Annotated in this window: 50 protein-coding genes and 3 pseudogenes (1 of these 53 running past the window's edge); 28 read left to right on the top strand and 25 right to left on the bottom strand. The window is 69.8% G+C overall.

Features of this window, described 5'->3' with window-relative positions:
• The 3 genes and pseudogenes from ABT001_RS12610 to ABT001_RS12620 form a co-directional block, all read left to right on the top strand.
• Positions 1 to 121, top strand: partial view of a cytochrome P450 family protein gene (locus ABT001_RS12610; RefSeq protein WP_351275916.1) — the end only. The gene continues 1,052 nt to the left of window position 1, outside the view; only the last 121 of its 1,173 coding nucleotides appear in the window; its start codon lies beyond the left edge, outside the window; it ends in the stop codon at positions 119 to 121.
• 22 nt (positions 122 to 143) lie between these two features.
• A pseudogene (locus ABT001_RS12615) lies at positions 144 to 344 on the top strand (PaaI family thioesterase); the annotation flags it as partial.
• 11 nt (positions 345 to 355) lie between these two features.
• Positions 356 to 1,552: a cytochrome P450 family protein gene (locus tag ABT001_RS12620; protein WP_351275918.1), complete on the top strand. Its 1,197-nt coding sequence runs from the start codon at positions 356 to 358 to the stop codon at positions 1,550 to 1,552.
• 6 nt (positions 1,553 to 1,558) lie between these two features.
• On the opposite strand, the gene ABT001_RS12625 is transcribed toward ABT001_RS12620, so the two are convergent.
• Complete coding sequence (locus ABT001_RS12625) at positions 1,559 to 2,563, bottom strand: Gfo/Idh/MocA family protein (RefSeq protein WP_351275920.1); 1,005 nt, start codon at positions 2,561 to 2,563, stop codon at positions 1,559 to 1,561.
• Positions 2,564 to 2,656: 93 nt separating this feature from the next.
• Here ABT001_RS12625 and ABT001_RS12630 point away from each other — a divergent pair, with 93 nt between their 5' ends.
• From ABT001_RS12630 to ABT001_RS12655, 6 genes are all read left to right on the top strand, one after another.
• Complete coding sequence (locus ABT001_RS12630) at positions 2,657 to 3,418, top strand: GntR family transcriptional regulator (protein ID WP_351275922.1); 762 nt, start codon at positions 2,657 to 2,659, stop codon at positions 3,416 to 3,418.
• Between the two features lie 211 nt (positions 3,419 to 3,629).
• Positions 3,630 to 4,640, top strand: coding sequence for a substrate-binding domain-containing protein (locus ABT001_RS12635; RefSeq protein ID WP_502967461.1), 1,011 nt, complete (start codon positions 3,630 to 3,632; stop codon positions 4,638 to 4,640).
• Positions 4,637 to 5,686: an ABC transporter permease gene (locus tag ABT001_RS12640; protein WP_351275924.1), complete on the top strand. Its 1,050-nt coding sequence runs from the start codon at positions 4,637 to 4,639 to the stop codon at positions 5,684 to 5,686. Before ABT001_RS12635 ends, ABT001_RS12640 begins: the two co-directional genes overlap by 4 nt.
• Positions 5,683 to 6,543: an ATP-binding cassette domain-containing protein gene (locus ABT001_RS12645; protein WP_351275926.1), complete on the top strand. Its 861-nt coding sequence runs from the start codon at positions 5,683 to 5,685 to the stop codon at positions 6,541 to 6,543. Before ABT001_RS12640 ends, ABT001_RS12645 begins: the two co-directional genes overlap by 4 nt.
• A gap of 133 nt (positions 6,544 to 6,676) precedes the next feature.
• A complete protein-coding gene (locus ABT001_RS12650) occupies positions 6,677 to 7,843 on the top strand; it encodes an ROK family glucokinase (RefSeq protein ID WP_203183431.1) in 1,167 nt (388 codons plus the stop codon).
• Positions 7,844 to 7,915: 72 nt separating this feature from the next.
• Entirely contained in the window at positions 7,916 to 8,530 is a 615-nt protein-coding gene (locus ABT001_RS12655) for a hypothetical protein (protein WP_351275928.1), read from the top strand.
• A 94-nt stretch (positions 8,531 to 8,624) separates the two neighbouring features.
• Here the strand turns inward: ABT001_RS12655 and ABT001_RS12660 are convergent, their stop codons facing one another.
• Positions 8,625 to 8,753, bottom strand: coding sequence for a hypothetical protein (locus tag ABT001_RS12660; RefSeq protein ID WP_351275930.1), 129 nt, complete (start codon positions 8,751 to 8,753; stop codon positions 8,625 to 8,627).
• Positions 8,754 to 8,787: 34 nt separating this feature from the next.
• Between ABT001_RS12660 and ABT001_RS12665 the strand changes: the two are divergent.
• Positions 8,788 to 8,928, top strand: a pseudogene (locus ABT001_RS12665) (SbtR family transcriptional regulator); the annotation flags it as partial.
• A 252-nt stretch (positions 8,929 to 9,180) separates the two neighbouring features.
• Here the strand turns inward: ABT001_RS12665 and ABT001_RS12670 are convergent.
• Both ABT001_RS12670 and ABT001_RS12675 read right to left on the bottom strand, forming a co-directional pair.
• Positions 9,181 to 9,690: pseudogene (locus ABT001_RS12670) on the bottom strand (dihydrofolate reductase family protein); the annotation flags it as partial.
• Between the two features lie 351 nt (positions 9,691 to 10,041).
• Entirely contained in the window at positions 10,042 to 11,307 is a 1,266-nt protein-coding gene (locus ABT001_RS12675; protein ID WP_351275932.1) for an esterase/lipase family protein, read from the bottom strand.
• 710 nt (positions 11,308 to 12,017) lie between these two features.
• On the opposite strand from ABT001_RS12675, the gene pcaDC reads away from it, so the two are divergent.
• The 4 genes from pcaDC to ABT001_RS12695 all read left to right on the top strand — a co-directional run bounded on the left by pcaDC (position 12,018) and on the right by ABT001_RS12695 (position 15,592).
• Positions 12,018 to 13,286, top strand: coding sequence for a bifunctional 3-oxoadipate enol-lactonase/4-carboxymuconolactone decarboxylase PcaDC (gene pcaDC / locus ABT001_RS12680; RefSeq protein ID WP_502967463.1), 1,269 nt, complete (start codon positions 12,018 to 12,020; stop codon positions 13,284 to 13,286).
• Between the two features lie 12 nt (positions 13,287 to 13,298).
• Positions 13,299 to 13,946 carry an MBL fold metallo-hydrolase gene (locus tag ABT001_RS12685; RefSeq protein ID WP_351275936.1) on the top strand — a complete coding sequence of 216 codons (648 nt, stop codon included), beginning with the start codon at positions 13,299 to 13,301 and terminating at the stop codon, positions 13,944 to 13,946.
• 34 nt (positions 13,947 to 13,980) lie between these two features.
• Positions 13,981 to 14,760 (top strand): exodeoxyribonuclease III, encoded by a 780-nt coding sequence (locus ABT001_RS12690; RefSeq protein ID WP_351275938.1) that lies wholly within the window; start codon positions 13,981 to 13,983, stop codon positions 14,758 to 14,760.
• 82 nt (positions 14,761 to 14,842) lie between these two features.
• Positions 14,843 to 15,592 (top strand): Clp protease N-terminal domain-containing protein, encoded by a 750-nt coding sequence (locus ABT001_RS12695; RefSeq protein ID WP_351275940.1) that lies wholly within the window; start codon positions 14,843 to 14,845, stop codon positions 15,590 to 15,592.
• 18 nt (positions 15,593 to 15,610) lie between these two features.
• Here ABT001_RS12695 and ABT001_RS12700 read toward each other — a convergent pair whose 3' ends face one another.
• Positions 15,611 to 16,390 (bottom strand): SDR family NAD(P)-dependent oxidoreductase, encoded by a 780-nt coding sequence (locus ABT001_RS12700; RefSeq protein WP_351275942.1) that lies wholly within the window; start codon positions 16,388 to 16,390, stop codon positions 15,611 to 15,613.
• 107 nt (positions 16,391 to 16,497) lie between these two features.
• Between ABT001_RS12700 and ABT001_RS12705 the strand changes: the two genes are divergently transcribed.
• The 5 genes from ABT001_RS12705 to ABT001_RS12725 all read left to right on the top strand — a co-directional run bounded on the left by ABT001_RS12705 (position 16,498) and on the right by ABT001_RS12725 (position 20,261).
• On the top strand, positions 16,498 to 16,959 hold the full coding sequence (locus ABT001_RS12705; RefSeq protein WP_351275944.1) for a DUF6278 family protein: 462 nt from the start codon (positions 16,498 to 16,500) through the stop codon (positions 16,957 to 16,959).
• Between the two features lie 102 nt (positions 16,960 to 17,061).
• Positions 17,062 to 17,805, top strand: a complete 744-nt coding sequence (locus ABT001_RS12710) for an amino acid ABC transporter ATP-binding protein (RefSeq protein WP_351275946.1) — start codon at positions 17,062 to 17,064, stop codon at positions 17,803 to 17,805.
• 11 nt (positions 17,806 to 17,816) lie between these two features.
• Positions 17,817 to 18,731, top strand: coding sequence for a glutamate ABC transporter substrate-binding protein (locus ABT001_RS12715; protein ID WP_351275948.1), 915 nt, complete (start codon positions 17,817 to 17,819; stop codon positions 18,729 to 18,731).
• 16 nt (positions 18,732 to 18,747) lie between these two features.
• Positions 18,748 to 19,392 carry an amino acid ABC transporter permease gene (locus tag ABT001_RS12720; protein ID WP_351275950.1) on the top strand — a complete coding sequence of 215 codons (645 nt, stop codon included), beginning with the start codon at positions 18,748 to 18,750 and terminating at the stop codon, positions 19,390 to 19,392.
• Positions 19,389 to 20,261, top strand: a complete 873-nt coding sequence (locus ABT001_RS12725) for an amino acid ABC transporter permease (protein WP_351275952.1) — start codon at positions 19,389 to 19,391, stop codon at positions 20,259 to 20,261. The genes ABT001_RS12720 and ABT001_RS12725 overlap by 4 nt, the downstream gene beginning before the upstream one ends.
• A gap of 327 nt (positions 20,262 to 20,588) precedes the next feature.
• On the opposite strand, the gene ABT001_RS12730 is transcribed toward ABT001_RS12725, so the two are convergent.
• The 12 genes from ABT001_RS12730 to ABT001_RS12785 all read right to left on the bottom strand — a co-directional run bounded on the left by ABT001_RS12730 (position 20,589) and on the right by ABT001_RS12785 (position 35,436).
• A complete protein-coding gene (locus ABT001_RS12730) occupies positions 20,589 to 21,410 on the bottom strand; it encodes an endo alpha-1,4 polygalactosaminidase (RefSeq protein ID WP_351275954.1) in 822 nt (273 codons plus the stop codon).
• Positions 21,407 to 22,069 carry a spherulation-specific family 4 protein gene (locus tag ABT001_RS12735; protein WP_351275956.1) on the bottom strand — a complete coding sequence of 221 codons (663 nt, stop codon included), beginning with the start codon at positions 22,067 to 22,069 and terminating at the stop codon, positions 21,407 to 21,409. Before ABT001_RS12735 ends, ABT001_RS12730 begins: the two co-directional genes overlap by 4 nt.
• Positions 22,066 to 22,989, bottom strand: coding sequence for an NAD-dependent epimerase/dehydratase family protein (locus ABT001_RS12740; RefSeq protein WP_351275958.1), 924 nt, complete (start codon positions 22,987 to 22,989; stop codon positions 22,066 to 22,068). The genes ABT001_RS12735 and ABT001_RS12740 overlap by 4 nt, the downstream gene beginning before the upstream one ends.
• Positions 22,990 to 22,996: 7 nt before the next feature.
• A complete protein-coding gene (locus ABT001_RS12745; protein ID WP_351275960.1) occupies positions 22,997 to 23,710 on the bottom strand; it encodes a nucleotidyltransferase family protein in 714 nt (237 codons plus the stop codon).
• 32 nt (positions 23,711 to 23,742) lie between these two features.
• Positions 23,743 to 24,744: an SDR family NAD(P)-dependent oxidoreductase gene (locus ABT001_RS12750; protein ID WP_351275962.1), complete on the bottom strand. Its 1,002-nt coding sequence runs from the start codon at positions 24,742 to 24,744 to the stop codon at positions 23,743 to 23,745.
• Positions 24,745 to 24,820: 76 nt separating this feature from the next.
• Positions 24,821 to 26,227: a hypothetical protein gene (locus tag ABT001_RS12755; protein WP_351275964.1), complete on the bottom strand. Its 1,407-nt coding sequence runs from the start codon at positions 26,225 to 26,227 to the stop codon at positions 24,821 to 24,823.
• Complete coding sequence (gene pelF, locus ABT001_RS12760; RefSeq protein ID WP_351275966.1) at positions 26,224 to 27,747, bottom strand: GT4 family glycosyltransferase PelF; 1,524 nt, start codon at positions 27,745 to 27,747, stop codon at positions 26,224 to 26,226. Before pelF ends, ABT001_RS12755 begins: the two co-directional genes overlap by 4 nt.
• 102 nt (positions 27,748 to 27,849) lie before the next feature.
• Entirely contained in the window at positions 27,850 to 29,979 is a 2,130-nt protein-coding gene (locus ABT001_RS12765; RefSeq protein ID WP_351275968.1) for a hypothetical protein, read from the bottom strand.
• 486 nt (positions 29,980 to 30,465) lie between these two features.
• The gene (locus tag ABT001_RS12770) at positions 30,466 to 30,993 is read right to left on the bottom strand and encodes a COG1361 family protein (RefSeq protein WP_351275970.1); all 528 of its coding nucleotides are present in this window, start codon (positions 30,991 to 30,993) and stop codon (positions 30,466 to 30,468) included.
• Positions 30,994 to 31,304: 311 nt separating this feature from the next.
• Entirely contained in the window at positions 31,305 to 33,143 is a 1,839-nt protein-coding gene (gene leuA / locus ABT001_RS12775) for a 2-isopropylmalate synthase (RefSeq protein ID WP_351275972.1), read from the bottom strand.
• A complete protein-coding gene (locus ABT001_RS12780) occupies positions 33,140 to 34,318 on the bottom strand; it encodes a pyridoxal phosphate-dependent aminotransferase (RefSeq protein WP_351275974.1) in 1,179 nt (392 codons plus the stop codon). The genes leuA and ABT001_RS12780 overlap by 4 nt, the downstream gene beginning before the upstream one ends.
• A gap of 116 nt (positions 34,319 to 34,434) precedes the next feature.
• Positions 34,435 to 35,436: a Fe(II)-2OG oxygenase family protein gene (locus ABT001_RS12785; RefSeq protein ID WP_351275976.1), complete on the bottom strand. Its 1,002-nt coding sequence runs from the start codon at positions 35,434 to 35,436 to the stop codon at positions 34,435 to 34,437.
• 269 nt (positions 35,437 to 35,705) lie between these two features.
• Here ABT001_RS12785 and ABT001_RS12790 point away from each other — a divergent pair, with 269 nt between their 5' ends.
• Positions 35,706 to 36,647, top strand: coding sequence for a LysR family transcriptional regulator (locus ABT001_RS12790; RefSeq protein WP_351275978.1), 942 nt, complete (start codon positions 35,706 to 35,708; stop codon positions 36,645 to 36,647).
• Here the strand turns inward: ABT001_RS12790 and leuD are convergent.
• From leuD to ABT001_RS12805, 3 genes are read right to left on the bottom strand one after another with little or no spacing between them, the layout of a single operon-like run.
• Entirely contained in the window at positions 36,599 to 37,192 is a 594-nt protein-coding gene (leuD, locus tag ABT001_RS12795; protein WP_351275980.1) for a 3-isopropylmalate dehydratase small subunit, read from the bottom strand. The two genes, ABT001_RS12790 and leuD, sit on opposite strands and share 49 nt — an antisense overlap.
• Positions 37,193 to 37,202: 10 nt before the next feature.
• Positions 37,203 to 38,603: a 3-isopropylmalate dehydratase large subunit gene (leuC, locus tag ABT001_RS12800; protein WP_351275982.1), complete on the bottom strand. Its 1,401-nt coding sequence runs from the start codon at positions 38,601 to 38,603 to the stop codon at positions 37,203 to 37,205.
• 23 nt (positions 38,604 to 38,626) lie between these two features.
• Positions 38,627 to 39,208, bottom strand: coding sequence for a cysteine hydrolase family protein (locus ABT001_RS12805; protein ID WP_351275984.1), 582 nt, complete (start codon positions 39,206 to 39,208; stop codon positions 38,627 to 38,629).
• Between the two features lie 128 nt (positions 39,209 to 39,336).
• Between ABT001_RS12805 and ABT001_RS12810 the strand changes: the two genes are divergently transcribed.
• Both ABT001_RS12810 and ABT001_RS12815 read left to right on the top strand, forming a co-directional pair.
• Positions 39,337 to 41,442, top strand: a complete 2,106-nt coding sequence (locus ABT001_RS12810; RefSeq protein ID WP_351276027.1) for an FAD/NAD(P)-binding protein — start codon at positions 39,337 to 39,339, stop codon at positions 41,440 to 41,442.
• On the top strand, positions 41,439 to 41,849 hold the full coding sequence (locus ABT001_RS12815) for a cupin domain-containing protein (RefSeq protein WP_351275986.1): 411 nt from the start codon (positions 41,439 to 41,441) through the stop codon (positions 41,847 to 41,849). The genes ABT001_RS12810 and ABT001_RS12815 overlap by 4 nt, the downstream gene beginning before the upstream one ends.
• Positions 41,850 to 41,916: 67 nt before the next feature.
• Here ABT001_RS12815 and ABT001_RS12820 read toward each other — a convergent pair whose 3' ends face one another.
• Positions 41,917 to 42,717 (bottom strand): helix-turn-helix domain-containing protein, encoded by an 801-nt coding sequence (locus tag ABT001_RS12820; RefSeq protein WP_351275988.1) that lies wholly within the window; start codon positions 42,715 to 42,717, stop codon positions 41,917 to 41,919.
• A gap of 51 nt (positions 42,718 to 42,768) precedes the next feature.
• On the opposite strand from ABT001_RS12820, the gene ABT001_RS12825 reads away from it, so the two are divergent.
• The 3 genes from ABT001_RS12825 (at position 42,769) to ABT001_RS12835 (ending at position 46,680) form a co-directional block, all read left to right on the top strand.
• Positions 42,769 to 44,202, top strand: coding sequence for an MFS transporter (locus tag ABT001_RS12825; protein ID WP_351275990.1), 1,434 nt, complete (start codon positions 42,769 to 42,771; stop codon positions 44,200 to 44,202).
• 27 nt (positions 44,203 to 44,229) lie between these two features.
• A complete protein-coding gene (gene gap, locus ABT001_RS12830; RefSeq protein WP_351275992.1) occupies positions 44,230 to 45,243 on the top strand; it encodes a type I glyceraldehyde-3-phosphate dehydrogenase in 1,014 nt (337 codons plus the stop codon).
• Positions 45,244 to 45,870: 627 nt separating this feature from the next.
• A complete protein-coding gene (locus ABT001_RS12835; protein ID WP_351275994.1) occupies positions 45,871 to 46,680 on the top strand; it encodes a response regulator transcription factor in 810 nt (269 codons plus the stop codon).
• 55 nt (positions 46,681 to 46,735) lie between these two features.
• On the opposite strand, the gene ABT001_RS12840 is transcribed toward ABT001_RS12835, so the two are convergent.
• A complete protein-coding gene (locus ABT001_RS12840) occupies positions 46,736 to 46,891 on the bottom strand; it encodes a hypothetical protein (RefSeq protein WP_351275996.1) in 156 nt (51 codons plus the stop codon).
• Between the two features lie 97 nt (positions 46,892 to 46,988).
• Here ABT001_RS12840 and ABT001_RS12845 point away from each other — a divergent pair, with 97 nt between their 5' ends.
• Positions 46,989 to 47,375, top strand: a complete 387-nt coding sequence (locus tag ABT001_RS12845; protein WP_351275998.1) for a peptidase inhibitor family I36 protein — start codon at positions 46,989 to 46,991, stop codon at positions 47,373 to 47,375.
• A gap of 88 nt (positions 47,376 to 47,463) precedes the next feature.
• On the opposite strand, the gene ABT001_RS12850 is transcribed toward ABT001_RS12845, so the two are convergent.
• The 3 genes from ABT001_RS12850 to ABT001_RS12860 all read right to left on the bottom strand — a co-directional run bounded on the left by ABT001_RS12850 (position 47,464) and on the right by ABT001_RS12860 (position 50,313).
• Positions 47,464 to 48,615: a peptidoglycan-binding protein gene (locus tag ABT001_RS12850; RefSeq protein ID WP_351276000.1), complete on the bottom strand. Its 1,152-nt coding sequence runs from the start codon at positions 48,613 to 48,615 to the stop codon at positions 47,464 to 47,466.
• 99 nt (positions 48,616 to 48,714) lie between these two features.
• Positions 48,715 to 49,764 carry a helix-turn-helix domain-containing protein gene (locus ABT001_RS12855; protein ID WP_351276002.1) on the bottom strand — a complete coding sequence of 350 codons (1,050 nt, stop codon included), beginning with the start codon at positions 49,762 to 49,764 and terminating at the stop codon, positions 48,715 to 48,717.
• 87 nt (positions 49,765 to 49,851) lie between these two features.
• Positions 49,852 to 50,313 (bottom strand): peptidoglycan-binding domain-containing protein, encoded by a 462-nt coding sequence (locus ABT001_RS12860; protein WP_351276004.1) that lies wholly within the window; start codon positions 50,311 to 50,313, stop codon positions 49,852 to 49,854.
• A 374-nt stretch (positions 50,314 to 50,687) separates the two neighbouring features.
• Here ABT001_RS12860 and ABT001_RS12865 point away from each other — a divergent pair, with 374 nt between their 5' ends.
• Both ABT001_RS12865 and ABT001_RS12870 read left to right on the top strand, forming a co-directional pair.
• Positions 50,688 to 51,191, top strand: a complete 504-nt coding sequence (locus tag ABT001_RS12865; protein WP_351276006.1) for a GNAT family N-acetyltransferase — start codon at positions 50,688 to 50,690, stop codon at positions 51,189 to 51,191.
• Between the two features lie 176 nt (positions 51,192 to 51,367).
• Positions 51,368 to 52,102 carry a class I SAM-dependent DNA methyltransferase gene (locus ABT001_RS12870; protein WP_351276008.1) on the top strand — a complete coding sequence of 245 codons (735 nt, stop codon included), beginning with the start codon at positions 51,368 to 51,370 and terminating at the stop codon, positions 52,100 to 52,102.
• Positions 52,103 to 52,485 lie beyond the last annotated feature (383 nt).

Raw genomic sequence — 52,485 nt, forward strand, 5'->3', positions numbered from 1 at the left:
CGCGATCCGCGCGCTGCTGGAGCGCTGCCCCGGCCTCGTGCGGGACCCGGACGGCGAGGAGCCCGACTGGCTGCCAGGGATGCTGCTCCGCGGAGTCCGCCGTCTTCCGGTGCGCTGGTGAGGCGAGATGCCGTCCTCCGGAGCCCGCGGTCCTGACCGGCGGACTCTCCATCCAGTACGTGCGGCCCGCGAGCGGCCGCACCTTTGTCGCCCGTGCGGCGGTGGTCCACTCCGGCCGCAGGCAGGCCGTCGTGCGCTGTGATCTGTTCACCGCGGACGGCGCAGAGGCCGAAACGCTGTGCGCGGTGGCCCAGGGGACCGCTCTCTCCGCCCGGCAGACCTGAAGGGAACCTCGTTGACCACGGAAGCCCTGCTCGATCTCGGAGCGCTCGGCGACGACTTCATCCGCGACCCGTATCCGGTCTACGCCGGGTTACGCGCCCGCGGCCCGGTGCACCGGGTCCGCATCCCGGAGGGCGCGGAGGCCTGGCTCGTCGTCGGGTACGAGGCGGGGAAGGCTCTCCTCGCCGACCAGCGGCTCACCAAGGACTGGGAGCGGGCGTCACCCACCCTGGGTGTGAAGAAGGTGTCCGTGGGGACGTCGATGCTGGGCTCGGACGCCCCGGCCCACACCCGGCTGCGCAGGCTCGTGGCCAAGGAGTTCACCGCACGCCGGATGGAACGGCTCGCGCCGCGCGTCCAGGAGATGACGGACACCCTGCTCGACGCCATGCTGGCCGGGCCGGGCCGGAGCGCCGACCTCGTCGAGGCGCTGTCCTTCCCCCTGCCGATGGCCGTCATCTGCGAACTCCTGGGTGTGCCGTCCCTGGACCGGCAGGCCTTTCGTGCGTGGTCCAACACGGCCGTGTCGTCCCTCGACGCCGAGGAGCGCGGCCGGGCCACCGCCGCCATGAAGACGTATCTGGGGGACCTGATCGCCGAGAGGCGTGCGGCACCCGGGGACGACCTGATGAGCGCGTTGATCCACACGGCGGACGACGACGGCGACCGGCTCTCCGCCGCGGAACTCGTCGGCATGGCCTGGCTGCTGCTCGTCGCCGGGCACGAGACCACGGTCAACCTCATCTCCAACGGAGTCCTGTCACTACTGAACCACCCGGACCAACTCGCCCTCCTGCGAGCCGACTTCGGTCTGATCGACAACGCGGTCGAGGAGACACTCCGTTACGAGGGGCCCCTCGAGACCCCCACGTACCGCTTCACCACCGAGCCGCTGGATGTCGGGGGCACGGTGATCCCCGGCGGCGGCGAGCTCGTCCTGGTCGCGATGGCCGACTGCGACCGCGACCCGGCACGCTTCCCGGACGCCGACCGCTTCGACATCACCCGGGACGCCCGCGGGCACGTCGCCTTCGGCCACGGCATCCACCACTGCCTGGGGGCGCCCCTGGCCCGCATCGAGGCCCGCATCGCGCTCCGGTCGCTCCTGGAGCGCTGCCCGCGGCTGCGGCTGGACGCCGACCCGGGCGCTCTCTCCTGGCGTACGGGCATGCTGCTCCGGGGACCGCTGTCGCTGCCGGTGGCCTGGTAGGGGGGCTCAGATCTCGGCGATCTCCGTCATCCGCACCGGGCGGTGCCGCTCGCGCGACAGCTCGCACGCCTCGGCGATGCGCAGCGCGTGCAGCGCCTCCCGGCCGTCGCACGGGTTCGGCAGCGCTCCGCCCGCGACGCGCAGGAACGCGTCGAGTTCGGCTTCGTACGCAGGGGCGAACCGCTCCAGGAAGCCGGGCCACGGCTTGGCCGGCGCGGGCGGCCCCTGCGGCTCGGCGGAGGTCAGCGGCGTACGGTCGTCGAGGCCGACCGCGATCTGGTCCCGCTCGCCCGCGAGTTCCATGCGCACGTCGTAACCCGCCCCGTTGCACCGGGTGGCGGTCGCCGTGGCCAGCGTGCCGTCGTCCAGGGTCAGCAGCGCCGCCGCCGTGTCCACATCGCCCGCCTCCCGGAACACCGCGGGCCCCGCGTCCGACCCCGTGGCATACACCTCCGTCACCTCACGGCCCGTCACCCAGCGGAGGATGTCGAAGTCGTGGACCAGGCAGTCCCTGAACAGGCCGCCGGAGAGGGGCAGATACGCGGCGGGCGGGGGAGCGGGGTCGGACGTCGTCGCCCGTACGGTGTGGAGCCGGCCCAGTGCGCCGCCGCGCACGGCGGCGCGCGCCGCGGCGTAACCCGCGTCGAACCGGCGCATGAAACCGAGCTGGAGCACACTGCCCGCCCGGTCGACCTCGCGCAGTGCGCCCAGGGTCCCCGCCAGGTCCAGCGCGATCGGCTTCTCGCAGAAGGCGGGCAGACCGGCCCGAGCCGCCCGGCCGATGAGATCGGCGTGCGCGGCGGTGGCCGAGGTGATCACGACCGCGTCCACCGCCGCGCCGAAGACGTCCTCGGCGGACGCGACGGCCGTCGCCCCGGTCCGGGCCGCGACCCGGGCGGCGCGGGCGCCGTCCGGATCCGTCACCACCAGGCCGTCGACCGCGGCGTGGCGTGCCAGGACGCCCGCGTGGAAGGAACCGATCCGGCCCGTGCCGATGAGTCCGATGCGCATGCACCCAACGTGCCGCCCCCCGGACGCACTGTCAACCATATGTCCTGACAAATTGAAGGGTGCGGTACGACCGTACGGGGTACGCTCCGTGCCGTGCCCAAACCCGCCGCCGACTCCGCCGCCCTCGGGCTGGGTGTGGACCGCACCAGCCCCGTCCCGCTCTACTACCAGCTGGCCCAGCAGCTGGAGGCGGCCATCGAGCACGGGCGCCTCGCGCCCGGCAGCCTCCTCGGCAACGAACTGGAGCTCGCCGCACGGCTCGGCCTCTCCCGGCCCACCGTCCGCCAGGCCATCCAGTCGCTCGTGGACAAGGGGCTGATGGTGCGCCGACGCGGCGTCGGCACCCAGGTCGTGCACAGCCGCATCAAGCGCCCGCTCGAACTGAGCAGCCTCTATGACGACCTGGAGACAGCCGGCCGGCGCCCCGCGACCCGGGTGCTGCGCAACACGGTCGAGCCGGCGGGCGCCGAGGTCGCCGCCGCGCTCGGTGTCCAGGAAGGCAGCGAGGTGCACCTCGTCGAGCGGGTGCGCCTCGCGCACGACGAGCCCATGGCGCTCCTGCGCAACCACCTGCCGCCGGACCTCCTCGATCTCGGCACCGAGCGGCTGGAGGCCACCGGCCTCTACCGGATGATGCGTGCCACGGGAATCACCCTGCACAGCGCCCGGCAGACCGTGGGGGCCCGGGCGGCCACCGCCGAGGAGGGTGATCTGCTCGCGGAACCAGCCGGGGCGCCGCTGCTGACGATGGAGCGCACCACCTTCGACGACGGCGGCCGGGCGGTCGAATTCGGTTCGCACGTCTACCGGGCCTCGCGGTACGCCTTCGAGTTCCAGCTGCTGGTGCGGCCCTGAAACCGGGCGATCCGGCCTTCGGCGAGGATGTTCGGACACAGTCATTGACGCGGTCATGCTAGGTCGCTAGAACGGCGGTCAGGGCGCGGCCCGCGCCCCTGCCGGGCCGTGCCCGTCCGGGCTCGGGGATACTTGGCCCGCCGGGCGGCGCGCACGCCGCCCACGGCTTCACCAGGCAGCACAGCGAGCAGCACAAGAAGGGCACGGCGTCGTGGCAAGGGTTCGGACAGGGGTACGTGCGGTGGGCGCGGTGCTGGCAGCGGTACTGGCGGCCTCCCTCGCGGGATGCAGCAGCACCGGCGGCAAGCGGGCGGAGGAGCGCGCACAGCAAGCCGCCGAGGGCCGGTCCGCGGTGAACACGCCCCGCTGGACATTCGCCATGGTCACCCACTCGGGTGATGGTGACACCTTCTGGGACATCGTCCAGAAGGGCGCCGAACAGGCGGCCGTCAAGGACAACATCAACTTCCTCTACTCACACAACGACGAGGGCCAGCAGCAGGCCGAGCTCGTTCAGACCGCGATCGACAAGAAGGTCGACGGGCTGATCGTCTCGCTCGCCAAGCCCGACTCGATGAAGGCCGTCGTGGCCAAGGCGGTCAAGGCGGGCATCCCCGTGATCACGGTGAACTCCGGCTCCGCCGAGTCCAAGGCCTTCGGCGCGCTCACCCACATCGGCCAGGACGAGTCCATCGCGGGCGAGGCCGTCGGTGACGAGCTCGACAGGCGGGACCGCAAGAAGGCGCTCTGCGTCCTGCACGAGCAGGGCAACGTCGGTCACGAGCAGCGCTGCGCGGGGGCGAAGAAGTCCTTCGGCGGGACGATGCAGAACCTTTACGTCGACGGCACCAACATGCCCGACGTACAGGCGTCCATCGAGGCCAAGCTCGACTCGGACCGGAGCATCGACGCGGTCGTCACCCTCGGCGCACCCTTCGCCGCGGCCGCCGTCAAGGCGAAGCAGACCGCGGGCAGCAAGGCCGAGATCGACACCTTCGACCTCAACGCGAGCGTCGCCACCGGCCTGCAGAACGAATCGCTCGGCTTCGCGGTCGACCAGCAGCCCTACCTCCAGGGCTACCAGGCCGTCGACCTGCTCTGGCTGTACCGCTACAACCAGAACGTGCTCGGCGGCGGCCTGCCCGTCCTGACCGGCCCGCAGGTCATCACCGCCGACGACGCCGACGCGCTCGCCGAGTACACGAAGCGGGGGACGCGATGACAGCGACCGGGCAACCGGCGGCGCCGCACACCGACGAACGCCTGCTGCGCACCTCCCCGCTGCGCAAACTGATGGGCAGGCCCGAGCTCGGCTCGGTCGTCGGGGCCGCGGCGGTCTTCCTGTTCTTCGCGATCGTCGCCGACAGCTTCCTGCAGGCCTCCAGCCTCGGCACCGTGCTGTACGCGGCCTCCACCATCGGGATCATGGCGGCGCCCGTGGCGCTCCTGATGATCGGCGGTGAGTTCGACCTCTCCGCCGGCGTGATGGTGACCAGCTCCGCGCTGATCTCCTCGATGTTCAGCTACCAGATGACCGCCAACGTCTGGGTGGGCGTCTTCGTGTCGCTGCTGGTCACCCTGGGTTTCGGTGCGTTCAACGGCTTCATGCTGACCCGCACGAAGCTCCCGAGCTTCATCATCACGCTCGGCACGTTCCTGATGCTGACAGGTCTGAACCTGGGCTTCACCAAACTGATCAGCGGAACCGTGTCGACCAAGGCCATCGGGGACATGGAGGGCTTCGACTCCGCCCGTAAGGTCTTCGCCTCGTACCTCACCATCGGCGACGTCGAGCTGAAGGTCACCATCCTGTGGTGGGCGGCACTCGTCGCGATCGCCACCTGGATTCTGATCCGCACCCGCTTCGGCAACTGGATCTTCGCCGTCGGCGGCGAGGCCGACGCCGCACGGGCGGTCGGCGTCCCCGTGATCCGTACCCGGATCGGGCTCTACCTCGGTGTCGCCTTCGCCGCCTGGGTCTCGGGGCAGCACCTGCTGTTCTCCTACGACGTCGTGCAGTCCGGTGAGGGCGTCGGCAACGAGCTGATCTACATCATCGCGGCCGTCATCGGCGGCTGTCTGATCACCGGCGGTTACGGCTCCGCGATCGGCTCCGCGGTCGGCGCGATCATCTTCGGCATGACCAGCAAGGGCATCGTGTACGCGGAGTGGAACCCGGACTGGTTCAAGTTCTTCCTGGGAGCGATGCTGCTCCTGGCCACCCTGCTCAACGCATGGGTACGCAAGCGTGCGGAGGCGACGAAATGACGGCCACCCAGGCTCCGGCCCCCCAGGACACGGCCGGCCCGGCGCTCGTCCAGCTCGACGACGTCAGCAAGTACTACGGCAACATCAAGGCCCTGGAGAACGTCTCGCTGGAGGTCCGCGCGGGCGAGATCTCCTGCGTCCTCGGCGACAACGGCGCCGGCAAGTCCACCCTCATCAAGATCATCGCGGGGCTGCACCGGCACGACGCGGGGACCTTCCTGATCGAGGGGGAGGAGACGACGCTCGTCAACCCGCGTGACGCCCTGGACCGGGGAATCGCCACCGTCTACCAGGACCTGGCCGTGGTCCCTCTCATGCCGGTCTGGCGCAACTTCTTCCTCGGCTCGGAGCCGACGAAGGGTTCCGGCCCCTTCAAGCGCCTCGACGTACGGCGGATGCGGGAGACGACCCGCACGGAGTTGCTGCGCATGGGCATCGACCTGCGCGACGTCGACCAGCCCATCGGCACCCTGTCGGGCGGCGAACGCCAGTGCGTGGCCATCGCCCGTGCCGTGTACTTCGGAGCGAAGGTCCTCGTCCTCGACGAGCCGACCGCGGCGCTCGGCGTCAAGCAGTCGGGGGTCGTGCTGAAGTACGTGGCCGCCGCCAGGGACGCCGGACTCGGCGTGGTCCTCATCACGCACAACCCCCACCACGCCTACCTCGTGGGCGACCGGTTCGTGCTGCTCAAGCGTGGCGCGATGTCCGGAAGCCACACCAAGGACTCGGTCACGCTGGACGAACTGACCCGTCAGATGGCGGGTGGGAACGAGCTCGACGAGCTCAGCCACGAGCTCGGGCGAGCCCCCTCGCCGGATCACTCGGGCGATCGTCCGACCGATGACGGCACCCCATAAGTCGCGATTTGTACCCCCCGTCCCCGGGCCGGAGGCCGATTCCGGGGGCGGGGCAATGGCAGAATCGTGTACGGCGGGCGCCGTCCGCCGCCGGACGGATCACCCGACCGGCCCTCCGACCTGCGCAGGGACGATGAGCACGTACCGCGACTTCACACACCGCGGCTCCGCCCGCGCGACCGTCCTGCGGACCGTCGGCACCCGGGAGCGGCGCTCGCACCTCACGGCGCCCAGGGTCCCGACCGTCGGCATCGACATCGGCGGGACGAAGGTGATGGCCGGCGTCGTCGACGCGGACGGCAACATCCTGGAGACGCTGCGCACCGAGACGCCCGACAAGTCCAAGAGCCCCAAGGTCGTCGAGGACACCATCGTCGAACTGGTCCTGGACCTCTCGGACCGGCACGACGTGCACGCCGTCGGCATCGGCGCTGCGGGCTGGGTGGACGCGGACCGCTCCAAGGTGCTGTTCGCCCCGCATCTCGCCTGGCGCGACGAACCCCTCCGCGACGCCATCGCCTCCCGGCTGGTGGTTCCCGTGATGGTCGACAACGACGCCAACACGGCGGCCTGGGCGGAATGGCGCTTCGGTGCCGGCCGTGGCGAGGACCACCTCGTCATGATCACCCTGGGCACCGGCATCGGCGGCGCGATCCTGGAGGACGGGCACGTCAAGCGGGGGAAGTACGGCGTCGCGGGTGAGTTCGGCCATATGCAGGTGGTGCCCGGCGGGCACCGCTGCCCGTGCGGCAACCGCGGCTGCTGGGAGCAGTACAGCTCGGGCAACGCCCTCGTGCGCGAGGCGAGGGAGCTGGCCGCGGCGGACTCCCCGGTGGCGCACGGCATCATCGAGCGGGTCAAGGGCAACATCCCCGACATCACAGGGCCGCTCATCACCGAGCTGGCCCGCGAGGGCGACGCCATGTGCGTCGAGCTCCTCCAGGACATCGGCCAGTGGCTCGGCGTCGGCATCGCCAATCTCGCGGCAGCGCTGGATCCGTCCTGCTTCGTCATCGGCGGCGGCGTCAGCGCCGCCGACGACCTGCTGATCGGCCCGGCGAGAGACGCCTTCAAGCGCCACCTCACGGGCCGCGGCTACCGCCCGGAGGCCCGGATCGCCAAGGCCCAGCTCGGCCCCGAGGCGGGCATGGTCGGCGCCGCCGACCTCGCACGCCTGGTCGCCCGGAGGTTCCGGCGGACCAACCGCCGACGCGTCGAGCGCTACGAGCGGTACGCACAGTTCTACGACCAGGCCGCGAGCACCATCCGTAACACGCGCGGCACCCGCACCGCCGACTGATCCACGGGCCGCGCGCAGCGGCCCGGCCACCCGCACTCCGCTCCGTACCGCAGCTTCGAGGGATCACCGACCATGACCGCAGCCGAGCACCACATCGTGCCGCGCCAGCCCCCTTCGTCAGGCTCTTCGGGCTCCTCCGGAGACGGTGACGGGACGCCTCCGCCGGACCGGCGCAGGGTGATCCGCCGACGCCTGATCACGCTGACCATCATCGTGCTGCTCATCGGCATCCCGGCGGGTTACCTGGTGATCTCCGCAGGGCAGAGCCGTCGCTCCGGCAAGGACAAGGAGGCCGAGGCCGCCGCTCAGGGGCTGCGCGAGGACTGGCCGTCCGGCATGCAGCGCCGGATCTTCGAGCTGCCCATTCCGGGCAACGCGGTCGGGGTCCAGTACTACGAGACGAACAACTGGAAAGCCAGCCGGATGTACGTGAAGTTCCGTACGACGTCCGCCGGGCTCGACCGCTTCCTGAGCGGTGTCGGCACCGGCCGAGCCGCGCTGGAGACCGGCAAGGTCACCATCAGCGATCGGGACGTCAAGATCACCGGCTGGTACTTCGGTCCGGGGGTCCACTGGGCCGGCACGGTCCACAAGAACAAGGACCCGCGCCCCACCCAGAACATCACCGTCAACATGACCGATCCGGCGGCCCCGGTCGTCTACGCGGTCTCTGCGGCAACCCCCTGACGCGGAGCGGACGGGCCGGTCATCACCGGTGTCCGGCCGGAGGCGGCACAGTCAGACGGCGGCGAAGGCCGAGCGTGCCGACGCCGGGAGGCTGTCACTCCTTCTCGAGGTCGGGGCGCTTCCCGCGCAGCACGAAGACCGCGATCAGTAGCCCCGCCACCGCGAAGAGGGAGCCGAGGGTGAAGGCGGCGGATACGCCTTCGGCCAGGGTCCACGCGGGCACCTGCCGCGGTCTAGCGGCGTCCCTGGTCAGCAGCATGTACGACGAGGGCTCGCCGCTGCGCGCCTCCTGTGACCGGATGCACGAGGCCGGCGCCCGGTTGCTGCGCCGCGCGCAGCAGGAGGGCAGTGCACGCGAGGAGTTCGACGCGGCGGTGCTCTTCGAACTGGTCGCAGCCGTGGCCTGGGTCGCCGAGCGCTCCACCGACGGCCTCGCCTCGGCCGAGCGTCTCCTGCCCGCCCTCTCGAAAGGCTCCTGGCCGATGGGTGAGCGGCGTGCCACGTCTGGCCGGAGGTGCTGTCGGCGCGCTCAAGTGGGAGACCTCGTGCCGGCCGATCCGGCGCTCGGGGTGGATGAGTTGGGAGAGGTAGCCGCGGGTGCGCCCGTCGGTGCCGCCCCGGCAGCCCGCCAGCCGGCGGACAGCGTGACGTCACGCAGGGACGAGCGGCGGGTGCTCGAGCACCTGAGGCCTGTACTCGACCAGCTGGATGAGGCCGTCGAAGGTGCGGTGCTCGATCATCTCGAGGGCAACGTCCGGATAGCCGTCGTAGATGCGTTCTTCGCCCGTGGCCCCGGTGATCACCGGGAACATCACGACCCGGAAGCGGTCGACAAGCCCGGCTCGTAGAAGGGACCGGCACAGGCTGAGGCTGCCGATCGTGCTGAGGAGTCCTGAGCCACTCGACTTCATGGAGCGGACCGCCCCGACAGCGTCGTCGCGCACGAGCGTGGTGTTGGCCCACGTCGGTGGCTCCTCGATCGAGGAGGAGAACACGACCTTGGGCGTCCGCGTGAGCTCGTTGACGGACGCCTCTTCCTCGGGTCTGAACTCGTCGTGACCGTCCGGGCTCTCGCTCGCGCGAAGCCCGACACAGCTTGGACCGTCCGGGAGCCACGAACTCATCGGCCGCGCTGTGGAGTGCCCTGCCAGGAGACCAGCACCCGAGTGCCGAGGGACGTGGAATTGCGCACGGATGCCTCGGACGTGGCCGAACAGCTCGTACGCCACGACCAGGAGCACGGCATCAGCACCACCGGCGACATCCCCGTACCGATGGAGAACGATTGCACCGACAGCGAACTCGACGCCGTCCGCGCCTACGCCCCCGCCAGGAGTGGATCACCACTCAGGAACGCCGGCCGGGCAACTGTCCAGCGAGCCGGTTGGGCTTGGAGCCTGTGTGCCGATGGGGCCGGGCCCGTCACGTCACCTCTTCTGGCGAGCTCGCGGCGGACTCCGCCCGGCCCCGGCCCCACGAGGGGATCACTTCCGTCGGCGGTTTGCCGGGGGTCACACTTCCTTGAGCTTGTTCACGATCCACTCGCCGAGTTCGCGGGTCATGGTGGTGTGGCCTTCGTTGCCGGTGGCGCACTTGAAGTCGTGGAGATCGCTGCGCTCCGGGTCGATCTTGCTGTGAAGCGTGTCGTGGCTGTCGATGTCCGCGACCCCGAGAGCGCTGATGGTGGGGACGAAGGTGGAGGCGTTGTGCGTGAGTTCCGCCTCGGCCTTGTTGACGAGGCCGGCGAGCATGGCGGCGATGCCGAAGTTGGCGGCACCCATGAAGGCGGGGGCCTGGGGGAAGAGGCCGCCGGGTGCGCCGTCGAGTTCAGGGAAGCCGGTGGTGCGGACCTCCGTCGGTTCCTGGCCCGGCTTGTCCATCCGGGCGACGGTCTGGGAGCCCGTGCCCTGGGCGTCGAGCCGGCTGACCAGATGCGGTCCATAGGATTCCATCGCGGTGTCGCCGGCGGGAATGTTATTCCCGGCGCCGGTGTCCGTGCCGTTGGCGACGCCGAGCAGGCGGGGAATCCGGGGCCAGTCGCCCATCCGCTCCAGGGCTGCCAGGAAGTCGGTCCGGTCCTGGTGCTGGCCGTCGGCGACGTCGAGGGTGGTCCCGGTGGCGGTCTCCAGGTGCCAGCGCAGCATCTGGCGCGAGGCGGGGCTGTTGACCAGGTCGGAGAAGGAGTTGAGGACCAGCTTGCCGGGGCCTCCCCAGTTGTCCTTCACGTAGTGGGCGAACGCCTGGACGCCCAGGGGCAGCCACGCGCCGCGGTGCGGGGTGTCGTAGGAGAGGTAGGTGGCGGTCTCGTGCCGCATCCGCTGCCGCTCCAGCTTGGCCAGGGCGTAGCGGGTGATCAGCCCTCCCATGCTGAAGCCGCCGACGGTCAGCGGGTGCTCACCCTCGCGGTCGGCGATCGCTCGCATGACGCACTCGATCGCGACCTCGGCGTTGTCGAGGATGGAGGCGGTGCGGTCGGCGAAGCCCAGCAGAACGACGTCGAACCCGGCCTCACGCAGCGCGGAGACGAACGGGTACTCCCCGTTCTGCAGGCCGTCGTACAGATCGTCGACCTTGGTCCCGCCGGGGGCGAAACCGTCGGCGAGGATCACCGGACGCTTGAGCGTCTTCTCGCCGCGTGAGCTGTAGAAGACCCACGCGGTCCCGCTGGCGGTGTGCCGGCTACCGAGGTCCCACTTCGTGTCCCACGGGGCGGTCGGCGTGGCTGCGGCCGCGGCCTCTTCGGAGGTACCCCAGATGTTGACGACAGGGTTGGACATGTTTCGGCGTCTCCTCGGTAGACGGATGATCGTGGCGATCACCGTCATCGTGCCGACGCACGCGCCCGCGTCCCGCCCCAATCCGGTTGGATCACTCTCATGGGTACGAAACACCCGGTTCACGCCCGCCCACCCGCGCACTTCGCATATCGCCGGAAGGCGTAGCTCAGCTCTGCGATGACCTTCCCGCGCGGCGTGGCCGCAGCACCACCCCGCCCCGCGCGCTCGTTTGCCTGGGCGAGGTCGCTGTTCCACCGGTACGGCTCGATAACGGCCTTGTCGCCCGGCGGCTCGATGGGGGTGGGCGCCGCCCAGGCCCCATCGTCCTCGCCAAGCCGTGCGGTCTCAGCGTCACGGAGAAGTCCTGTGGCGCCGGACAGGTTGCCACGGGCAGAGCGGGAACCGGCATCGCTGTCATCTGAGGGCTGGTCATCTCAGCCGGCCCAGGGCACTCCGACACCGGTGGCCCGAGTCTCACCATGATCGTGTTTCGAGCTCCTGGCCGACAAGGGGGTGCCGGATCACCTCCTGGCACGATGGGCGGGGCACAGCACCGTGAAGACCACCGAACGCTGGTACGTGAAGCCGACGTGGAGGATCTTCGTGGAGCCGCTACGGCATGGGGCGGTCTTCACAGCGCCCAGGAGGGCGGTGCGTGAGACTGCTGTGAGACGTGGGAGCGTGTGAGTGTGAATGAGACAGGCAACAAGATGTTGAAGTACCAGGTAGACGGGCCGGAGGACGCACCAGTGCTGGTGCTGGGGCCCTCACTCGGTACCACATGGCACATGTGGGACCGCCAGATACCCGAGCTCTCCCAGCACTGGCGGATCTTCCGCTACGACCTTCCAGGGCACGGTGGAGCCCCCGCTCATCCCGCAGCGGCGGTCTCCGACCTCTCCGACCGCCTCCTCGCCACGCTGGACAGCGTCGGCGTGCAGCGCTTCGGATACGTGGGCTGCTCCATCGGCGGTGCCGTGGGTGCCGACCTGGCGCTGCGCCACCCCCACCGGGTCGCCGCCCTGGCGCTCGTCGCCGCGTCGCCGCGCTTCGGTACGGCCGACGAATTCCGCCGGCGCGGGGTGATCGTCCGAAGCAACGGCCTGGAGCCGATCGCCCGTACCTCCCCGGAACGCTGGTTCACCTCCGGCTTCGCCGCGGCCCAGCCGGCCATCGTCGAGTGGGCCGTCCAGATGGTCCGTACCACCGACCCCGGCTGCTACATCGCCGCCTGCGAGGCCCTGGCCGCCTTCGACATCCGTACGGAACTTCCCCGTATCGGTGTCCCGACGCTCGTCCTGGTCGGTGCGGAGGACGAGGTCACCGGCCCCGCCGAGGCCCGGAACCTGGTCGCCGGCATCCCGGACGCCCGGCTCGCACTCGTCCCCGGTGCCTCCCATCTGGCTCCGGTCGAGCAGCCGGCCGCCGTCACCGATCTGCTGCTCATGCACTTCTCGACCACCTGGCAGGACACCCTGGCGTCGATCCCCGTACCGGCGTCCCCGCCACCGGGCTTCGCCGCCCCGTTCGCCCCGGTCGCACCCATCGCGGAGCTCACCGCCGCGGCCCACCTGCCCGAATCCTCCACCACGGGCCGTAGCGACCGTTACGACCGGGGGATGAAGGTCCGGCGCGAGGTGCTGGGCGATGCCCATGTGGACGCAGCCACGGCCGGGTCCGACGGCTTCACCGACGACTTCCAGGAACTCCTCACCCGCTATGCCTGGGGCGAGATCTGGAGCAGGGAGGGACTCGACCGCAGGTCCCGCAGCTGCGTCTCGCTCACCGCGGTCGTCGCGTCCGGACACCTGGGCGGACTCGCCCAGCACGTCAGGGCCGCCCTGCGCAACGGTCTCACGCCCGTCGAGATCAAGGAGGTGCTGCTGCAGACGGCCGTCTACTGCGGCATCCCGGCGGCTGGCGCGGCGTTCGAGATCGCGCAGTCCGTGATCCAGGAGGAAACCACACCGCCCACGTAGCAGGATGGTGACATGAACGTTTCGCCTCTCACCCTCACCAAGAAGATCCACTCCTGCGTCCGTCTGGAGCGAAACGGGCAGACGCTCGTCATCGACCCCGGCGGGTTCGCCGAGGACGACGCCGCGGTCGGTGCCGACGCGATCCTGGTGACGCACGAGCACCCGGATCACTTCAACGAGGCGCGGTTGCGCGCGGCGTTGGAGGCCAACCCGGCCGCGCGGGTGTGGACCCTGCGCAGTGTGGCCGAGCAGCTGTCCGCCGCGTTCCCGGGGCGCGTGACCACGGTCGGCCACGGCGACACGTTCACGGCCGCGGGACTCGAGGTGCAGGTCCACGGTGAACTGCACGCGGTGATCCACCCGGACATCCCGAGGATCACCAACATCGGTTTTCTCGTGGACGGTTCGGTCTTCCATCCCGGCGACGCCCTCACGGTGCCCGACCACCCGGTGGACACGCTGATGCTGCCGGTCATGGCCCCCTGGAGCAAGATCTCGGAGGTCATCGACTACGTACGCGAAGTGAAGCCGCGCCGCGCGATCGACATCCACGACGCCCTGCTCACCGACCTGGCCCGGCCGGTCTACGACCTGCAGATCGGCGCCCTGGGCGGGGCCGACCACGGTCGGCTGGCCCCGGGCGACGCGACCCTTCTCTGACCCGGCTGTCAGTGGGAGCGGTTAGGTTGACTGCATGCGCATCGCCACGTGGAACGTCAATTCGATCACCGCCCGGCTCCCGAGGCTCCTCGCCTGGCTGGAGAGCAGCGGCACGGACGTGCTCTGCGTCCAGGAGACCAAGTGCACGCTGGAGCAGTTCCCCGCCGAAGCGCTGCGCGAGGCGGGTTACGAGTCCGCGGTCAACGCCACGGGCCGGTGGAACGGCGTGGCGCTGCTCTCCCGCGTCGGCCTCGCGGACGTCGTGACGGGCCTGCCCGACGGCCCGGACTACGAGGGCGTGCAGGAGCCGAGGGCGATCTCGGCGACCTGCGGCCCCGCCCGTGTCTGGTCCGTCTACGTCCCCAACGGCCGCGAGGTCGCCCACGACCACTACGCCTACAAGCTGCGCTGGCTGGAGGCCCTGCGGAAGTCCGTCGCCGGGGACGCGGCGGGGACGCTGCCGTTCGCGGTGCTCGGAGACTTCAACATCGCTCCGACGGACGAGGACGTCTGGGACCCCGCTCTCTTCGAGGGGGCCACCCACGTCACCCCCGCCGAGCGGGCGGCGCTCGCCGCACTGCGCGAGGCGGGACTCTCCGACGTGGTGCCGCGTCCCCTCAAGTACGACCACCCGTACACCTACTGGGACTACCGCCAGCTCGGCTTCCCGAAGAACAAGGGCATGCGCATCGACCTGGTCTACGGGAACGCCCCTTTCGCCGCGGCCGTCAAGGACGGTTACGTCGACCGAGAGGAGCGCAAGGGCAAGGGGGCCTCGGACCACGCCCCGGTGGTCGTGGACCTCGACCTCTGACGGTGACGGCTGTGTGCGGCCGAGAGGGCCCAGTTGTCAACGACGGGTTGACGACCCTCGCGTGTCAACCTAGGGTTGCCTCATGACGAAGCCGCTGCGCGCCAACCCGCCCATCCGTCTCGACGACCTGATCGACGCGATCAAGGAATCCCACACCGACACGCTGGAGCAGCTCTCCGGGGCCGTGGTCGCCGCGGATCACCTGGGTGAGATCGCCGACCATCTCATCGGCCACTTCGTGGACCAGGCGCGCCGCTCCGGCGCGTCCTGGACGGACATCGGCCGGAGCATGGGCGTCACCCGCCAGGCCGCCCAGAAGCGGTTCGTGCCCAAGAAGCCCGGCGAGGTCTCCGACCTGGATCCGAGCCAGGGCTTCGGCCAGTTCGACCAGCAGGCCAGGAACGTCGTCATGGGCGCGAACAACGAGGCCCACGCCGCACGCAACGACGAGGTGGGGGTGGAGCACCTGATCCTGGGTCTCCTGTCCGAGCCGGACTCCCTCGGCGCCCAGGTGATCACCGGGCAGGGGGTCCGGCTGGACGCGGTCCGTGAGGCGGCGGCACTCGCCCTGCCGGCCGCTGCTGACGAGGTCCCCGAGCTGATCCCCTACGACGCCGGGGCCCGCAAGGTCCTGGAGCTCACCTTCCGTGAGGCGCTGCGCCTCGGCCACCGGTCCATCGGGACGGAGCACATCGTGCTCGCCGTGCTGGAATTCGAAGGGGGCGCGGGGGTTTTGTCGGGGCTGGGCATCGACAAGGACGTGGCGTCGTCCGACGTCGCCGCCGCGGTCGCCGTGGAGGCGGAGGACGCGGCTCCGGGCGTCGAAGGCTGAGAAGGGTTCCGGATCGCCTCAGTGCACCGAGAATCCACCGTCGACGAACAGGGACTGCCCGGTGACGTAGGAGGAGGCCGTGCTCGCCAGGAACACCGCGGCCCCCGCGAAGTCCCCGGCCAGCCCGTTGCGCCCCACCATCGTGCGTGCGGCCAGAGCCGAAACCCGCTCGGGGTCGGACGACAGGCGCTCGTTGAGGGGCGTCATGACGAATCCGGGCACCAACGTGTTGCAGGTGACACCGTGCGGAGACCAGGCCTCGGCCTGGGAGCGGGCCAGCGACTCCAGCGCGCCCTTGGAGACTCCGTACGCACCGCTCCGCACGAACGCCCGGTGCGCCTGCTGTGACGTGATGTGGATGATCCGCCCGAAGCCGCGCTCCGCCATGCCGGGTCCGAACCTGCGGCCCAGCAGGTAGGGCGCCTTGAGGTTCACCGCCATCGTGGTGTCCCAGACGTCCTCGTCCAGCTCGCTCATCGGCGGCCGCAGGTTGACGCCCGCGCAGTTGACGAGGATGTCGGGCTCACCGAACGCGGCAGCCGCCTCCTCGCCGGCCGAACGCACGCCCTCGGTGGTCCCGAGGTCGGCGCTCACCCAGGCCGCCCGGCAGCCGTCGCCGGTGAGTTCGCCGACGGTGCGCGAGAGTTCCGCCTCCCTGCGGGCCACGACCACCACGCTCGCACCGGCCTGTGCGAGCGCGCCCGTGATGGCCCTGCCGATGCCGGAGCTGCCGCCGGTCACCACGGCGACCCGGCCTTCCAGCGAGAAGAGTTCGGAAAGGTAGTTCTGCGGTGTCATGCCCTCAGCCTAGACATATGGCCAGGTCATGCACGGGGCAGGTCCCCGAGTGGGCACAGTCGCGCGCCCTGTGAGGCGGAAGGCGTCCGGGATGGGATCCTGGAGGGATGAACATCCCTTTCCTGGACAACTGGCGTAAGCGCCAGGGCGGTGCGCGGGAGGTGGCTCTCGCGGCTGCCGTCGAGACCGATCCGGACGGCGTGGCCCAGCTGTTCGCGGAATGTGAGTTGCTGCGCGCCCGGGCCGTGCAGTGTGGCCTCGAACTCGACGACACCCCCGCCTCGTTGTCCGCCCTCGACCAGCTGCCGCCCATCTGGCGTGATGATCCCGAAGAGCTGCCCTGGGTGGGGAACGACGCGGGTCTCTACCTCGGCACCGTGCTGGTGCGAACCGTGCCCGGAGCCGTCTGGGACATCCTGGCCGGCGGGAAGCCGGTGGTGCGGCTGGCCTCGGGGCGTGAGATCGATGTGGTCTCCGCCGGTCTGGACTGGGCGATGTCGGGCAGCCCCGAGCTCTCCGAGATGTACGCGGAGTCCGCGGAGAGCGGCCCAGAAGCCAAAACGCGATAAACAGCCTTATACGCACGTGGTGCGTGTCGCCGTCGAAGCGCGCTTCCGCCCCGGATAGTTTGCGCTGACCTCGACACAAGCGATAAGTGGGTAGGGCAGCGTATGGCCGTCGATCCGTTGATCGAACTGCGGGACGTCAACAAGTACTTCGGAAAGTTGCACGTACTGCAGGACATCAATCTCACCGTAGGCCGCGGGGAGGTGGTGGTGGTCATCGGCCCCTCCGGATCGGGCAAATCAACCCTCTGTCGGACCATCAACCGGCTGGAGACGATCGAGTCCGGCCAGATCGCCATCGACGGGAAGCCGCTCCCCGAGGAGGGGAAGGGACTGGCGCAGCTCCGGGCCGAAGTGGGCATGGTCTTCCAGTCGTTCAACCTGTTCGCACACAAGACCGTGCTCGCCAACGTCTCGCTCGCTCCGCTCAAGGTCCGCAAGCGCAAGAAGGACGAGGCCGACCGGCGCTCCCGCGAACTGCTGGAGCGGGTCGGTCTCGCCTCGCAGGCGGACAAATTCCCCGCCCAGCTCTCCGGCGGCCAGCAGCAGCGCGTCGCCATCGCCCGCGCACTCGCCATGGACCCCAAGGCGCTGCTCTTCGACGAGCCGACCTCCGCGCTCGACCCGGAGATGATCAACGAGGTCCTCGAGGTCATGCGGCAGCTCGCCCGGGAGGGCATGACCATGGTGGTCGTCACACACGAGATGGGCTTCGCCCGGTCCGCCGCCAACCGCGTGGTCTTCATGTCCGACGGATGCATCATCGAGGACCGCACCCCGGAGGACTTCTTCACCTCCCCGGAGAGCGACCGCGCCAAGGACTTCCTGTCCAAGATCCTCAAGCACTGACAGGGGCCACCGTGTTGCGTACGAGGAACATCGCCACCGTGCTGGTCTGCCTCCTGCTCGCCGCGCTCTCCGCCGGCTGCGGCCGGGAGGGCAGCCCGCCGGTCAAGGGGCCGAAGGCCGGGGAGCTGCCCCGGTACAAGATCGACACCGGCTTCGAGCTGCCGCAGTCGAAGACCTGGGAGAAGGCCAAGAGGCGTGGCCATCTGGTCGTCGGGGCCAAGGAGGACCAGCCCTACCTCGGCGAGAAGGACCCGGCCGGCGGGATGTACTCCGGCTTCGACATCGAGATCGCCCGCATGATGGCGGCCTCGCTCGGCTTCGACCCGGACACGATCCGTTTCCGGACGATCGCCTCCGCCAACCGCGAGACGGCGCTCCAGAACGGGCAGATCGACTACTACGTCGGCACCTACACGATCAACGACATGCGCAAGAAACTCGTCGGCTTCGCAGGGCCGTACTACCTGGCCGGGCAGGGGCTGCTGGTGCGGACCGACGAGACCGACATCCACGGACCGCAGGACCTGGCGGGCAAGACGGTCTGCTCGGCCGCCGGATCCACGCCGTACCAGCGCATCGCGGCGGACTTCCCGAAGGCGGACCTCGTCGCGTACGACACCTACTCGATCTGCGTCGACAACCTGCTGACCTTCCAGGTGGACGCCGTCACCACGGACGACGCCATCCTGCTGGGCTTCGCGGCCAAGGCCCCGGAGGAGATGAAGGTGGTCGGCAAGCCGTTCTCCGAGGAGCCCTACGGCATCGGGGTCCCGCGCGCCGACAACGCGCTGCGCGCCGCGCTCGACGACGCGCTGGAGGCCAACGAGAAGAACGGCAACTGGAAGAAGGCCTTCGAGGCGACCCTCGGTCTGTCCGGAGCGCCCGCGCCGAAACCTCCGCCCATCGACCGTTACCCGGCGAACTGAGGGGCCGGCCACCACCATGGACGTACTGACAGAGAACTTCTCGCTCTACGGCAAGGGATTCCTCGGCACCGTCGAACTCACCGTCTACGCCTCGGTCCTGGCCCTGGCGCTCGGCTTCGTCATGGCGTCCTTCCGGGTCGCACCCGTCGGCTCGCTCAGATTGATCGGCACCGTCTGGGTCGCGGTGCTCCGCAACACCCCCCTGACACTGCTGTTCTTCGCCGTGCTGCTGGGCCTGCCGCGCTTCGGCCTGGTCCTCCCCTTCCAGCTCTTCGCGGTCCTCGCCCTCGGCTGTTACACCTCGGCGTTCATCTGCGAGGCCCTTCGTTCCGGCATCAACACCGTGCCCACGGGACAGGGCGAAGCGGCACGGAGCCTCGGGATGTCCTTCGGGCAGACGCTGGGCAACGTGGTGCTGCCCCAGGCCTTCCGGGCGGTGATCCCCCCGGTCGGGTCGACGCTCATCGCCCTCGCCAAGAACTCCGCGATCGCCGGCGCCTTCAGCGTCACCGAGCTGCTTGGGACGTACAAGACCCTCAACGAACTCGGCTACAGCATCATCTGGTCCTTCGTCTGGATCGCCGTCGGATATCTGATCATCACCCTCGCCATCAGCGCTCTCTTCAACGTGTTGGAGAAGCGCTGGGGAGTCGCCCGATGACCCACTCCACCGTCTCCGCCTCCGCGCTCTACGACATCCCGGGGCCCGCCACCCGCAAGCGGCACTTCCTCTACGGAGTGCTCTCCACGGCCGTGGTCCTCGCGCTGTTCGCATGGCTCCTCCATCTGCTCTTCGACACGGAGCAGTTCACCGGCTCGAAGTGGATGCCCTTCACGTACAAGGGCATCCAGGAGCTGCTGCTGCGAGGTCTCGGCAACACCCTCAAGGCCTTCGCCTACGCGGCTGCCCTCTCCCTGGCCCTCGGGGCCGTCCTCGCCGTCGGCCGGCTCTCCGAGCACAAGCCGGTTCGCTGGATCGCGACGCTGCTGGTCGAGTTCTTCCGGGCGATGCCCGTGCTGGTAATGATCTTCTTCATCTTCGTCGCCCTCAAGGTCCAGCCGCTACCCGCACTTGTGGCCGGGCTGACCCTCTACAACGGGTCAGTGCTCGCGGAGGTCTTCCGCACGGGGATCAACTCCGTGGAGAGGGGGCAGCGGGAGGCGGCGTACGCCCTGGGCATGCGCAAGACACAGGTCACCACCCACGTCCTGGCCCCGCAGGCCGTCCGGGCGATGCTGCCCACCATCATCAGCCAGCTGGTGGTGGCCCTCAAGGACACCTCGCTGGGCTATCTGATCACCTACGAGGAGTTTCTCCACGCAGGCAAGCTCATCGCGTCGAACCTCGACTACGACCTCCCGTTCATCCCCGTGGTCATGGTGATCTCGCCCATCTACATCGGGATGTGCATGCTGCTCTCCTGGTTCGCCACCTGGGTGGCCAGACGACAGCGCCGTAACCCCAAGACGGAAGGCACCGGCGTCGCCGCCGCCGAGCCGGGAACGCTGCTTCCGGGCCGCCGGCACTAGTGCCGCAGCAGTCGTCGGTCAGTCCGACCGGCAGCAGCCGGTGATCACTCCTCGCACCACGGCACGGGACGCGATCCGTATCCGTGTCCGGTGGGGGAGAAGGTCAGCTGCGAGCCGGCCGGGTCGCGGCCGATGCGACGAGAACCGGCGCGGGCCACCCACGGGTGGCCCGTGACCGGCCCGACGCCGTGGGTGTGGAGTGCGGCTCCACACCCACGGCGTCCGGCGTCCAGGCAGGCCGGCGTCCCTGTCGCGACCTGGAGGGGTGGTCCCGGACCCGCGAGGGCTTCGAGGGCTCCGAGCCCCGCCGACTTCCGGTCTCACCGTTCAGCAGGCACTGCGCCAGGTCCCCAACTCCCATTTCTTCCGCATGGAGGAGAGCCCCAGCCTGCGGGACTCGGGACAGAAGCGGTGGGTCGGCTCGGTGTACTCGACGTGGAAGACCGCCTTGCCGGCCTCGATGAACGGCGTGAGCCGGGCGCACTCGCCGTACTGTGCGCACTGCTCGTTGACCGCGAAGTCGAAGGCGTCCACAAGCTGCGGGATCTGCGGCAGGTCGTTCTTCAGGCCCACCGACAGACCGCGTTCGTGGGCGATGTCGGCGATCATACGGTTGTACCTCAGCTGGTCCCGCGCGGTGAGCGGGAAGCCGGTGTCGTCGGCGTAGCCTTCCACGAGGTCGGGCTCCACCGCGTCGAACCCCTTCTCGCGGCACATGTCGAACCGTCGTTCCATGATCGGCCGCAGCAGGGAGATCCGCCGGATGTCCAGCCAGCGCTCACCCTCCCAGCCGTTGGGCCCGCCCAGCACCGAGCGGGGGAAGTCGTCCTTGTCGGGCCGGTAGTCCTCCCGAGCGCCCACATTGATGTAGCAGATCACCTTGCGCCCGGCCCGGTGGAGCCGGGCGACGTCCGCGGCGTCGTTCTCGAACCCGTCGATGTCGTAGACCGGCACGTCGGCCGCCGCGGTGTCGACCTTTCCGTCGAGCTGCCACTGCCAGGCCAGCCCTGGACGAGGCTGCCACCGTGCTTCCCGCGGGCTGTCCGGTGCGGGGCGGCCGCCCGTATCGGAACAACCGGCCGTAGTGACGGTCACCAGGACCGCCAGCACGCCCAGCAGGGCCGTCCACGCCCGGCTCCCGTGCCTCATCCCTCCGCTCCGGCCAGCACCGGCGTCAGCCGGGCCCACGGGTTGGGTGGTTCCCCCGTCACCGGGCCCGACACCGCCGCGCCACGTTCGTGCGCGGTGCGCACGGCCAGCGGAGCCAGCGCCTCGGGCACGCCGTACACGAGATGGCAGAAGCGATCGGGCGAATGGCGCGTCGTCCAGTCGGGTCTGCTGAACGCCGACACGTAGGTGGACCAGGGGCCCTCGAACGTCACGACGAGATCCGCGATCCTGGCGTAGCCGGGAGCCGGGTGCGCCCCCGGGTTGAGGACCACGGGCGACGCGCCCTGACGGCGCAGTGCGCGCACCAGCCTCCGGTAGGCGGGCAGCGCGTCCGCGGCCGTGCTCACCCGGTCCAGGAAACAGCCGTCGGTCGCGTACCACTCCTGGTGCCGGGCGGCATCGGCGATGACGTCCGCCGCGGGGCGGGTGCCGTAGTCGGTGTCCACGTAGCCGAGCAGTCGTGCGCCCGCACCGCGCAGTGCGCCCGCTGCGGAGACGAAGGCGGGATCGGCTGCGGTGCCCGGTCCGTCCGCGGGATTGACGACGACCGCGTAGGTGCGGTCGGCCGCGGCGATGAGCCGGTGCCAGGAGCCCGGGTCCTCGGCCGGGTGGACGTACAACGGGATCAGCAGGCTCATGACGGCCGTTCGCCTTCCTCGTGCGGGGGCGGGGGGTGAGCGGCGGCCCACAGAGCCGACAGCGAATCGCGGAGCGCGTACGAGGGTTGCCAGCCGAGAGCGGTCCGGGCGGCGGAGATGTCGGAGCACTGCCAGGACACCTGCTCCGAACGTGCGGAGCCGGAACCCTGCTCCTCGATGCGCCCGTCGAAGCCGGCGATGTCCGCGAGCGTGCGCACCAGGTGGCGTACCGGTACGGCGTCGCCGCCGCCGATGTTGAGGACGCGCGGCAGCGGTCCGGGCGCGGTCACCGCCCGTTCGACCGCCCGGGCCACGTCGCGTGCGTCGACGAAGTCCCGGTACGCCGACAGGTCCCCGAGACGGAGCACCGCGTCCGGGTCCCGACCCGCCTCACGCAACAACCGGGTGACCCGGCCGGGCAGCCCCGCAGGCGGTGCCCCGGGTCCCACCGGGTTGCCGACCCGGAGGACGAGCGCGTCCAGGGCCGAGGTGGAGACGGTGACCGTCCCGGCCAGTTTCGTGGCCCCGTAGGCGCTGAGCGGGTGGGTGGCCGACGACTCCGCCGTCGGGACCCGGCCGGTCCCCGGACCGTACTCGGCGGCCGAACCGAGATGGACCAGCCGGGCCGAGGGGCAGGCCACGGCCATCGCGGCGCACAGGACGGCGGGCCCCCGGGCGTTGACCTCCGCCAGCGTGACCGGGTCACCGCCGGTCGCTCCCGCGCAGTTGACCACGGCGTCCGGGGCCACCGACGCCAGGGTCTTCGCGAGCCGGTCTGCGGAGTCTTCGGCGAGGTCGACGGGAACGTCGGCGGCGGGGGACCGGCCACCGCCGTGGACCCGAGCGCCCCGAAGGGCGCCGAGCCGCTCGGTGACGTGGGTCCCCAGGTAGCCGGTGTGACCCAGGACGAGAATGCGCATGAGACGCTCAGGCTCCCTTGAGCAGCAGGGACTTGCGGCTGGTGAACTCCGCGTTGGCGCGGTCGTAGTCGTCGGGGCGGCCGATGTCCAGCCAGTAGCCGTCGAAGTCGTAGGCGTGCGGCAGGTTGCCGGAAGCCAGCAGATCCAGCACCAACTCGTCGAAGCCCAGCGGCAGCCCGGCGGTGTACCCGTCGAGTGTGGCCCGGGACATCCCGTACACCCCCATGGAAACGCGGTAGTCCATGCTCGGCTTCTCGGTGAAGCCGACGACGTTGCTCGCGTCCGTGGTCAGCACCCCGAAGTCGATGCGTACCTGACGCGCGTACGTGGCGATCGTCAGCGGCGCTCCGGAGGCCTGGTGGCGGTGGAGCACATCGGCGTAGTCGAGGTCGGTGAGGATGTCCCCGTTCATCACCAGGAAGTGTTCCGGCAGCCGCTCACGCATCGTCAGCAGCGGCCCCATGGTCCCCAGCGGGGACTCCTCGGTGGAGTAGTCGACTCTCAGGCCCCATTGGGAGCCGTCGCCGACGTAGGCCCGGATGATCTCGCCGAGATGCCCTATGGCGATGGTGCAGCCGGTGAATCCCGCCGAGGCGAGCTGGCGCAGGACGATCTCGAGGATGGCGTGCTGGTCTCCGATGGGAACGAGCGGCTTGGGCAGCGCCGTGGTGTAGGGCCGCAGCCGGACGCCCTTGCCGCCGGCCATGATCACTGCGTACATGGTCTTCCCCCTTGCTCGAGTGCCGGACGTGCTCAGATGTTGTAGATGCCGGTCTTGTAGCGGGCCAGGTTGCCCGGCTCGCGGAAGAACTCCACTGTCTGCGCGAGGCCTTCCTCAAGCCCGTGCGCAGGGCTCCAGCCGGTGGCGGCACGAAGCCGGCCGGCGTCAGCGACCAGGCGCATCACCTCCGAATTCGCCGGCCGTAGCCGCTTCGCGTCCTCGCGGACGTCGAGCGAGGTGTCCATCACCTTGCCGATGAGGGCGACCAGGTCGCCGACGGAGATCTCGCCGCCGGTTCCGGCGTTGAAGGTACGGCCCACGACCTGCTCGGCCGGTGCGGTGCCGACCGCCAGGAAGGCCTGCGCGGTGTCCTTGACGAAGGTGAAGTCGCGGGTGGGACGCAGGTCGCCGAGGGTGATGGTCCGCTCCCCGGCCGCGACCTGGCCGATGACGGTCGGGATGACGGCCCGCATGGACTGCCGCGGCCCGAAGGTGTTGAACGGCCGCAGCGTCACCACCGGGGTGTCGAAACTGGCGTGGTAGCTGTCGGCCAGCCGGTCTCCGCCCGCCTTCGAAGCCGCGTAGGGGGACTGGGTGTTGATGGGGTGGTCCTCGGTGATCGGCACGGTCTGCGCGGTGCCGTAGGTCTCGCTGGTGGAGGTGTGCACCAGCCTCGGCGTGCCCGCGGCCCGTACCGCCTCCAGCACGTTCAGTGTGCCGGTGACATTGGTGTCCACGTAGCTGTGGGGCGCCCGGTAGGAGTACGGGATGGCGATGAGGGCGGCCAGGTGGTAGACGCTGTCGGCCCCTTCGACGAGATGGCGGACCGAACCCGGGTCCCGGACGTCGCCGAGGACGATCTCGACCTGGCCCAGGACTTCGGGGGACAGGGTCTCCAGCCAGCCGTACGAGGAGAAGGAGTTGTACTGCGCCATGGCCCTCACGCGGTGCCCGGAGGCGACGAGCGCCTCGGTGAGGTGGGAACCGATGAAGCCCTCGGCTCCGGTGACGGCGGCGAGCGGCGGAGCGGTCAAGGTGGTGTCCTTCCGGTGGTCGGTGTCAGATGGATGGCGGCGGTGCGACGGCACCGGCGCGGTCGGTGGACGGGAGTCAGCCGTGTGCGGACGGCCGGCCCAACTGCCGCACGGCCACCGCGATGAGGCAGAGCACGGCACCACCGCAGCTCAGCGGCAGCGCCGCGGTGCCCGGTGGGGCGCCGGTCAGCGTCACCGAGCCGGCGAACACCGCCGCGGTGAGACACAGGGCCGCCGGCGGCCAGGCGATGCCGAACGCCTGGAGCAGCAGGGAGATCCACAGCGCGGCGGCGAGCAGCAGCAGGGTGACGGGCTCGGCGTCCACGAGTGCCGCGGCCGGCGCGAGCGGTCCGAGGTACACCAGCAGGCAGCCGGCGAGAACGGCGGCGGAACGGACCCGGAACGCGGCCGGTGTCCTCGTGGACCGCAGTGCCGCCACCGACAGCCCGCGGTAGCGGTACAGCAGCCACTCGGCCGGCCCCATGCTGAGGGTCAGCACGATCGCCGTCCAGGGGTTGTCCCGGCCTGCCAGGAACACCAGTGACCCGGCGGACAGTCCGAACAGCCCGTACGGCAGGGACGGCCACAGCCCCGGACGCCTGGCCCCGGGCGCGGCCGGAGCCGTGCGGGTGGCGCGCAGTGCCCAGCCTGCCGCGGCGACCGCGCCGAGCAGCGACAGCAGAGGCAGCCCGGCCCGGAGCACCGGCCCGGGCTCCCACCACAACAGCGCCGTCCCGCCGGCGGTGACCGGCACGAGGACCGCCAGCAGCAGCCGCTCGCGACCCAGCACCAGCAGCACACCGGCGGCGGCCAGGTACGCCGACTGGGTCGCGACGGCCATGGCCGCCACGCCCGACCCGGCCGTGAAGGCTCCGGCGGCGGCCGCCGCGGCGGCGCCCAGCGGCGCCCCCTTCGCCAGAGTGCGACCCGCCTCCGGGAGCCCGGTCGCCAGGCGCACGTACGCCCGGTGGCTCAGGGCCTGGTTCCACGCCCAGGAGATCAGCCCCGCCACCACCAGCGCACGCACCGTGCCGTCAGGGGGCAGCAGCCGCCCGGCGAGCGCGTAGGCGAGGCCGGGCAGCGCGAACAGCAGCCCCCGCAAGGCGCAGCGCAGATGGTCCGGCCGCCAGGGATCGGCCGGCCGAGGCGGCTCGGGGAACGTCCGCGGTACGCGCTGGTACAACGCCGTCGCCAGGGAGAACAGGTCGGCGTGCCCGTACCGCTCCTGGATCACCTCGCCGGTGAGCCCCTCGGATTCCAGCAGTGCGGCGACCTCGTACGGATGGACCGCGGGCGCGACGCGGTCGGCCAACTCGGCGGCGAGCCGGTCGACCGCGTCGCGCCGCACGCCGGATCCGGGCAGGAGCAGGGCCGGGGTGGGGCGGTCGGAAAGGCGCAGTGCCGGTGTGAGGTCGTCGGCGAGGCGCAGCGCCAGCGTGTCCTGCTCGGCGCCGCCCGGCTCCAGGGACATGGGTCCGCTCATCCGGCCGCGCTCCTCACCGGTGACCTGCCGGTCGTCGCCGGCGTGTGGTCCTCGACCGCCTGGTGCGCGCTCCGGCCGCCGGTCACCGACAGCTCCTGGTAGATGGAGCGGAAGGTGTCGATGGTCTGTCGGAGGGTGAACTGCTCGATCACCCTGAGACGTGCCGCCTCACCCATCCTCCGGCGCCGCTCGGTGTCGGCCAGCAGCTCCAGTGCCGCTGCGGCCATCGCGGCCGGATCGCGCGGTGGCACCACGAGACCGGTGTCGCCGACGGCCTCCCGGACGCCGCCCACGTCGGTGGAGACGGTCGCCCGCCCGCAGGACATGGCTTCGATCAGGGTGAAGGGGAAGCCCTCGCTGATGCTGGAGAGCATCACGACGTTGCCTGCCGCGTAGGCGTCCCTGATGTCCTCGACGCGGCCCTCGAAGGTGACCGCGTCGGCGTGGCCCAGCTCCGCGGCCAGTGCCGCGCACCGGTCCCGGTAGCCCTCCCCGCCGCGGGGCGTGCCGCCGAACAGGCGCAGTCGCGCGGTGGGCATCTGCGCCCGCACGAGGGCGAAGGCGCGGATCAGGGTCTCCAGATCCTTGATCGGGTCGACGCGGCCGGCCCAGCTGAGCACGGGGTCGGCCGGTTCGGGGCCGGCGGGCGGGAACGCGGCGGGGTCCACACCGTTGTAGACGGTCCGGATCGACTCCGGCGCCGCGCCGCCGCGCTCCTCCCAGAGCCGGTTGTAGCGATTGCCCGGAGTGATCAGGGCGGCCCGCCGGTACGTCTCCTCCGCCAGCAGCCGGAAGAAGCCCAGCACGAGCGCCTTCACCGGCCACCGGTAGGGAGCGGTCCGGTACCCGAGGTAGCGCTCGCGCAGGTAGACGCCGTGCTCGGTGAGGAGCAGCGGGACGCCGTGCCGTTCCAGCGCGGCGAGGGCCGGCAGGACCGCCACGCCGCCGCTGACGGCGTGCGCCACACCGGTTTCCGGGTGCCTTGCGGTCAGGGGCCGCAGCGCGTGCTCCAGCAGCGTGGTCGCGGTCACCGCGTCCTGCAGGGTCGGCCGGGCCTCGCGTACCGCGATCCCGGGCCGGTTCCACAGGGACGTCAGGATGCCGACGGCACGGTCCCCGCGCAGGAACGGACTGAGCCGGCCGTCCTCGGCGGCCCGCGCGAGCGCGTACAGGGCCGGGCCGAAGCCGTCCTCGGCGCGCGGGTCGAGCAGCGCGGTCACGAACCGCTCGTAGGATTCGGTGAGCCGCCGGAGGTGGTGGCCGCGTGGCGCGCGGCCGTCCGGGGCGGGGCCCCACATGGGGACGGAGTCGATGCGGCCGACGTGGGCGGGGACGTCCCAGACGACCGGCTCCCGGCCGGTGCCGGTGACGGCGATCACGTCGAAGGCGATGTCGGGCATGCCGGTGACGAGTTGGTCGCACCAGACACTCACACCGCCGTGACTGTGCGGGTAGGTGCCTTCGGTGAGCAGGGTGACGCGCGACGCGCCGGTGTGTCGCGCGCCGTGGGGAACGTGCATCAGTGTGCTCCACGGCCGGGAGATGGGGGTGCCGGGCCCAGGGGTCGCGGGCCCGGGCCCGGCCGCCGCACCGGCGGCCGGGACAGGGAGGGCGTGCGTCTGTCAGCGCTCCGCGCCGTAGGGGACCGGCTCCCTGACGCCGGCGGGTACCTCGGTCCGGGGCGCGGTATCCGTCGGTGCGCCGGCCACGTCGGGTGTCCCGTCCGGCTCACCGGCGGACGTGGGCAGGTCAAGGGTGTACGGCTGCCCGTCGGCCGCGGCCCAGCCGGAGACCGAGCCCGCGTAGGCGGCCCCGAAGCCCGTGCCGCCGTGCCGGGTACCGGCGGGCATCGTGGCCGTGAGCGCCACACCACCGGGCGCGTGCACGCTCACGCTGTCGCCGATCCGGTAGGCGGTGACCTGGCCGGCGTCGAGAGCGGCCCGCCAGGCGGCCCGCCGCTGCATCTCGACGCCGATGTCCTTCATGCGGAGGTTCACCACCGGGGTGTCTTCGGTGAACAGGTCGTCGTAGTCGCCGAGGACGCCGTCGAGCACCGGGTAGGCGATGCGGTCCTCGGCGAGGTTCGACTGGTGGATGAAGTGGGGCTTGGGGTCGTTGGCGAGGACGTGGCCCAGCGCGATCCGGGTCTCCAGCGGCACGATGTGCTCGGTGAAGCCGGTGGCGGGGTCCAGCGGCGCGGCGAGGCAGGTGGACGTGGTGGGGTTGTCCTCGCAGATCCCGCTGCCGCCCTGGGCACGGGCGGTGTAGATCCAGTTGTACTCGTCGACCTGTTCGGCTGCCCGTCCGGCGTTGTAGAAGACGTTCATCGGGTAGCGGGAGACGGTCGTGGCGCTGCCGACCCGGCGCTGCACGGGGTCACGGGAGTTGTCCGAGCCCAGCCACTCGATGCCCGTGTCGGTGAGGGCGGGCCCGAGATTGGGGTTGTCGACCGGTTGTTGCGGTGTCACCTTGAGACCCGAGTGCTCACCGGTCACCAACTCATCGCTGTGGAGCGGCAGTCCGGCAGCCACGCCCCACGCCTCGTTGGTCGCGATCTCGTCGGCGATCTCGTTCCGGCCGACCCACCGGGTGGAGCCGTCCGCGTTCGTCGCGCACCTCCACGGCACCACGCCGGTGTCCTGCACGCAGCCCAGGAAGGCGTGGGTGTAGGTGTGGTTGATCCACCTGAACCGGTCGCGGTCGGCCAGCAGCTTGTCGGCGAGGGCGTCCTGGCCTCCGTTGTCCTCGCGGTGGTCCACGGTGCCGGAGGCGTTGTAGGCGAAGTCGAGGGTGAGTCCCCGGCTGTTCTGCCAGGCGGTGGCGTGGTCGACGTCTGTCGGGACCATGCGGATCGGGTTCGGGGTGCCCTCACCCGGCAGGCAGTCCACGTCACCGGGCGTGCAGTTGAGCGTGCTGTCCCAGCGGTCGTCGGCGGCGAGGACGTCGTCCACGTGGACCGCGAAGTAGTTGCGGTCGGCGCCGAGACGCACCCCGCCGGTCATCCATTCCACGATGCCCCGGGCGAGCAGCCGGTACTGCTGCTGGTGCTGGTTGTAGACGAAGGTGACGACGAGTTCGCGGCGCCCGTCGTGCCGGTACTCACCCACCAGGGAGCCCTTCGTCGTCCTGCCGGGGATGGCGGCCTGGACGTAGGGGACGAAGTCGGCGCCCGCCGCCGGTGTCGAGAGGTAGGCGTAGGACTCGCCCACCGTGGGGGAGTTGTCCTCGAACGGGACAGCGCCCTCCAGATAGCCGAAGGCCGCGGCTTTGCCGGCAGGTGTCACCTCGGCCCGCACCCCGTCGATGCTGCCGGCGTATCCCGTGCCGACCGCCGCGTTGAGCCCCACCTGTGGACGTGCGTAGGTGTAGGCGTCGACCTGCGGGATCGAGTACGTCTGCTCGTAGGCCACGAGAGCGGCCATCTCGGGGGAGCCCGTCGGGAACGGGTTGTCGTTGGGCAGGACGACGGCCTGGTACTTCGCCCGTGGCCGGCCGTCGACCGTGTCGGCGAGGAAGTCCGCGTCGACCACGGGCCGGCCGGTGTCCTCCAGATCGACTTCGGTGTACGGCGTTCCGGCGTTCTCCAGTTCTGCGGCGATGGCATCGGTGGACGGCCCCCCGTCGCTCACGACCAGCACACGCAGATCGACGCGCGGTGGCGGGTCGTCCGCCTGAGCCGTGGCGGCAGGCAGCCCGATCGTTCCCATCAGTGCGCCCATTAAGAGCGCGGTGGTGCGAATGGTCCGCTTCATGCGGTGGAAACCCCTCCCCAGGGCAGGGGAGGTTGGGCTCCTGTCGGAGCCTGCCCCACCCCCATGACCACGCCGGCGCCCCCTGAGGCACCGACCGTCGACGCATCCGTCGTGTCACATAGTGAGGTCTGTGTGGAGTTTTTGTGTGACCGTCACGGAACTTGACGGAAAAGCATATGTGTCCATTAGTGCGACAAGGTGGCGGTCGTGAGTGGAACGGTGCCCCCGGTCGTCGTGCTGAGGGCCGGGTCACGTGCCGGTGCGCTGCTGCGGAACGCGAACGGCCGTATGTGGGCGGCCGGGTGGCGGGGGGTGGGGCATCGGCGGGCTCGGCCGAAGTGCCGATCGGTGGGGAGCTGGATCAAGTCATTCCCGGTGATGGCACGTCGACGGCGGCCGACGTGGAGTAGGGGTCGGCCGCCGTCCTGGTCCATGAGGTCCCCGCTCAGCGGGGGCGTGCGCGGTTCGACGCGCACGGAGGTCTGACTACGCGCAGAGCACGCGGGTCTCGGGCGTGTATACCGGACCGCCGCTGAGGCTGGAGCTGTCGCTGAACTCGGCGTAGAAGTAGGAGTAGAAGCCGATGTTGCCGTTGCAGCCGGAATCGGCGGCGACCTGCAGGGTCAGGGTTACGGTACGGCTCTGACCGGGCGGGATCGTGGTGCCGTAGTTGCTGCCGAGGTTCGCCGGACCGGTGCCGGAACATGGGACGGCCCCGGCGTCCGTCACCAGGCTGCAGCCGGTGAAGCTGTAGGTGAGGTCGGGGCGCTGCGTGGTCAGCCAGGTCGGGTCGATGGCCTGGTAGATGAACCAGATGTCGTACGTCTGATTGTTCTTGATCGTCATGGACAGGTTCACCGTGCCGCCGGGTGTGGTGGTGGCGACGTCGGTGCTGAACGACAGTTCGGCCGGGGCCGGGTCGGCGGCGCTCGCGGAGGGAGCCGTGCCGAAGAGTGCGAGGGCGAGGCCGATGATCGTGGCGAGGCCGAAGTGTCTCGTGCGACTGAATCTCATGGCCCGGGAGATTAGGCACGGCCCCGAGGCGTCGTCTGCACCCCGAGGCACGCCGCGCACACGCTGCGGCTGGAAGTGGTCGGAAGGTGAAGATCATGTGGAGTCGTCTTCACGTTGTGACTGGAGAGCTGTTTCCGCATGGCAACGCCATGATGTGGCACGTGCGCGGAGGGTGGTCATGCGTAGCATGCCGGGGGACACGTGTGGTGCGGCCAATGGCGGGTTCCGGGCGGCTCGTACCGGCGTCGCGGTGCGGGCCGCCCGTGTCGCGCGAGAGCGCGCGGTGTCGCGGTGTACTGACGTCGACCCGGTCAGTTCTGTGGCCGACGGGCCTCGGGCTGGTCGCGCGCCTGGAGTCGGACCGGCCGTCCGACGTGCCGGTTCGCCGCTGATACCACCGCGCCGACCAGGGCCCTGGTGAGGTCGGTCCCGATGCAGACGCCCCAGCGCACTTCGCCCTCCACCAAACATTCGGCGTAGACGCAGACCGTCTGCCCTGCGGCCGTATCGAGGGGCTGGTTCACCGTTTCCAGTACGGAGATGTGGCGTAGGGGTGCCAGGGCAGCGGTCAGGGCCTCGGACAGGTCGGTGCCCGCACCGGTCAGGGTGGTGGGTTCGCCGGCCGTCTCCGCGTCCAGAGCGAGGTGGCAGGTGCCGTCGGCCGTGGTCTCGATGTGGTGGTCACGGACCAGGATCCGGCTCCATGAGTTCGCGGGCGGCGCGAGGTAGGCGTCGGAGAAGAGGGACCAGATGCTCTCCGGTGTGACCTCGCCGCCGTGTGCGTCCGTATGGTTCTGGATGATCCGGGAGAACTCGATCTGCAGGCGGCGGGGCAGGTCGAGGTGGTGGTTGGTCTTCAGGATGTACGCCACACCGCCCTTGCCGGACTGGGAGTTGACACGGATGACCGCTTCGTAGGAGCGGCCGACGTCCTTGGGGTCGATCGGCAGGTACGGCACGTCCCAGAAGGTGTCCGGCACCGGCCGGCCCAGGGCGGCGGCCCTCTCGTCGAGCGCGGCGAAACCCTTGTTGATCGCGTCCTGGTGCGATCCCGAGAACGAGGTGTACACCAGGTCTCCGGCGTAGGGGTGCCGGGCGTGGACTTCCATCTGCGTGCAGTACTCGGCCGTGCGCCGTATCTCGTCGATCGACGAGAAGTCGATCAGCGGATCCACGCCCTGACTGAACAGGTTCATGCCCAGGGTGACGAGGTCGACGTTGCCGGTGCGTTCGCCCTGGCCGAAGAGGCAGCCCTCGATCCGGTCCGCGCCCGCCAACACGGCGAGTTCGGCCGCCGCGACCGCGGTGCCACGGTCGTTGTGGGGGTGGGCTGAGAGGCACACGTGAGCGCGGCGCGACAGATGGCGGGACATCCACTCGAAGCGGTCCGCGTACGTCGACGGAGTGGAGCGCTCGACGGTGGCCGGCAGATTGAGGATGATCTCCCGTCCCTCGTCCGGCTGCCATACGTCCATCACCGCCTCGCAGACCTCCAGGGCGAAGTCCAACTCGGTCTCGGTGAAGATTTCCGGGCTGTACTGGAAACCGAACGCAGTGTCGCCGCCCAGCAGCTTGTCGGCGTACCGCATCACCAGGTCGGTGCCATCGACCGCGATCTGCCGCGTCGCCTCCTTGTCGTTGCGGAAGACGGTGCGGCGGAAGAGCGGGGCGGTCGCGTTGTACAGGTGCACGGTGGCCTGGTCCGCGCCCACCAGGCTCTCCAGGGTCCGCTCGATGAGTGCCTCGCGTGCCTGGGTCAGCACCGAGATCGTCACGTCGTCCGGGATCGCGTCCTCTTCGATGAGCGAACGCACGAAATCGAAATCGGTCTGGCCCGAGGCCGGAAAACCGATCTCGATCTCCTTGTAGCCCAGCCGGACGAGCAGGTCGAACATGGTCCGCTTACGGTCGGGCGGCATGGGGTCGATCAAGGACTGGTTGCCGTCGCGCAGGTCGGTCGACAACCAGCGTGGGGCCGCGGTGGTGCGCCTCGACGGCCAGCTGCGATCCGGCAGGTCCACGGCTTCGTAAGGGCGGTACCGGTGCACGGGCATGGCGGAGGGGCGCTGCCGTACGGTGGCCGCGGTGATCGGCGTCGGGCGCCGATCCGGCTGCTGCGCTTCGGTCGGGTCGGCGACGGGGGCGGTCACAGCCGCCCCATGGCGCTCTTGATCCGGCCGACGGCTTCGCCGAGGGTCTTCTCGTCAGTGGCGAACGCCAGCCGGATGTGCCGCTCGCCGCCGGGGCCGAAGGCGGAGCCGGGGGTGACGGCCACCTTCGCCTCGCGCAGCAGCCAGGTCGTGAAGGCCGTGGAGTCGGCGAATCCGGTGCCGCTGATGTCGCAGAAGGCGTAGAGGGCGGCATCCGGGGTCGGGCAGACGAAGCCGGGGATGCCGGACAGGCCCTCCACCAGGAGGTCACGGCGGAACTCGTACGCCGCGCGCATCTCCTCGATGGGTTCCTGGGGGCCGGTCAGCGCGCTGATCCCGCCCCGCTGCACGAAGGAGCCGGCGCAGCCCACCGTGTGCTGTTGCACCTTCAGCATCTGGGCCGAGACATCGTCGGGCGCCGCCACATAGCCGAGGCGCCAGCCGGTCATGGCGTAGCCCTTGGAGAAGCCGTTGACCGTGACGGTGCGGTCGGCCATGCCGGGCAGCGCCCCGATGCTGATGTGCTCGCCGCGGAAGCGGACCTTCTCGTAGATCTCGTCCGTGATGACGAACAGGTGGTGGTCCCGGGCGACGTCCGCTACCGTCTCGGCCTCGGTGCCGGTGAGGACGTTGCCGGTCGGGTTGTTCGGGTTGTTCATCAGCAGGGCGCGGGTACGCGGGGTGATGCGCTCTTCCAGGAGCTCTCGGGTGATGCGGAAACCGTTGTCCGCGCTCAGCGGGGCGAAGACGGGATCCGCTCCGGCGAGGCGGGCCATGGCGGGGTAGCTCACCCAGCTCGGCGTGGGTATCAGCAACTCGTCACCCGGTCCGAGCAGCGTCATGACCGAGAGGAGCAGGGCGTGTTTGGCGGAGGGAGTGACGATGACCTGGCGGGCCGGTTCCACGGCCAGGCCGTTGTCCTTCAGCAGCTTGTCACCGATGGCCGCGAGGAGTGTGGGGAGGCCGCGACTGGGCGTGTAGTGAGTGAAGCCGTCGTTCAGCGCCTGCATGCCCTCGGCAGTGATGTGGCCGGGGGTGTCGAAGTCGGGCTCGCCGCCGTTGAGGTCGAGGATCGACTCGCCCTGGGCACGCAGTGCTGCCGCCAGATCGAGGATGGCGTAGGTGGGGGATTTCTCGATCCCTGCGAAGCGGGAGGCTACGCGAGAGACGGGCACAGTGGGTTCTCCTGTCGGTAGAGCACGGGGTGAAGGTGCGCGCCGCCCGCGCGCGGGGGTGATGCGCGGGCGGCGCGGGACGAGGGACCGTCTACGGGGCAGCCGGTTTCCCGGCGTCAGTCGGCCACGCGGCCCCGTACGCCGTCGACCCACGCGTCGGCGTGGGAGTCGGCGGTGGCATCGTCGCGGAAGGCGTAGGTCTTGAGGAGCCAGCGCGACTTGGCCCGCACCGGGTCGTGGATCTCGATCTTCTCCCGGCTGTGCATGCCGTCCTGGTTGGCCAGCACGAACAGGTCGCCGGTAAGGATGCGGTGGCGTTGCTTGTCGGCCTTCGCGAGCGCGTCCTTCACAGCGATGAGCGCGTCCCGGGCCTCGACCGGAGCACCGGGGGCGATGGTGGTCGCGGTGTCCATGTACCGGAAGCTGTGGTGGTTGTAGATGATCGCGTGCTCCGCGGACTCGGTCAGCGCCGGATTGAACTCGCGGGAGAAGACGTCGAAGGCCGTGACGAAGTACGGCTGCCGCAGCGTCCTCTGCGTGTCCTCGTCGAGGTGTTCCAGCAGGGCCGGGCCGTCGACGTACCCGGTGTAGATGACGTCGTCGGGGCAGCGCATGCCGAGCAGGGAGATGTAGTCGGCGCGAACCCGGTGGGCGGTGCGGTCGTTGTGGAAGTACAGTTCGCTGTCGCTGTAGCCGCTGAACATCCCGTCGAAGCGGTTGTAGGCGACGACGTCGGTGAAGAAGTCGCCCCGATTGCGGGCGTAGGTGAGCAGCGGTGTCCCGACGAGCTGATTGAACAGTTCCAGCAGCGCCTCACCGACGAACGTCTTCTTCTTCCTGTGTTTGTCGCTGACCGGGTCGTCGTGATCGAGGACCGGCACCTCGGCATCGATGGGGACGTTGCGCAGGACGTGTGCCTGCGAGACGCCGGAGCGGCGCTCGTCCTTGATGCGGCCGCACACCTCGGTGAAGAAGGCAGGCACGCGACCCTGGTCGATCAGGTCAGTGATCGCCTGGAAAAAGGCCGGGTAGTCCTCGTACGGATGTTTTCCGACGGAGTCGAGGAGGTCGTACAGCTCATCGTGTTCCGACTTGTCCAGCGCGTGGATGGGTCGCATCGCTCGCTTCCTGATCCTGGTCGACAGTCGCCACGCGTATATGCCGGACAACGGCCGCGTGGGGGATTCAGGAAGGAATATCCGACGGGTTCCCCGACGGCGTCAACGGGCCTCATCAAAAGGTGGAGGCGTCCATCAGAAAGGTGGCAAAAATACGGTCGTCGTTCCTCCGTTCTACGGGTGCCGCAACCGGATTCCCCGCCACCGGGTCTACCGTGGCCGTCCAATCATGAGCGTCATGCATGACGAATTTCGCTTGAGGAGAACAGGTGAAACTGTCACAGTGTTCTGCATTCGTCGCAGTGGCCGAGACGGAAAGCTTCACCCGGGCCGGACTGCGGCTCGGGATCAGTCAGTCGGCGGTGAGTCATGCCGTGGCGGCGCTGGAGAAGGAACTCGGAGTGCCCTTGCTGCGCCGCGAGCGTGGCGGTGTCCTGCTCACGCCGGAGGGCAGAAGGGCGCTCCAGCACGCCCAGGCTGTGATCCACCACGTCGAACTGGTGGCGGTACGGGCGCGTGACGCCCGGGTCGACGACGGGCCGCTGCGGGTGGCGGCGGTGCCCACGTTCGCCTCACAGCTGCTGCCGCGGCTGATGGCCGAGCTCGCTGCCCCGGGCCGGGAGCCGGACATCATTGTCAGAGAGGCCGACGACAAGCAGATATGCCGCTGGCTACGGGCCGGCGCCGTGGACGTGGGCGTCACCTACTCCACGCCGCCCGGAGTGGTCACGGCGCCCTTGGTGCGGGAGACGCTGTACGCCCTGGTCGCCCGGGACCATCCGCTTGCCGATGCCCGGGCCGTGTCGTACGAGCAGGTCGTGCGCCTGCCGCTGATCATTCCTTCCTGGGACCCTGAGACGGCGGTGTTGCGCGCCCTGCGGGAGGCGGACGGGGAGCCGGTGATCTCGCATCACATACGCGACCTGAACACCGTGCTGTGCATGGTCGGCGAGGGACTGGGGGCGACGATACTGCCGGACACGGTCCTGCCGACGGTGCTGCCCGATCTGCGGGTTCTGCGGCTGATCCCCCGCCGCTCGCGTCAGCTGTCCATCAGTACCCAGCCCGCGGAGTACGACGACGGCCGGGTGCGGGCCTTCGCCGCCGCCGCCCGGGAGATCGCCGGGCGGCGCATCAACGAACTGCGGACCCTCGCCGGCCTTCAGAGCGACGTCGTCGTGGGCATGGCCGACGGGCGCTTGCTCTCGTAGGAGGCGATGGAGTCCTCGTGCCGCAAGGTGTCGGTGATGAGGTCGAGGCCCGAGAGCAGGCGTCGCCGGGCTCCTTCCTCGACGCGGAAGGAGGCTCGGATCTCTCCGCAGCTCAAGCGTGACTGCGTCAGGTCTACGGTGACCTGACGGGTCGACTCGTCGGTGACCACGTCCCACAGCCGCTCGACCGTCTCCTCGGGCAGCGTGACCGGAAGCAGGCCGTTCATCAGTGCGTTGCCGTGGAAGATGTCGCCGAAGCGCGGGGCGATCACGGCACGGAAACCGTAGTTCAGCAGCGCCCACACCGCGTACTCGCGGGAGGAGCCGGTGCCGAAGTCGTTGCCCGCGATCAGCACGCTGGCACCCTGGTACTGGGGCTGGTTGAGCACGAAGTCGGGATCAGTACGCCAGTCGGCGAACAGCGAGTCGGCGTGTCCGGTGCGCTCGGAGTGGTTGAGGAACCGCACCGGGATGATCTGGTCGGTGTCGACGTCGCTGCGCCGCAGCGGCACCGCGGTTCCGTGATGGACGGTGAACTTCTCCAAGGCAGCCTCCTTACAGGTCTTCGGGGGCGGCAAGCCGCCCGGACACGGCGGTGGCGGCGGCGACCGCCGGGGAGACGATGTGGGTCCGCGCCCCGCGTCCCTGCCGCCCCTCGAAGTTACGGTTGTTGGTGGAGGCGGCCCGTTCCCTGGGGCGCAGCCGGTCCTCGTTGAGGGCCGCGCACATCGAGCAGCCGGCGCCGGCCCGGAAGTCCGCGCCCGCCCGGTCGAACACGTCGGCAAGTCCCTCCGCGACGGCCTGTCGGCGTACGGTCGCCGACCCCGGCACGATCATCATCCGAACTCCTTCGGCCACTTCGCGGCCGGCGAGGACCTTCGCGACGGCGCGCAGATCCTCGATCCGGCCGTTGGTGCAGGAACCCACGAACACGCAGTCCACCGGCACGTCGCGCATCGCCGTGCCCGGGGTCAGTGCCATGTAGTCCAGTGCGCGCCGGGCCGCCGCGCGCTCCGACTCCGTGCCGAGGACGTCCGGGTCCGGGACCACGCCGTGGAGCGGCACGCTCTGGGCGGGGTTGGTTCCCCAGGACACGAACGGGGACACGGCGTCACCGTCCAGGGTGACCTCCTTGTCGAAAACCGCGTCGGGATCGCCGCGCAGCCCCTTCCAGCGCTTGACCTCCGCGTCCCAGGCCGCACCCTGCGGCATGCCGGGGCGTCCGGCGAGATACTCCAGCGTCGTGGCGTCAGAGGCGATCATCCCAGCGCGTGAGCCCGCCTCCACCGTCATGTTGCACAGGGTCATCCGCCCTTCCATCGACAGGGCGTCGATGGCCGTACCGCGGTACTCCACGATGTGGCCCTGGCCGCCCGCGGTACCGATCTCGGCGATGAGGGCGAGGGCCAGGTCCTTCGCTGTCACACCGGGGCGCAGGGTGCCGTTGACGGTGACGGCCATGTCGCGGGGGCGCTTCATCGCGAGGGTCTGGGTGGCCAGTACATGTTCGACCTGGCTGGTCCCTATACCGAAGGCGAGTGCGCCGAAGGCCCCCTGCGTGGTGGTGTGCGAGTCGCAGCACACGATCGTCATGCCGGGGCGGGTCAGGCCGAGTTCCGGGCCGATGACATGGACGATGCCCTGCTGGGAGTCGCCGATGCGCAGCAGCGGGATGCCGAACTCGGCGCAGTTCTCGCGCATCAGCTCGGACTGGCGGCGGGCCACTGGGTCCTGGATGGGCTTGTCGACGGCGATGGTGGGGATGTTGTGGTCCTCGGTGCCCAGCGTCAGATCCGGGCGCCGCACGCGTCGGCCCGAGGCGCGCAGGCCGTCGAACGCCTGCGGGGTATTGACCTCGTGCAGCAGGTGCAGGTCGATGTAGAGCAGGTCCTCGCCGCTGTCGCCGGGACGGACGACATGCGTGTTCCACACCTTTTCGGCCAGGGTCGAGCCCATGGTCGCTCCTCGTGCAGTGGCGGTCAGTGGGACAGGGTTCGGGCGACGCTGGTCACGGTGGCGGTTCGGGCCAAGAGCTTGACGGCGGCCTGGTGCAGCTCGGCGTCGGCGGCGGCTGTGGCGTCCTCCAGGATTTCGACGCGGTAGTCGCGGTCGTGCGCGTCACGGGCAGCCGACATCACCACGAGGTCGGTGGAGACTCCACCCAGCAGCAGCCGGTCCACGCCCTGGGCCCGCAGGACGACATCCAGCGGGGTGCCGTGGAAGGGACTCAGCCGGTGCTTGGCGATCAGGACCTCGTCCGGGCGCGGCCGTACCCGTTCGTGCTGTTCGGTGCCCCAAGCGCCGAGCTGCAGACGCTTCTCGTCGCGGCAGGGCGCGAAGACGGGGGAGCCTGCCGGCCATTCGGGGTAGCCGGAGGAGAAGCCGACGGTCACATGGATGACCGGGATGTTCTGCTCCCGGGCGAGGTCCGCCGCGGCGGCGGCCCGCTCCAGTACGCCGCGGGAGGCGACCTGCTCCGCGTAGCCCTCCTTGGCGTAGCTGCCGTCGGGGTGGACGACGTCGTTGATGAGATCCATGAGGATGAGTGCGGGGCGTCCCACGATGTGTCTCCACTGTCGCTGGGGGCGAATCAATGATTTCGCCACTGCGGCGGGCTAATTACGTGCGGCGTAACAATAGCCGCCATCCTGCGGACTGCGCTATTTCCATGAGCGTCGCTCATGGTGGCATGAGCGAATTTGTTTGTTTTGTGTACCGGAATCCCGCTAGCCTGCTTTCCGCGAAAGAAATTCGCATTTTCCTTCGAGGGCGCATCCAGAATCCCTTGGAGTCTGCTCGGGCCCGTGATTCCAGAAGATTCAGGGGGCCCGGGCAGCATCTCGGACGAAAAGCCGAAAGGTCCCACGTGGTGGAAGACTCACATCGCATCGTCATAGTCGGAAGCGGCCCACGGGGAGTGGGTGTACTGGAGCGGTTGGCGGCACGGCTGGCTGCCGACGCGTCCCGCAGCACGGACATCTTCCTGGTGGACGCCGTGGAGGTCGGCTGCGGCCGGATCTGGCGTTCAGACCAGGCCGGTTGGTTCCTGATGAACACTGTCTGCGGCGAGGTCACCATGTTCTCCGGCCCGCCCGACGACGGTCCCACTCGCCCGGGCGCCGGCCCGTCGCTGGCCCAGTGGTGGGAGCGGAACGACCCCGATGGCCCAGGGCCCAACGCCTACGCCCCGCGCGCTCTGCACGGGCGGTACATGCGCTACGTCGTGGACGTCGCCGAGGCACACCTGCCGCCGTCGGCCACGCTGCATCGCATCACCGCCGCTGTGGAGGACCTCGTTCCCAGTCCCGTCGGATACACCCTCCGACTGTCCGACGGCACCTGGCTGAGAGCCGACCGGGTCGTTCTCACCACGGGACACCCGACGCCCGCCCTCTTGGGGGCGCACCGCGAACTCGCCGAATTCGCCGCCGTCCGACCGCACTTGCGCTACATACGCGGCGACTCCCCGGCCGACATGCCGCTGGACGAGATCCACGCCACGTCAACCGTCGGGATCGTGGGCATCGGCCTGTCCTTCTACGACATCATGTACGCGCTCACCGTCGGGCGCGGCGGCAAATTCGTCGAGGGCCCGGACGGCGAGGTCCGTTACGAGCCGAGCGGAGACGAGCCCCGGATGGTCGTCGGCTCCCGCAGCGGGGTGCCGCTGCCCGCCCGCGGACGCAACCAGAAGACGGCGGCCTACAAGGCCGGTAGCGCCCTGTTCACGCCAGACAACGTCCGGGCGCACAGCGCCGGCGCGCTTCTGGACTTCACCCGGGACGTGCTGCCCTGGCTGCTGGCCGAGATCCATCTGACGTACTTCACCGCGGTACTTCGCGCCGAGGCCCCGGAGCGGGTGGACGCCTTTCGCACCGAGGTCATCACCCGGTCGAGGCAGGGTGTGCCGGACGTGCTCGCGCTCGCGAAGGTGCACGGCGTGCGGGACACTTCGGCGGCACCTGACCTGTGGCGGCTCAGCCGTCCCTTCGAGGGGTGGACGTTCAACGGGGTGGAGGACTTCGACCGGGCACTGGTCGACGCGATGCGGCGTGACCTCGAACACGCCGAGCGCGGCAATGTGGACGACGCCCTGAAAACGTCCCTCGACGTGTTGCGCGACACTCGCTGGGCCATCCGCGAGCTGATGGACTTCGCCGGGTTCCACCCGCAGGCCCACCGCGACTTCCTGGACGACTTCGCGCCGCGCCACTCCTTCCTCGCAGCCGGACCGCCGCGGATCCGGGTGCGCTACGCCATGTCCCTCATCGAGGCCGGACTGCTGCGCGTCGTCGGGCCCGAGACCCGCTTCACCGCGGATGGCGAGGCGGATTCCTTCGTCCTCTCCTCCGACGCCGTGCCGGGTTCGGCGGTCCTCGCGGACGTCCTGATCGACGCGCGCATCCCCAACCCGGACGTGACGCTCGACCCCTCGCCGCTCACTGCGAATCTGTTGCGACGCGGGGTGTGGACGGAGTTCGTCAACGGTGAGGGCGACGAGGCCTTCCGCACCGGAGGCGTGGCCGTCACCCGTGCCCCGTTCCATCCGCTGTCCGCCGAGGGCCACCCGGCGACCGGGCTGACGGTCCTGGGCCTGCCTACCGAGCACACCCGCTGGTTCACATTGGTCGGCAGCGGCCGGCCCGGACCATGGAACGAGTTCATCCGCGACGCCGACGCCGTGGCCGCCGCGGCCCTCGACGCACCACCGAAGCCCGCCCCCGACATCACGGCGCCCGCACCGGTCGTGGAAGCGACCGTACCCGCACCGGAACCGGAAGGAGCCCCGGTATGAGCGGCACGATCGCAGCCCGGACCGGCATTCACCAGCAGCGCACCGTCACGGTGCTCCGCGGCCTGCTCACCACCGAGGGACGCGAGGCCCTCGACTGGAACGACTGGGACGAGCCGGGCAGGGCGGGAGTGCAGATGCGGCCGCTGTACGCCACCCAGGCACCGCAGAACGCGACCGCGTTCCTGGTGCGCTTCGGCCCGGGGGCGCACGGTGATCTGCATGAACACCTGGGCTACGAAATGATGTTCGTCCTCGATGGGGAACTCATCAACGACAACGGCGACCGCTACACGGTCGGCGATCTGGTCATCGAGGAACCGGGCAGTCTGCACCGAGTGCACACCGAGACCGGCGTCACCGTGCTCGGGGTGCGGGAGGCACCCACGGTGTCCCGGGAGATCGACTGACCCGGTCGGGAAAGCCCCGCGGCACCGGGCGGCGGAGTTTCGTCCGCCGCCCGGCACCGCGCCGGGGTCAGTCAGCGATCTCGATCGCGAAGGAGTCCCGGACCCCGCCCTCTCCGACGTCGGTGAGATGGACCACGCGCGGCGAGACGCCGTACCGCAGCCAGTCCAGCTCGAAGAACCGGGCGGCCATCGCGGCTCCCAGCGCGCCGGCGAGGTGATGGCGCCGCTCGCTCCAGTCGACGCAGTAGCGCACCACCGGGCGTCGCCCCTGGACCAGTCCGTCCACGTCGATGCCGAACCCGGTGAAGCGCTCGGTCCCTCGGGGAGTCAGGTGATACGTCGCCTGCCTGCCGTAAGAGGCAGGCTGGTCGGGGCGGGAACCGGACGCGGAGTCGCCCTTCTCCCGCCGCAGCAGCCCTTGGTCGAGGAAGGCACCCATGAGCGCCACGCCCAGGGACCCCGCGAGGTGGTCGTAACAGGTGCGCGACCGCCGCAGCGCGTTGTGCCTGCTGTGGGCGCGCAGGGTGGTCACCGGGGTGGGATCGGGCGGTGCGATGAGGGCCAGCGCCTCGAGTGCGGCGGCGACGTCGGGACTGGCCAAGCGGAAGTAGCGGTGCCGTCCCGAGTGTTCGGCCAGCACGAGCCCTGCCTCTGCCAGCTGAGCGAGGTGCACGCTCGCCGTCGGCACGCTGACGCCGGCCTCGGTCGCCAGGACCGTGACCGCCAGCGGTCGGCCGCCGGACAGCGCCTTGAGCATCCGTGCTCTGGAGGCGCTGGCCAGCAGGCGCGCGGCGCGCGCCAGCTCCGGCTCGGTCCTGTCCGTGGCTTGGTCCGTGGCTCGGCCTTCGGCTGCTTCCATGTCCGCCATACAAGCACACTTTGATGAACTGCTAACTGTTGAAGGGTGAGGATCTGCCGCATGAGTACAACGACCGGAATGGCAGCGGCGAACGAGGCGCTGCCCCCTGCTGCCGGGCGACTCTCGTGGCCCCCGCTCATCGCCCTCAGCCTGGGCTACTTCCTGGTGATGTTGGACGTCACCGTCGTCACTGTCGCCGTCCCCGCCATCCGTGACTCGGTCCACGCCGGGGCCTCCGAGATGGCCTGGATCGTCGACGGTTACAGCGCCGTCTTCGGCGGCCTGCTGCTGATGGGCGGCGGTTTCGGCGACCGGCTCGGGCACCGGAAGGTGTTCCTCACCGGTCTCGGTGTCTTCGCCGTCGCCTCGGTCGGCTGCGCCTTGGCCGCCACCCCGGCGGCCCTCATCGCCTCGCGCCTCGCCCAGGGCGCCGGCGGTGCCCTGCTGGTGCCCACCTCCCTGGCCTTGCTGACCGCGGCCTACCCGGCCCCGGCCGTTCGGGCCAAGGCTCTCGGCGTCTGGGCCGGCATCTCCGGTATCGCGTTCGCGGCGGGGCCGCTCGTGGGCGGTCTGCTGGTGGCGGGCCTGAACTGGCGCGCCGCCTTCTGGCTCAACGTGCCCGTCGCCCTGCTGGGCGTCTGGCTCACTTGCAAGTACGTTCCTGCCCCCGTCGGCCGGGCAGGGGCACGTGGCCTGGACCCCCTCGGCCAGGTCCTGGGCATTGTCGCCGTGCTGGCGCTGGCCGGCATGCTCAATGAGGCCGGCACCCAGGGCTGGACCTCGCCCGTGGTGCTGGCCGCCGGAGTCCTCGGCGTGGTCGCGCTCGTCCTGTTCGTCCTCGTTGAGCGATGGATGGAAGCACGGGGGAACACGGAGAAGCCGCCGCTGCTGCCCCTGTCGCTCTTCCGGTCACCGGGCTTCTCCGCCACCGCCGCAGTGGGTGTCCTGCTCAACCTCGGCTACTACGGCATGCTCTACCTGTCCACGCTCTATCTGCAGAACGAACGCGGCTACGACGCACTCGGTGCCGGTCTGGCCCTGCTGCCCACGGTGTGCATGGCCGTCGTCGCGGCGCCGCTGTCCGGCCGACTGACCGCCCGCTACGGCCCGTACATCCCGATGACCGGGGCCCTGCTGCTCGGTGCCGTCGGGTTCGTCGGCTGGCTGCTCGCCGGTCCCGACACTCCGTACTGGATGCTGCTGCCCGCCCTCATCGCGACCGGCCTGGCCACCCCGAGCACGGTCCCGGCGGCCACCGCCGCCATCGTGCAAGCCGCCCCCGCCGAGAACGCGGGTGTTGCGTCAGCGGTTTTCAACGTGGCACGTCAGATCGGCAACTCGCTCGGCGTTGCCCTCTTCGCCTCCCTCATCGCGGGTCGGGACCTGGTCTTCGGCCTGCACATCTCGGCGCTCATCGCCTCGGTGGCCTTCTTCGCCGCGGCGTTGCTCGCCCTGTCCTCCTGGCGGAACGCAAAGGCGCGCACCGCCCTCTGATTTTTCTGGAACAAGGGGTACAGCACCATGGCAACCCGCATCGCCATCAACGGATTCGGCCGCATCGGACGAACAGTCACACGCGTCGCGCTGGGCCGCCCGGACATCGAGATCGTCGCCGTCAACGATCTGACGGATCCTCAGCTCCTGGCTCACCTGCTGCGTCATGATTCCGTCCACGGCCGGCTGGCGGAGCCGGTCGACGTCCTGGACGGCAAGCTCGTCATCGGTGAGCGCACCATCCCGGTCCTGCGCGAGAAGAACCCGGCCGACCTGCCCTGGGCGGACCTGAACGTGGACGTCGTCGTCGAGTCCACCGGTGTCTTCACGGACGGAAAGGCCGCCGCGGCCCACCTCGACGCGGGCGCGCGCCGCGTCCTGATCTCCGCACCGGCCACCGACGTCGACTTCACCGTCGTGTACGGCATCAACGACGCCGCCCTGGACGCCTCTCACAGGATCGTCTCGAACGCCTCCTGCACCACCAACTGCGCAGCCCCCCTCGCCCAGGTGCTGCACCGGAACTTCGGTATCCGGCGAGGGCTGATGAACACCTCGCACGCCTACACCAGCGACCAGCGCCTGCACGACGCTCCGCACCGCGACTTCCGCCGGGCCCGGGCTGCGGCCAACAACATCATCCCCACCACCACCGGCGCCGCCCGGGCCATCGGCGTGGTCCTGCCCGAACTCGCCGGACTCATGGACGGCCTGTCCATGCGGGTACCCGTCATCGACGGCTCGATCGTCGACCTGACCGTCGAACTCCAACGTTCCGTCACGGTGGAGGAAGTCAACGCCGCCTTCGCGGAAGCGGCGCGCGGTTCGCTTGAGGACATCCTCGTGTACAGCGAGGCCCCGCTCGTCTCCACGGACATCATCGGCACCTCCGCCTCCTGCACCTTCGATGCCCCGCTCACCATGGTCATCGACGACGGACAGGGCGGTTCCCTGGTCAAGGTCGTGGGCTGGTACGACAACGAGGCCGGCTTCTCCCACCGCACCGTCGACGTGGTCCGTCTCCTGGCCGACACCGACTGACCGCGCCCGGTCGAGCGCTCGCAGAGCCCCTGCTCACGACGATTGCGAGCGCTCGGCCGGCCTTCTCTCGACCTGTCCCGAGATTGTTTACTCGGATTTGGTCGCCTCCCCAGCAGCGGATGGGAAACTGTATGCAGCGCGCCAAAGGTGACACGCGGTCAGTGAGGTCCATCCGTTCGAGGTGAGGGAACGGCGAGGTTGCGAGCTGTTCCCTACGCCGTGGTGCGGACGACATTCGGGGGAAACACATGGCGGCGTACGAAACGCCCCGCTGCTTGTTCAAGGCTGCGACTTCGACTGAGCCCGTGCCCGGAGAGACGGGCCGCAGGCTCCGTCCGCCCGGTCATGCCGTGCGCACCGATGCGCCCAGTGGCCGCGTGCGATGTCCCGGCCGGCACCGTCCCAGGCGTACGAGGGCATCCGGCACGTGAACCACGGCGGCCTCAGGCCCCCGCTTCGTCGCGTTCCTGTGCCGCCACTCCTCGATTCACGGATTCTCCGCTGCGTCTGAGCAGCCAGCCCAGCCGCGTGGTGCGCCTCGCTGCGTCCGCCTGCGTTCGCGACCCTTGTTCACGCCGACATGTTGGGGAAAGAGACATGGCAGAGAAGTTGCTTCCAGGGAGTGCTATGGACCTCCACACCATCAGCGATGGCACGGCCAGGACCAGACGCTCCCCGGCCCCCACCGTCCTGGTGGCGGACAGCGATCCGTTGTCCCGTCACATCATCGGGACGACCTTACGGGACAGCGGCATGGTGCTGGCGGTGACCACCGTCGACGCCGGACGGCCACTGCGGGAATGGCGGCTCGACGGAGTGGAGGTGGTGCTGTGGTCGATAGGCCCCGGCATCGACGTGAGCCGTGAGGTACGTGTACTCGCCGCCAGACGCATACGGGTCCTGCTGTTGAGTGTCCGCTGGACTGCGGGAGAAGTACGTTCGGCCCTGGCGGCAGGTGCGACGGGACTGCTCACCAAGGACGCCAGGCCGGACCGGCTCGTGGTCGCGGTCAGCGCGGCGGTCGCCGACTACACACTCGTCGACTCGGAACTCGACGCCTTGGCCTTGCCGGTCGCGGGACATGGCTGGGCAAGCGGTGAGAAATTCCGTCCGGGAAGGGATGCGGCGAAACCCGATCCGGCACAACAGTTTCTGAACCTCTCTGACCGGGAGTTCGAGGTGCTGTCCCACCTGGCCTCCGGACGGTCTACAGAGGAAGTGGCGAAGTTGTTGGCCATCAAGGCGGCGACCGTCAAAAGTCATGTCTCCCACCTACTGGCCAAGTTGCAGGTCCGCAACCGCGTCGAGGCAGTCCTCATCTACCAGCAGGTGATCACCAAGCACACGTCGGACATCGCCATGGGCACACGGACGTCGGCTGTGCACCACCGAGGGGCGATGACGGGCGACGGGCCGAGGGCCCGACTTGTTTCTTGAAGGGCTGCCCGCTGGATGGTGTCCCGTAAGTGCCCTGGGCGTGGTCGTCTACCTGTCATCCGGTGAGGGTGAGGTCGTGCAGGCGGACGGTGCCGAGCACGGCGTGGACGCGGTGTTCGGTCCGGGGGCCTCCCTTGTGGCGTCCCTTCTCTCCGGGAACCGGCAGGCCGGGACGCATGAGATGTCCCAGCTTCCCAGAGGGGGCTCCCACGGTTGATCCGCCGTTCCGTCATGTGAGAGACCTCGTCCTGGCCCAGCGTGAGAAAGACGGACGCGCCGGGTTCCGATCCGACGACGGGGGAACAGACATGAGCGCGATCAAGGGCCTGCGCGCCAAGGTGGGGATGGTCTCAGGCGTCGTCCTGATGGCCGGGCTGGGGCTCGGCGCGACGAGCGGCACCGCAACCGCTGCGTCGAGCGACTGCCCCAAGGGCTGGTTCTGTGTGTGGGCCGGCGAGAACTACACAGGCCGTATGCAGAAGGTCCAGTACGACAACGCGAATCTGTCCATGTACACCGTCTTCGCCAACGGCTTCCGCTCTGCCTTCAACAACGGCAACAGCTGTGATGTGAGGGTGTACAGCGGCAAGAACTACAGCGGCTCCCTCGGCACGCTCGCGCGCGGGGAGAAGGGCAGCTCCGTCGACGGTGACACCCTCAAGATCCTCTCCAACAAGTGGGTCAACTGCCGCTGACCCCGCCGCCCGGTGCTTGACCTCTCCCGTATGGCCGGGGCCCCGCCCCGGTCATACGGGCCACCGGGCAGCCGAGTGCTCGAAGTGGTCAGGTGGCATCGCTGCCCTTCTCCCGGTACTCCTTCGGAAGGTCCTCGGCGGCTGCGGCGCAATGCGCCCAGTCGGAGAAGTCCGCGTCCTGGGCCCACAGCTGGTGGGCTGCCCTGATGTTCCACTCCGGGTTCATGGCCTTCTCCGGGGTGCCTCGCAGATCGCGCAGCCGGGCGTCGGAGATCTGGAAGACGCCCCAGTTCCGGGTGCCGTTGGTGTTGGGCGTGATGTGAAGAGGGTCCAGGAAGGACTGGCACAGGGCGATCCGGAGTGCCGTGTCCGGCTTCTCCTCGAAGACCTGGCGGATACGGGCCGCCACGCGCTCCTTGCTCCAGGTCCTGAGGGACACGTTCCCGTCGTAGAGCGCCCGCTTGGTGTCGTCCCCGACGATGCCGTCCACGTTCAGGCCGACCCTCGACTGGAACGCCTCGACGCGGCGAAGGGTTTCGGGTCCGAAGATGCCGTCGATCCCGATGGTCACCCCGGTGGCGGCCAGCAGTCGCTGGAGTTCCCGGACACAGTTGTCGCTCTGACCGTCCCGGACCGGTTCCTCGCACTCTCCTGAGAACAGCGGCCGGTTGTCAGCCACCTCCTCGGACTTCTCGCCACCGCGCCCGTTCCACATGAGGACGGCGCCGAAGACGAGCGCGGAGACGCAGAGGAGAGCGACGGCGGCCCACTGCCATCGGCGCGAGGCGGTGGGGGCCGCGGCCACGGCGGGGGGCTTCTTCTCGTCCGCCTTCTTCTCGCCCGGCGCCTCGTCGCTCTCCTGCAGTTCGTGGGTCTCCCCGTGGTCAGCGGGGGGTGTCGGACTCAGGGTCGATTTGTTCTCGAAGGACGTCGTGGACGGGATCACGGCGGCTGCCGGGTTCGGCTCGGGGGCCGGTGAGTCCGGTTCGCTCGCCAGGACCCACAGCCGGTGCAGTTCGGTCAGCTCGGCCCGGCCGGCCCTGGCCTGCCGCGCCAGCAGCTGTACGACCTCGAAGTCTGCGGGAACGGAACCTCCCGAGCAGTACCGGTGCAGCGCGGACCGGCTGATGCCCAGGCGGGCTGCCAACGTCTCGTAGCTGTGCGGTGTGCGTTCCTTCAACGCGAGGAGTGCTTCGGCGAACTCCTCGGCACGGGCCTTCGCCCGCTCGTCGTCCTGCATTTCCCGTACCTCCGCTGCATGGTCCCCCGACACGCGAGGGGTGGATATCACGAGGACTGGGGATCCGGTAGGGAGCGGCCGGCTGGATCTCGGCGTCGTTCACTGCTCTTCCACGGGTTCCACCTTGACGATGCAGTGTGGCCACGCGCGGAAGTCCTTGTGCCGCGACCACAGTCGGTGGGCCGCCTGGATATTCCATTCCGGGTCCAGCGAGTCCACGGGCGTCCCGCCCAGTTCTCGCAGATGGTCCTCGGAGAGCTGGAAGACGCCCCAGGTACGGGTGGCATCGGCCTGGGACGTCGTGGTGAGCGGCTCCAGCAGCGACTGGCACTCGGCTGTGCGGAGAGCCTGCTCGGCGTCCTCGCCGAAGACCTCGCGGATACGGTCCGCCACCCGCTTCGTGTCCCAGGCTGCCAGGGAAACGTCCAGGTCCTCGTTGTACAGGGCCTGCTTGGTCGACCTGTCGACGACGCCGTTGTCGTGCAGACCGGCCAGCGTCTGGAAGACCACGACCAAACGGCGGGTGTCCCCGATGAACCGTCCGGTGACCTCGATGTCCCCGCCGGCGGCCATCAGGAGGCGCTGGACCTCCCGAACGCACTCGCCCTTCTCTCCCATGCCGACCGGCCCCCGGCAGGCGTCCGAGAGCAGCATCCTCTCCTCGTCGGCCGCCCCCGCGGTGGTCCGTACGACACCCAGCAGCCCGGCACCCACGACGAGGGCGACCCATACGCCGACGAGCCTCGGGGAGCGCCACCAGGGTCTTCCGACCGGGGCCGGTTCTGCGGCCGGTTCGGGCTTGTCCGGGCCGGACCGCTCCGAAGCCGGACGGTCAGGCCTTGCCCGCTCCGCACCTGCCTCCGCCGGTTCGGGCTCAGGCGGCCCCGGCTCGACCTTCGGTGCTTCCGGTTCGGTTGCCAGCACCCACAGCCGGTGCAGTCCGAGCAGTTCTTCCCGACCCGCACCGCACCGCTTGGAGAACCGCTCCACGGTCGCGAAGTCGGCCGGAACCGACTTTCCCGAACAGTAACGATGCAGCGCGGACCGGCTGATTCCGGTCCGCGCCGCCAATGTCTCGAAACTGTGCGGCGTACGCTCCTTCAACCCTCGCAGCGCCGCCGCGAACTCCCTGCCCCCGTCGTGTCCCATCCCCCCGGGTCCCCTCCCCGATGACACGGTCGTGTGCCGACGCGTCATCGTATCGGCTCGGGGGCCGGGCGAGGGGGCCGGCGACGGTCAGAGCCTGCCGCAGTACCAGAGGTTGCGGTTCTCGTACCAGCGCCACTTCAGATGCGTACGCGACTCCTTGCCGTACATGCCGTCCTTGCCGATCTTTTCCTGACCCTGTGCGTACATGAGCGCGTTCTTGGTGTTGTCGCCGAAGATCCCGTCGACGTCCAGGCTCCGTCCGTAGCACCGGTTCAGGTTCTGCTGCAAGGCCTTGACGGCGCTGCCCTCGGCGCCCGGGTTCAGGTAGCAGTCGATGTTGCTGCCGTGGGCCGGGAGCACGGCGGCGTAGGTGCCGCCGGAAGCAGCCGGCCTCTTCTTGGTCACCTGGGCATTGCACTGGCCGGCGTATGCGGCGGCCGGTGTGGCCGTAGCCAGGCTGAGCCCGGTACAGGAGAGCAGGACAGCGAAGACGGAGAGCCCCGTCCTGGCGTGCAGTGCCCGCATCTTCTTCATGTGGTCGTCCCCCATGGGTCGGTGGGTGTGCGCGCTCGTGCGTGTGCGAGTCCGAGCGTGTGTACCGGAGCTCAACGCTCTTCCGAGTCGCTGAGCGCCGGCGGATGCATGGTCGTCATGGGCCGACCAGGGGCGTCAATACGGGGCGGACGGAGTGGGAGGCTGAGATGTTCCACTCGCTCTGACCTGCGGAGTCCGCGGACGATGGGATGGCCTGCGGGACATCCGCAGACGTACGACGGCCCCGCGCACCGCCGTGTGCGAGCCCGGGTGTCCCGGGTGCGCCGGCGGTACCGTTCAGGCCCTCACCGAGACCCATGTCCGGTCTGCTGATCGTCGTCAGGAAATCCAGGGGAGCGGACGGCCACGCGCTGCTACGGTCGGGCGCCATGAGCTGGCTCCCCGATGACTTCGTCCATCCCGCCCTCGTGCCGCTGCCGGGCAGCGGTCATCACCTGCGGCCGATCCGGGAGGCGGATACCCCGCTCGACTATCTGGCTGTCATGGGTTCGCGCGAGCGGCTGTGGACCATCTTCGGCCCAGCCTGGGGCTGGCCCGCGGCCACCATGACGTACGAGGCCGACCGAGCCGACCTGTTGCGGCACGAGAAGGAGATCGCCGCACACCAGTCCTTCAACTACGCGCTGTTCGACGCGGCGGAGACAGCTCTGCTCGGCTGCGTCTACATCGACCCACCGGAGAGGGCCGGCGCGGACGGCGAGATCTCCTGGTGGGTGGTGGACGAGCTGGTGGGCAGCAAGGTCGAGCAGGTCCTCGACGAGTTGGTGCCGCAGTGGATCGCCACCGACTGGCCGTTCGAGCAGCCGCGCTTCCTCGGCCGCGAGATCTCCTGGTCGGACTGGCTGGCCCTGCCGGAGCACCCTGACGGATGAGAACTCCTGACGAAATGATCTGCAGGGTGGTGGCTTCGGGACTGATGAGCCGGGGTGCGGGGTTGTTCAGTCGAAGCCCTGGCAGGGTGACGACGAGTCGTGGGCGGTGCACGCTGTACCGCGGAGAACTTAAATGCGTCGACAGCGCCTCTCGGCACCCGGCAGAGTGGCCACCCGTGACGAGCAGCGAACTGTGGACCCGCGCGACCGCCGACCGCTACGACATCGAGGAGGCCGAAGCGTCCTCGGCTGCCGTTCTCGGACCGACTCTCGCCTTCCTCGCCGAGCTCGCCGGAGACGGCCGGGCACTGGAGTTCGCCATCGGGACCGGACGAGTGGGCGTCCCGCTCCGGGAACGCGGCGTGCCGGTAGTGGGCATCGAACTGTCCGAGCACATGGCAGCGGTGCTGCGGCGCAAGATCGACGAGGGCACCCTCCCGGTGGTCATCGGGGACATGGCCACCACCGTCGTTCCCGGCGGGTTCACTCTGGTCTATCTCGTCTACAACACCATCACCAACCTGCTCACGCAGGACGAACAGGTCGAGTGCTTCCGCAACGCCGCGCGTCATCTGGAGCCCGGCGGCCGATTCGTCATCGAGCTGGGTGTGCCGCCGCTGCGGTTCCTGCCGCCCGGCCAGGTCGCGGTGCCGTTCGATGTCTCCGATCAGCATCTCGGCTTCGACACCTTCGACCTGGTCGAGCAGATTCTCGTCTCGCACCACTTCACCCGCGACGACGGCCACTACCGCCGCGAAAACTCCCGGCACCGGTACGCCTGGCCGACGGAGCTCGACCTGATGGCACGGATCGCCGGGCTCGAGCTCGAACGTCGCGTTGCGGACTGGGACGGGTCTCCGTTCACCCAGGACTCCGCGAAGCACGTCTCCGTGTGGCGCAAGCCGGCCTGAGGTCCGGCCATCGGGCCATCAACGTCGGTCGTGCCTGTTCTGAACTTCTACCGGGAGTTCAGGCGTTGCCGGCAGATCAGTGCACATCCTCGCGTGCCCAGGCCCGAGCCGTGCTCGGTGCCCGGCGGGCGATCAGCGGCTTCACGCCGAGATCCCGGACGAGGCGGCGGTACTTGTCGTGGTCGTAGCCGCGGTCGCCCGGCACCACGTCCGGGCGGCGCCGGGACAGCCCTTAGCCACTCCAACCCCCGGATGGTCAGTCCCGGAGTGATCCAACCATTTCGAGGGTCATTTCGTCAGGAGTTCCGAGTGGCTTTTGCCGTCATGCTCTGGGGACTTGGTGCTCACCGGTCCCAGGCTGTTCCCAGCCGTCACCGACCACG

Origin of the sequence: Streptomyces sp. NPDC002793, assembly GCF_040295485.1 — a bacterium.
Classification (GTDB): Bacteria; Actinomycetota; Actinomycetes; order Streptomycetales; family Streptomycetaceae; genus Streptomyces.

What these genes read in the sequence shown, in the direction of transcription:
- ABT001_RS12625 (WP_351275920.1), bottom strand. Translation starts at nt 2,563, where the DNA reads ATGCGCATCGGACTCATCGGCACGGGCCGGATCGGTTCCTTCCACGCG.
- ABT001_RS12640 (WP_351275924.1), top strand. Translation starts at nt 4,637, where the DNA reads ATGACAGCGACCGGGCAACCGGCGGCGCCGCACACCGACGAACGCCTG.
- ABT001_RS12645 (WP_351275926.1), top strand. Translation starts at nt 5,683, where the DNA reads ATGACGGCCACCCAGGCTCCGGCCCCCCAGGACACGGCCGGCCCGGCG.
- ABT001_RS12650 (WP_203183431.1), top strand. Translation starts at nt 6,677, where the DNA reads ATGAGCACGTACCGCGACTTCACACACCGCGGCTCCGCCCGCGCGACC.
- ABT001_RS12655 (WP_351275928.1), top strand. Translation starts at nt 7,916, where the DNA reads ATGACCGCAGCCGAGCACCACATCGTGCCGCGCCAGCCCCCTTCGTCA.
- ABT001_RS12675 (WP_351275932.1), bottom strand. Translation starts at nt 11,307, where the DNA reads ATGTCCAACCCTGTCGTCAACATCTGGGGTACCTCCGAAGAGGCCGCG.
- pcaDC (WP_502967463.1), top strand. Translation starts at nt 12,018, where the DNA reads ATGTTGAAGTACCAGGTAGACGGGCCGGAGGACGCACCAGTGCTGGTG.
- ABT001_RS12685 (WP_351275936.1), top strand. Translation starts at nt 13,299, where the DNA reads ATGAACGTTTCGCCTCTCACCCTCACCAAGAAGATCCACTCCTGCGTC.
- ABT001_RS12690 (WP_351275938.1), top strand. Translation starts at nt 13,981, where the DNA reads ATGCGCATCGCCACGTGGAACGTCAATTCGATCACCGCCCGGCTCCCG.
- ABT001_RS12695 (WP_351275940.1), top strand. Translation starts at nt 14,843, where the DNA reads ATGACGAAGCCGCTGCGCGCCAACCCGCCCATCCGTCTCGACGACCTG.
- ABT001_RS12700 (WP_351275942.1), bottom strand. Translation starts at nt 16,390, where the DNA reads ATGACACCGCAGAACTACCTTTCCGAACTCTTCTCGCTGGAAGGCCGG.
- ABT001_RS12705 (WP_351275944.1), top strand. Translation starts at nt 16,498, where the DNA reads ATGAACATCCCTTTCCTGGACAACTGGCGTAAGCGCCAGGGCGGTGCG.
- ABT001_RS12710 (WP_351275946.1), top strand. Translation starts at nt 17,062, where the DNA reads ATGGCCGTCGATCCGTTGATCGAACTGCGGGACGTCAACAAGTACTTC.
- ABT001_RS12720 (WP_351275950.1), top strand. Translation starts at nt 18,748, where the DNA reads ATGGACGTACTGACAGAGAACTTCTCGCTCTACGGCAAGGGATTCCTC.
- ABT001_RS12725 (WP_351275952.1), top strand. Translation starts at nt 19,389, where the DNA reads ATGACCCACTCCACCGTCTCCGCCTCCGCGCTCTACGACATCCCGGGG.
- ABT001_RS12730 (WP_351275954.1), bottom strand. Translation starts at nt 21,410, where the DNA reads ATGAGGCACGGGAGCCGGGCGTGGACGGCCCTGCTGGGCGTGCTGGCG.
- ABT001_RS12735 (WP_351275956.1), bottom strand. Translation starts at nt 22,069, where the DNA reads ATGAGCCTGCTGATCCCGTTGTACGTCCACCCGGCCGAGGACCCGGGC.
- ABT001_RS12740 (WP_351275958.1), bottom strand. Translation starts at nt 22,989, where the DNA reads ATGCGCATTCTCGTCCTGGGTCACACCGGCTACCTGGGGACCCACGTC.
- ABT001_RS12745 (WP_351275960.1), bottom strand. Translation starts at nt 23,710, where the DNA reads ATGTACGCAGTGATCATGGCCGGCGGCAAGGGCGTCCGGCTGCGGCCC.
- ABT001_RS12755 (WP_351275964.1), bottom strand. Translation starts at nt 26,227, where the DNA reads ATGAGCGGACCCATGTCCCTGGAGCCGGGCGGCGCCGAGCAGGACACG.
- pelF (WP_351275966.1), bottom strand. Translation starts at nt 27,747, where the DNA reads ATGCACGTTCCCCACGGCGCGCGACACACCGGCGCGTCGCGCGTCACC.
- ABT001_RS12765 (WP_351275968.1), bottom strand. Translation starts at nt 29,979, where the DNA reads ATGAAGCGGACCATTCGCACCACCGCGCTCTTAATGGGCGCACTGATG.
- ABT001_RS12770 (WP_351275970.1), bottom strand. Translation starts at nt 30,993, where the DNA reads ATGAGATTCAGTCGCACGAGACACTTCGGCCTCGCCACGATCATCGGC.
- ABT001_RS12785 (WP_351275976.1), bottom strand. Translation starts at nt 35,436, where the DNA reads ATGCGACCCATCCACGCGCTGGACAAGTCGGAACACGATGAGCTGTAC.
- leuC (WP_351275982.1), bottom strand. Translation starts at nt 38,603, where the DNA reads ATGGGCTCGACCCTGGCCGAAAAGGTGTGGAACACGCATGTCGTCCGT.
- ABT001_RS12810 (WP_351276027.1), top strand. Translation starts at nt 39,337, where the DNA reads ATGAGCGAATTTGTTTGTTTTGTGTACCGGAATCCCGCTAGCCTGCTT.
- ABT001_RS12815 (WP_351275986.1), top strand. Translation starts at nt 41,439, where the DNA reads ATGAGCGGCACGATCGCAGCCCGGACCGGCATTCACCAGCAGCGCACC.
- ABT001_RS12820 (WP_351275988.1), bottom strand. Translation starts at nt 42,717, where the DNA reads ATGGCGGACATGGAAGCAGCCGAAGGCCGAGCCACGGACCAAGCCACG.
- ABT001_RS12825 (WP_351275990.1), top strand. Translation starts at nt 42,769, where the DNA reads ATGAGTACAACGACCGGAATGGCAGCGGCGAACGAGGCGCTGCCCCCT.
- gap (WP_351275992.1), top strand. Translation starts at nt 44,230, where the DNA reads ATGGCAACCCGCATCGCCATCAACGGATTCGGCCGCATCGGACGAACA.
- ABT001_RS12835 (WP_351275994.1), top strand. Translation starts at nt 45,871, where the DNA reads ATGGACCTCCACACCATCAGCGATGGCACGGCCAGGACCAGACGCTCC.
- ABT001_RS12845 (WP_351275998.1), top strand. Translation starts at nt 46,989, where the DNA reads ATGAGCGCGATCAAGGGCCTGCGCGCCAAGGTGGGGATGGTCTCAGGC.
- ABT001_RS12850 (WP_351276000.1), bottom strand. Translation starts at nt 48,615, where the DNA reads ATGCAGGACGACGAGCGGGCGAAGGCCCGTGCCGAGGAGTTCGCCGAA.
- ABT001_RS12855 (WP_351276002.1), bottom strand. Translation starts at nt 49,764, where the DNA reads ATGGGACACGACGGGGGCAGGGAGTTCGCGGCGGCGCTGCGAGGGTTG.
- ABT001_RS12860 (WP_351276004.1), bottom strand. Translation starts at nt 50,313, where the DNA reads ATGGGGGACGACCACATGAAGAAGATGCGGGCACTGCACGCCAGGACG.
- ABT001_RS12865 (WP_351276006.1), top strand. Translation starts at nt 50,688, where the DNA reads ATGAGCTGGCTCCCCGATGACTTCGTCCATCCCGCCCTCGTGCCGCTG.